Consider the following 52294-nt stretch of genomic DNA (forward strand, 5'->3'; position numbering starts at 1 on the left):
CGCGGCCGCCACCGGAGCGGGTGTGGGCGCCGCGCTGGGCGCCGGCGCGGTGGCGCCCGACTCGTCGGGCGTGCCGGCCTGCACCACCGTGGTGGGCGAGAAGGTCTGGTTGCTCGGCTTGGCCCCGGCCGGATCGAGCAGGAACGTATACGCGCGCGACACCCGGCCGCTCGGCCACGTCATGTCGACGAGGATGTCGACGAAGGGCTCGCTGATCGGCTGGTTGGAACGCACCCGCGCCACGTAGCTGCCGTTGGGACGGCGCTCGACCTGCAGGCGCAGGCTGCTGACCGCCGGCAGGTACGTCAGGCCGGCCTTGGCATAGGCATCAGGCGAAGCGAGCTTGACCGCAAGGCCGTCCGCTTCCTCCGCGCTGACACCGCTGATATCGATTTCCGCCTGTAGCGGCTGACCCAGATTCGACTGTACCCGTAATTGCCCGAACCCCGCGGCATACGCGGCCGGCTGCGCGAGCAGCAAGCCGAGTGCCGTGAAGGCCAGCGTTGACCAGCGCTGGCGGGCGATAGGCGCATCTTTCCGGCGATGTTGGCTCACACTCACCTTGTGCTCCGTTGTGTTCTAGTAGTGAAATTAACTTAACATCAATGGTTTAGCGCAGCAAGTTAGCGTCCCGACTGAGCCCCGCGCCAACACTTGCAGGCGTGCTTGCAAGCGTGCGGACAACCGCCTCCGCAGCCTGGCATATGCCGGCTGTATTGTGACCCAACGCTGGAAGAAATAGGCAGCCGCCCGCGACAACGCCGCGCACAGGCGCGGCGTTGTCATCAAAGCGGCAGTTTTTTGTTGCCTGGCAGCAACGAAACCGCGCAGTGGCGCGGCTGCCGCGAAAAACCCCGTTCCGGGGACGCGGCTGCCGGCCCGCCCGGGCGGGCGCCGTCGATCAGGCCTCGATCAGGATGCGCAGCATGCGGCGCAGCGGCTCGGCCGCGCCCCACAGCAGCTGGTCGCCCACGGTGAAGGCCGACAGGTACTCGCCGCCCATCTGCATCTTGCGCAGGCGGCCGACGGGAATCGTCAGCGTGCCGGTGACGGCCGCCGGCGTGAGGTCGGTCATGCTGGCCTCGCGCGTGTTCGGCACCACCTTGGCCCACTGGTTGTTGGCCGCCAGCATGCCTTCGATCTCGTCGAGCGGCACGTCGCGGCGCAGCTTGATGGTCAGCGCCTGCGAATGGCAGCGCATCGCGCCGATGCGCACGCACAGGCCGTCCACGGCGATCGGCGCGGCGCCGGTGGCGCCCACGAAGCCTTCGCCGCGGCCCAGGATCTTGTTGGTCTCGGCGCCGCCCTTCCACTCTTCGCGCGACACGCCGTTGCCGAGGTCCTTGTCGATCCACGGAATCAGGTTGCCGGCCAGCGGCACGCCGAACTGCTTCGTTTCGCCGGCCGACAGGCCATGCTGGGTCGCCAGGATGGTGCGGTCGATCTCGAGGATCGCCGAAGCCGGGTCATCCAGCAGCGGCTTGACCGAGGCGTTGAGCGTGCCGAACTGGGTCAGCAGCTCGCGCATGTGCTGCGCGCCGCCGCCCGACGCGGCCTGGTACGTCATGGAGGTCATCCAGTCGATCAGGTCGTGCTGGAACAGGCCGCCCAGGCCCATCATCATGCAGCTCACCGTGCAGTTGCCGCCGATGAAATTCTTCACGCCCTTGGACAGCGCATCCTTGATCACGCCGAGGTTGACCGGGTCGAGCACGATGATGGCATCGTCCTTCATGCGCAGCGAGGACGCCGCGTCGATCCAGTAGCCCTTCCAGCCCGCCGCGCGCAGCTTGGGGAAGACCTCGGTGGTGTAGTCGCCGCCCTGCGCCGTGAGCACGACGTCGCACTTCTTCAGCGCTTCGATGTCGTTGGCATCTTTCAGCGTGGTTTCGTTCTTCGCCAGGGCCGGCGCCTTGCCGCCCGCGTTGGACGTGCTGAAGAAAACGGGCTCGATATGGTCGAAATCGCGCTCTTCCTGCATGCGTTGCATCAGGACGCTGCCGACCATTCCTCGCCAACCGACGAGACCTACAATCATGACTTACCTCGGATGTGATTTGAACTTCTTCCCCGCGCTTTCCTCGCCCGGCGTGACTGCGCGGGGAAGACGAGCAGGCACGACGAACGATCTAGCCGATCGCTTTGGTGGTAATGGTTTTAATCGTCGTTGCGGTAAGCGGGTGGCCGTGCGAACCCAGGCCGGCCGGGCTGCTGGTGGCAGTCAGGAGGAGGCTGGCAGTCGAGGGGGACTGGAAGATTCGGACCATCCGCAAAGTCTACACGATTTTGTGGCAGCGCCGCACGCGCGAAATCGGGGACAAATTAAAGAAAAGCGGGGGAAAACGCAGGAAAAGGCGCCTCGCGGGGCGCCTTTCCGACTTGCCGGCGTGCGGCGCCGCCGCCGCGCCGTTGGCGCTTACAGCGCCGCCAGCACCGCCTCGCCCATCTCGCGCGTGCCGACCTGCTTGCAGCCCGGCGTCAGGATGTCGCCGGTGCGGTAGCCCTGCGCCAGCACCTTCTTGACCGCGTTCTCGATGCGGTCGGCCTGTTCGGCGCGGCCCAGCGAGTAGCGCAGCATCATCGCCGCCGACAGGATGGTGGCCAGCGGATTGGCCACGCCCTTGCCGGCGATGTCCGGCGCCGAGCCATGCGACGGCTCGTACAGGCCCTTGTTGTTGGCATCCAGCGAAGCCGACGGCAGCATGCCGATCGAGCCGGTCAGCATGGCGGCCTCGTCCGACAGGATGTCGCCGAACATATTGCCGGTGACGATCACGTCGAAGCTCTTGGGCGCCTTGACCAGTTGCATGGCCGCGTTGTCGACGTACATGTGCGACAGCTCGACTTCCGGGTATTCCTTGTGCACGTCGGTGACGATGTCCTTCCAGAACTGGAAGGTCTCGAGCACGTTGGCCTTGTCCACGCTGCACAGCTTCTTGCCGCGCTTGGCCGCGGCCTGGAACGCCACGTGCGCGATGCGGCGGATTTCCGGCTCGCTGTAGCGCATGGTGTCGAAGCCTTCGCGCGCGCCCTGGAACGGGCCGTCCGGCGCCTCGCGCATGCCGCGCGGCTGGCCGAAGTAGATGTCGCCGTTGAGCTCGCGCACGATCAGGATGTCGAGGCCGGCCACCAGCTCGGGCTTCAGGCTCGAGGCGCCGGTCAGCTCGGGATAGCAGATCGCCGGGCGGAAGTTGGCGAACAGCTGCAGGTGCTTGCGCAGGCCCAGGATGGCCTGCTCGGGGCGCAGCGCGCGCTCCAGCTTGTCGTACTTCCAGTCGCCCACGGCGCCGAACAGGATGGCGTCGGCTTCCTTGGCCAGCTTGAGCGTGGCGTCGGGCAGCGGATGGCCGCTGGCCTCGTAGCCGGCGCCGCCCACGGGCGCGCTTTCCAGCTCGAACTTCTCGCCGAGCGCGTTCAGGACCTTGACGGCTTCCGCCACGATCTCGGGACCGATGCCGTCACCCGGCAGGACTGCGATTTTCATGCTGTGTCTTCCTTGTTGTGTCTGCGCCGGCTCAGCCGACCACGCGGTTGTTCAGCCACGGCATCCGGGTCACGCGCTCGGCCTCGTATGCCTTGATCTTGTCGGCATGGCGCAGGGTCAGGCCGATGTCGTCGAAACCGTTGAGCATGCAGTACTTGCGGAACGGCGCGATGTCGAACGCATAGGCGTCGCCGCCCGGCGTGAGCACCACCTGCTTGTCCAGGTCGATGGTCAGCTTGTAGCCGTTGAACGCATTGGTCTCGTTGAACAGGTGGTCGACCTGCAATTCGGTCAGCGCCACCGGCAGCAGGCCGTTCTTGTAGCAGTTGTTGAAGAAGATGTCGGCGAAGCTCGGCGCGATCACGGCGCGGAAGCCGTATTGCGTGAGCGCCCACGGCGCGTGCTCGCGCGAGCTGCCGCAGCCGAAGTTGCGGCGCGCCAGCAGGATCGAGCCGCCCTGGTAGCGCGGCTGGTTCAGCACGAAGTCCGGGTTGAGCGGACGGAGGCTGTTGTCCTGGCCGGGCTGGCCCACGTCCTTGTAGCGCCATTCGTCGAACAGGTTGGGGCCGAAGCCGGTGCGCTTGATCGACTTGAGGAATTGCTTGGGGATGATGGCGTCGGTGTCGACGTTCTCGCGGTCCAGGGGCACCGTGAGCCCGCTGTGTACAGTGAACTTGTCCATGATCTGGTTCCTTACTTGCTGGCCGCGCTTTCGAGCGCGTGGCCCGCTGCCTTGGTGTCCTTGCCGATGCCGGCCACGGTGTTGCAGCCGGCAAGTTGCAGCATGCACAGGCATGCGAGGGCGGTCAGGGCGTATTTCATGATGAAACGGCGTGTGTCGGTGTATGGGATAACGAAGCGCGGTCCGCCTCAGCCGAGCCGGCGGATGTCGACGAAATGGCCCTCGATGGCGGCCGCGGCGGCCATCGCCGGGCTCACCAGGTGGGTGCGCCCGCCCGCGCCCTGGCGGCCTTCGAAGTTGCGGTTCGAGGTGGACGCGCAGCGCTCGCCCGGATCGAGGCGGTCGGCATTCATGGCCAGGCACATCGAGCAGCCCGGCTCGCGCCACTCGAAGCCGGCTGCCTTGAAGACCTTGTCCAGCCCTTCGCGCTCGGCCTGCGCCTTGACCAGCCCGGAGCCCGGCACCACCATCGCCAGCTTCACGTTGCCGGCCACGCGGCGGCCCAGCTTCTGCACCACCCACGCGGCGGCGCGCATGTCCTCGATGCGGCTGTTGGTGCAGGAGCCGATGAAGACCTTGTCGATCTTGATGCTGCTCACCGGCACGTTGGGCTGCAGGCCCATGTATTCCAGCGCGCGCTCCATCGCGTTGCGCTTGTTCGGGTCCTTTTCCTTCTCGGGATCCGGCACGCGGTCTTCGATGCTGACCACCATCTCGGGCGAGGTGCCCCAGGTCACTTGCGGGCGCACGTCTTCCGCGCGCAGCTCCACCACCTGGTCGAACTGCGCGCCGGCGTCGGAATGCAGCGTGCGCCAGTAGGCCACGGCATGGTCCCACTCCACGCCCTGCGGCGAGAACGGGCGGCCCTTGACGTACTCGAGCGTGATGTCGTCCACCGCCACCAGCCCGGCGCGCGCGCCGGCCTCGATGGCCATGTTGCACACCGTCATGCGCCCTTCCATGCTCAGCTCGCGGATGGCCGAGCCGGCGAACTCGATGGTGTAGCCGGTGCCGCCGGCGGTGCCGATCTTGCCGATGATCGCCAGCACGATGTCCTTGGCGGTGCAGCCGCGCGGCAGCTTGCCTTCCACGCGCACCAGCATGTTCTTCGCCTTCTTGCCCAGCAGCGTCTGCGTGGCCAGCACGTGCTCCACCTCGGAGGTGCCGATGCCGTGCGCCAGCGCGCCGAACGCGCCGTGCGTGCTGGTGTGCGAGTCGCCGCACACCACCGTCATGCCCGGCAGCGTGGCGCCCTGCTCCGGCCCGATCACGTGCACGATGCCCTGGCGCAGGTCGTTCATCTTGAACTGGGTGATGCCATAGGCGTCGCAGTTGGTGTCCAGCGTGTCCACCTGCAGCTTCGAGACCGGATCGGCGATGCCCTGGCTGCGGTCGGTGGTCGGCACGTTGTGGTCCGACACCGCCAGGTTGGCGCTGATGCGCCAGACCGGACGCTGCGCGAGCTTCAGGCCTTCGAACGCCTGCGGGCTGGTGACTTCGTGCAGCAGGTGGCGGTCGATGTACAGCATCGTCGTGCCGTCGTCCTCGACGTGCACGGTGTGGTCATCCCAGAGTTTGTCGTAAAGCGTCTTGGCCATGATGCGATGGGCGGGCCGGGACCGTTCGGTACAGCACGGTTGGCGGCGTCGCGCGGTAGTTTGCGGGGAGGTTTTGTCGCGCCGGATGCGTGCAGGAAATGCGGCTTGCAGCAATGCTTGACATCACAATCGATTATGCCACAGCGATAGCGCACGGCCGGCCTCCGCCCGCGCGGATCGGGCCTGCCGATGTAATGTGATTGGCGAAAGGGGGATTTCGCCGATGGCGAAAAGGGGCTGGCGCCCTCCCCCGCCGCGGGGAAGAGCGCCAGAGGTCAGCCGCCCAGGTAGGCGCTCTTGATGCGGTCGTTGGCCAGCAGGTTGGCGCCCGTGTCCGCCAGCACCACGCGGCCCGTCTCCAGCACGTAGCCGCGATCGGCCACGCCCAGCGCCTTGTTGGCGTTCTGCTCGACCAGGAACACCGTCACGCCCTCCGCGCGGATGGCGCGGATGATGTCGAAGATCTGCGCGATCACCAGCGGCGCCAGGCCGAGCGTGGGCTCGTCGAGCAGCAGCAGGCGCGGGCGGCTCATCAGCGCGCGGCCGATGGCCAGCATCTGCTGCTCGCCGCCGGACATGGTGCCGGCGCGCTGGCCCGAGCGCTGTTTCAGGCGCGGGAACAGCGTGTAGACGTGCTCGATGCCGGCCTCGACCTCGTCGCGCTTGCCGAAGAAGCCGCCCATCTTGAGGTTTTCCAGCACGGTCAGGCTGGGAAACACGCGCCGCCCTTCCGGCGAGATCGCCATGCCCAGGCGCATGATCTCGTGCGTGGGCAGGCGCGTGATGTCCTGCCCCTCGAACAGCACGCGCCCGCTGGAGGCGCGCGGCGAGCCGCACACGGTCATCATCAGCGTGGTCTTGCCGGCGCCGTTGCTGCCGATCAGCGTGACGATCTCGCCCTTGTTCACTTCGATCGACACGCCCGACAGCGCCTCGATGGCGCCATAGTGGGTATGGACCTGTTCCAGCTTCAGCATTTAGTCCTCTCCCAGGTAGGCCTTGATCACGCGCGGGTCGTTGCGCACTTCGGCGGGCTTGCCGACCACGATCGGGCGGCCGTGCTCCATCACCAGGATGCGGTCGGACACGCCCATCACCAGGCTCATGTCGTGCTCGATCAGCAGCACCGAGATGTTGAACTCGCGGCGCAGCTGGTCGATCAGCTGCGACAGCTCGACCTTCTCCTGCGGGTTGAGGCCGGCGGCGGGCTCGTCGAGCATCAGCAGGCGCGGGTTGGTGATCATGCAGCGCGCGATCTCCAGCCGGCGCTGGTGGCCGTACGACAGCGTGCCCGCCTCGCGGTTGGCCACGTCGCGCAGGCCCATGCGCTCGAGCCAGACCGCGGCGCGCTCCAGCGCCGCGCGCTCGGCGCGGCGGTAGGCCGGCGTGGCGAACAGGCCGTGCAGCAGGCCGGCGCGCACCTGCAGGTGCTGCGCCACCAGCAGGTTCTCGACCACCGTGAGCTGCCTGAACAGGCGGATGTTCTGGAACGTGCGCACCAGGCCGCGGCGCGCCACCTGGTGGCTCGGCAGGCGGGCTATCGAATGCCCGTCCAGCGTGACCTCGCCCGCGGTGGGCCGGTAGAAGCCGCCCACGCAGTTGAACACCGTGGTCTTGCCGGCGCCGTTGGGGCCGATGATGGCGAAGACCTCGTCGCGGCGCACGTCGAAATCGATGCCGTCCACGGCCAGCAGGCCGCCGAAGCGCATCTGCAGGCCGGAGACCTTCAGCAGTTCCGCCGGTTGTACTTGGTGTGCCTGGCTCATTGCGGCAACTCCACGTGGGGGCGGCTCGCGGGCAGCAGGCCCTGCGGACGCCACATCATCATCAGCACCATCACCAGGCCGAAGATCAGCATGCGGTACTCGGCGAAGCCGCGCGCCACCTCGGGCAGCACGGTCAGCAGGATCGCGGCCAGGATCACGCCCAGTTGCGAGCCCATGCCGCCCAGCACCACCACCGCCAGAATCAGCGCGGACTCGATGAAGGTGAACGATTCGGGATTGACCAGGCCCTGGCGCGCGGCGAAGAAGGCGCCGCCGAGGCCGGCGAAGGCCGCGCCCAGCGTGAACGCCGACAGCTTGATGCGGGTCGGGTTCAGGCCCAGCGAGCGGCACGCGATCTCGTCCTCTCGCAGCGCTTCCCACGCGCGCCCCATCGGCATGCGGATCAGCCGGCTGGTGACGAACAGCGTGAAGGCCACCAGCAGCAGCGCCAGCAGGTAGAGAAAGATCACCATGTGCTCGCCGCTGTAGTCCCAGCCGAGCAGCTCGTGGAAGGTCTTGACGCCCTCCACGCTGGCGCTGCGCGCCATCTCGATGCCGAACACGGTCGGCTTGGGAATGCCCGAGACGCCGTCCGGGCCGCCGGTGAGGCTGGTCAGGTTGTTGAGCAGCAGGCGGATGATCTCGCCGAAGCCCAACGTGACGATGGCCAGGTAGTCGCCGCGCAGGCGCAGCACCGGGAAGCCCAGCAGGAAGCCGAAGGTGGCCGACATGCAGGCGGCGATCGGCAGGCATTCCCAGAAGGTCAGGCCGAAATACTGGTTGAGCAGTGCGTAGGTGTAGCCGCCCACGGCGTAGAAGCCCACGTAGCCCAGGTCGAGCAGGCCGGCGTAGCCGACCACGATGTTCAGGCCCAGCCCCAGGATCACGTAGATCAGCGCCAGCGTGGCCACGTCCACCGCGCCGCGCGAGCCGAAGAACGGCCACACCAGCCCGGCGGCCAGCAGCAGCCAGATCACTTTGCGCTGGCGGTCCGCGCCCAGCGCCGGCATCGCCGGCAGCCTGATGCCGGCGCTCGCGCGCAGGAACAGCGGCTTGCACAACTGGAACAGGAAGACCGCGCCGACCGCCAGCCAGACCGGCTGCCAGTGCGGTTCGAGCACCACCTTGTAGCCGTCGAGCTTGAGCTGCAGGCCCAGCACCGGCACGGTAAGGATGGCGGTCATGACCGCCGCGGTAATCGCGTTCTTGAGGGATTGCCCCATCGATGCGTCGTTTCTCATCGCGCGCTCCTCAGACTTTTTCCACGTCCGGCTTGCCGAGCAGGCCGGTCGGGCGGAACAGCAGGATCAGCACCAGCAGGCCGAAGGCCACCACGTCCTTGTACTCGGCCGGCATGTAGCCGGAGGCGAAGGTCTCGGCCAGGCCCAGCAGCACGCCGCCCAGCATGGCGCCGGGAATGCTGCCGATGCCGCCCAGCACCGCCGCGGTGAAGGCCTTGATGCCGGCCACGAAGCCGATGAACGGGTTGAGCTTGCCGATGGTCAGGCCGATCAGCACGCCGCCCACGGCGGCCAGCATCGCGCCCAGCACGAACGTGAACGAGATCACGCGGTTGGTGTCGATGCCGAGCAGGTTGGCCATGCGCATGTCCTCGGCGCAGGCGCGGCAGGCGCGGCCCATGCGCGAGTGGCCGATGAACAGCGTCAGCGCCACCATCAGCACCAGCGTCACGCCGACGATCAGCAGGCGCGAGTACGGCACGGTCACGGTGAAGTCGCCGCCCATCTGGAATTCGATGGCGCCGGAGATCAGCACGGGCACGGAGACGTCGCGCGCGCCCTGCCCGATCTGCACGTAGTTCTGCAGGAAGATGGACATGCCGATGGCGGAAATCAGCGGCACCAGCCGCGGCCCGCCGCGCAGCGGCCGGTAGGCCACGCGCTCGACGGCGAAGCCGTACATGCCGGTGACCAGCACCGACACCAGCAAGGCGGCGCCCAGCACCAGCGGCAGCGGATACCCGGCCTGCACGCCGATCGCGGTGAGCGTCACCAGGCCCACGTAGGCGCCGATCATGTAGATCTCGCCGTGGGCGAAGTTGATCATGCCGATGATGCCGTAGACCATCGTGTAGCCGATGGCGATCAGCGCATAGATCGCACCCAGCGTCAGGCCGTTGACCAGCTGCTGGGTGAACTGTGGAAGGAACTCGTTCATGCGGGAAGCCCCATTACTTTGAAACCGGCGCCTTGAAAGCGGCGAGCCCCGGATCCGGCGAGGCCGGCCAGGACGGATGCCGCGCGCGCCGCGCTCATGCCGCGGCGCGCGGGCCGGCCGGGCCACGGCCCGATACCAAAACGCCCCGCCGGTATGCCGGGCGGGGCGTGCGAAGCCGATGTGCGGCTTAGTTGGCTGCGGTCTTGGTGGCGTCCTTGTGCCAGGTGAAGACGACGAACTTGAACGACTTGAGGTCGCCCTGGGCGTCGTACTCGACCTTGCCGATCGGGGTCTGGAAGGCGTTCTTGTGCATGTACGCGGCAACCTTGGCCGGGTCCGTGCTCTTGGCGCCGGCGATGGCGTCGCCGATGATCTGCACCGCGGCGTACGACGGCATCTGGAACGGGCCGTTGGCGTCGCGCTTCTTGTCGGCGAAGGCCTTGACCAGCGCGGCGTTGGCCGGGTCGGCCGAGAAGTCGGCCGGCAGCGTCACCAGCATGCCTTCGGAGGCCGGACCGGCGATGGCCGTCACGTCCTTGTTGCCCACGCCTTCGGGGCCCATGAAGGTGGCCTTGACGCCCTGCTCGCGCGCCTGGCGCAGCAGCAGGCCCATCTCGGGGTGGTAGCCGCCGAAGTAGACGAAGTCCACGCCCTGCGACTTGAGCTTGGTGATCACCGCGGAGTAGTCGGAGTCGCCGGCGTTGATGCCTTCGAACACGGCCACCGGGATCTTGGCGGCTTCCAGGTCCTTCTTCACCGACGAGGCGATGCCCTGGCCGTACGACTGCTTGTCGTGCAGCACGGCGACCTTCTTGGGCTTGACCTTGGCGATGATGTACTGGGCGGCGGCCGGGCCTTGCTGGTCGTCGCGGCCGATGGTGCGGAAGATGAACTTGCGCTTCTTGTTCTCGGTGAGCTGCGGCGCGGTGGCCGACGGCGTCACCATCACGACGCCTTCGTTCTCGTAGATGTCGGAGGCCGGGATCGTGGAACCCGAGCACACGTGGCCGATCACGTACCTGATTTTCTGGCTGACGATCTTGTTGGCGACGGCGACGGCCTGCTTCGGTTCGCAGGCGTCGTCCATCAGCACCACTTCGAACTTGTTGCCGCCGGCGCCGCCGGCCGCGTTGATCTGCTCGATGGCGGTCAGCGCGCCGGCCTTGACCATGTCGCCATACTGCGCAACCGAGCCGCTCATGGGGCCGGCGATGGCGATCTTGACGGTTTCCGCGTGGGCGGCGGCGCCGAAGGCAGCCAGTGCGGCGGCCAGGGAGATGGACGTAAGACGGGACAGCGTCATCAGGAGCTCCTCGATTATGTAGTGGTCACGGGCTGGTGGCGGCATGACCTGCGCAATCGAACAACACCCGCGAACTACCGCCGAGAAAAACGCCCGAGCGCGGAAGACGGGCCGACGAAGACAATGAACAGCGTATGCGGGGCCCGGCATGTGTCAGCCCCGCGCCGTGGCGAAGGACCTTGGTTCGGAAAGACAACGTGGATGCGTTCTCTATTGCGCAGGTGATTCGCCTGCCCCGCTCGCCGCGGCGCAATCCGGAAGGGTGGCCCGGCTGCTGTCGGCAAAGCAGCCCGCATTATAGGGGCAAATTTCCCGTCCGGCATCAAATCCGCACAATTAATGAGGACCTTAGCGGCTCAACCACGGCACAAATGGCCAGAAATTGCCGGTTTCACCACCTGGGCGGCAACGATTCTCCCGCAATGCACAAAGCGGTGCCGGCCTTGAATGACAAACGCCCCGGCAAGCCGGGGCGTCTGGTATTGCTGCACTGCTTGTGGCGCTGCCGCGGGCGGCCGCGCGGGCCGCCCGCCGCGGAAAATCAGCGCTTGCCGATCTCCGGCACGTCGCGGCTGGCCGCGCCGTTGAACAGCTGGCGCGGACGGCCGATCTTGTATTCCGGATCGGTGATCATCTCTTCCCACTGCGAGATCCAGCCCGGGGTGCGGGCCAGCGCGAAGATGCAGGTAAACAGCGAGGTCGGGATGCCCAGCGCGCGCTGCACGATGCCCGAGTAGAAGTCGACGTTCGGGTACAGCTTGCGGCTGACGAAGTATTCGTCTTCCAGCGCGATCTTTTCCAGCTCCATCGCCAGCTTGAACAGCGGGTCGTTGTGCAGGCCCAACTCGTTGAGCACTTCGTAGCAGGTTTCGCGCATCAGCTTGGCGCGCGGATCGTAGTTCTTGTACACGCGGTGGCCGAAGCCCATCAGGCGCACGCCCGAGTTCTTGTCCTTGACCTGCTTGATGAACTCGGTGATGTTGTCGACGCTGCCGATTTCCTCGAGCATCTTCAGCGCGGCTTCGTTGGCGCCGCCGTGGGCCGGACCCCACAGGCAGGCCACGCCGGCGGCGATGGCGGCGAACGGGTTGGTGCCCGACGAGCCGGCCAGGCGCACGGTCGAGGTCGAGGCGTTCTGCTCGTGGTCGGCGTGCAGGATGAAGATGCGGTCGAGCGCGCGCTCGAGCACCGGATTCACGGTGTACGGTGCGCACGGCGTGCTGAACATCATGCGCATGAAGTTGCCCGAGTAGGACAGGTCATTCTGCGGGTAGACGTACGGCTGGCCGATGTTGTACTTGTAGGCCATCGCGACCAGGGTCGGCATCTTGGCGATCAGGCGGATCGCGGAGATTTCGCGCTGGTGCGGATCGTCGATGTCCATCGCGTCGTGGTAGAACGCGCTCATGGCGCCCACCAGGCCCGTCAGCACGGCCATCGGGTGGGCATCGCGGCGGAAGCCGCGCAGGAAGAACTGCATCTGCTCGTGAACCATCGTGTGGTTCATCACGGCGTCGACGAACTCTTCCTTCTGCTTGGCGTTGGGCAGCTCGCCCTTGAGCAGCAGGTAGCAGGTTTCCAGGTGATCGCACTTGGTGGCCAGCTGCTCGATCGGGTAGCCGCGGTACAGCAGCTCACCCTTGTCGCCGTCGATATAGGTGATCTTCGAGTTGCACGAAGCCGTCGACATGAAACCGGGGTCGTAAGTGAACTTACCGGTTTGACCGTACAGCTTGCGAATATCGATTACGTCCGGACCTACGGTACCGGTGTAAATCGGCAGCTCAACGCTGGGGGAACCATCGGAAAACGATAGCGTGGCTTTCACATCGGACGGTGTCATGTCGGTTCCTTCAAATGCTTGACTAATGATGTTGACGATACTCAGACCGAACGCAGCAGAGAGATCACATGCCGCATCGGGGGCGTGTCGAGCTCACCGTCCAGCTCCTTGCGGGCAAGCAGCAGGTCCATCAACTCGTTGTCGCTCAGCTCGAACAGCTGGGAGAGCGAAGCCACGTCCTCATCGGACAGGTTTTGCTCGTAACGGTTGAAAAAACGTTCGACGATGATGTCGTTCTCCAGGAGGCCGCGCCGCGCGCGCCAGCGCAATCGCGCACGCCGGTGCGGATCGGCCTGGTGGGAGAAACTGGGGGAAGTACTTTCGCTCATAGGTCCCTACCTACTTCCGGCGCATCGCCCGGGCTGCATGGTGCAGGCCCGGGCTGACGCGCCGCTTACAACCACCGCGCGGTCAGACCGAGCGGCGAACCATCAGCTCCTTGATCTTGCCGATGGCCTTGGTCGGGTTCAGCCCCTTCGGGCAAACGTCGACGCAGTTCATGATGCTGTGGCAGCGGAACAGGCGGTACGGGTCGTTCAGGTCGTCCAGGCGCTGGCCGGTGGCCTGGTCGCGGCTGTCCGCGATGAAGCGGTAGGCCTGCAGCAGGCCGGCCGGGCCGACGAACTTGTCCGGGTTCCACCAGAACGACGGGCACGACGTCGAGCAGCTCGCGCACAGGATGCATTCGTACAGGCCGTCGAGCTCGTCGCGCTCCTCGGGCGACTGCAGGCGCTCTTTCTCGGGCGGCGGCTCGTCGTTGATGAGGTACGGCTTGATCGAATCATACTGCTTGAAGAACTGCGTCATGTCGACGATCAGGTCGCGCACGACCGGCAGGCCGGGCAGCGGGCGCAGCACGATGCGGTCCGGCAGCTCGCGCATGTTGGTCAGGCAGGCCAGGCCGTTCTTGCCATTGATGTTCATGGCATCCGAACCGCACACGCCTTCGCGGCACGAGCGGCGGAACGAGATCGACTCGTCGAGCTTCTTCAGCTTGACCAGCGCGTCCAGCAGCATGCGCTCGTGACCGTCCAGCTCGACCTCGTAGGTCTGCATGCGGGGTGCCGCATCCTTGTCCGGATCGTAGCGGTAGACTTCGAAAATACGCTTCATTTCTGTGGGTCCTGTTTAGCTCTTCGACGCGGTGCTCAGAAGGTCCGGGCCTTGGGCGGAACGCTTTCCACCGTCAGCGGCTCCATCTTCACCGGCTTGTAGTCGAGGCGATTGCCTTCGCTGTAGAACAGCGTGTGCTTGAGCCAGTTCTGATCGTCGCGATTGGGGAAGTCGCTGTGGGCGTGCGCGCCGCGCGATTCCTTGCGGGCTGCCGCCGAGATCATGGTCGCCTTGGCCACTTCCACCAGGTTGGACACTTCCAGGGCTTCCACCAGCGCGGTGTTGAAGACCTTGGACTTGTCCTTGAGGTGGATGTTGGCGGCGCGCTCGGTCACTTCCAGGATGCGCTCGACGCCTTCGTCCATCAGCTTCTGCGTGCGGAACACGCCGGCATGCGACTGCATGTTCTTGCGGATGTCGTTGGCCACGTCCTGGGTGTACTCGCCCGACGACGACGACTGCAGCTTGGCCAGGCGCGACAGCGCGCGGTCGGCGGCGTCGGCCGGCAGCGGCTTGTGCTCCTTCTGCTTGATCGCGGTCGCGGCGATGTGGTTGCCGGCCGAGCGGCCGAACACCACCAGGTCCAGCAGCGAGTTGGTGCCCAGGCGGTTGGCGCCGTGCACCGACACGCACGAGCATTCGCCGATCGCGTAGAAGCCGTTGATGACCTCGTTGGGGTTGCCGTTCTTCGGCGCCACCACCTGGCCGTGGAGGTTCGTCGGGATGCCGCCCATCTGGTAGTGGATGGTCGGGACCACGGGAATCGGTTCCTTGATCGCGTCGACGTTGGCGAACTTCAGGCCGATTTCGCGGATCGACGGCAGGCGCTTCATGATGGTGTCCGCACCGACGTGGGTGAGGTCCAGCAGCACGTAGTCGCCGTTCGGGCCGCAGCCGCGGCCTTCCTTGATTTCCTGGTCCATCGAGCGCGAGACGAAGTCGCGCGGCGCCAGGTCCTTCAGCGTCGGCGCGTAGCGCTCCATGAAGCGCTCGCCGTCCTTGTTGCGCAGGATGCCGCCTTCGCCGCGCACGCCTTCGGTGATCAGCACGCCCGCGCCGGCCACGCCGGTCGGGTGGAACTGCCAGAACTCCATGTCTTCCAGCGGCACGCCCGCGCGCGCCGCCATGCCCAGGCCGTCGCCGGTGTTGATGAAGGCATTGGTGGAAGCGGCGTAGATGCGGCCCGCGCCGCCGGTGGCGAACAGCGTGGTCTTGGCTTCGAGGATGTAGACTTCGCCGGTTTCCATTTCCAGCGCGGTCACGCCCAGCACGTCGCCGTCCTCGTCGCGGATCAGGTCCAGCGCCATCCATTCGACGAAGAAGTGGGTCTTGGCGCGCACGTTGCGCTGGTACAGCGTGTGCAGCAGCGCGTGGCCGGTGCGGTCGGCCGCGGCGCAGGCGCGCTGGACCGGCTTCTCGCCGTAGTTCGAGGTGTGGCCGCCGAACGGGCGCTGGTAGATGGTGCCGTCGGCGTTGCGGTCGAACGGCATGCCGAAGTGTTCGAGCTCGTAGACCACCTTGGGCGCTTCACGGCACATGAATTCGATCGCGTCCTGGTCGCCCAGCCAATCGGAACCCTTGATGGTGTCGTAGAAGTGATAGTGCCAGTTGTCCTCGCTCATGTTGCCGAGCGAGGCGCCGATGCCGCCCTGCGCCGCGACGGTGTGCGAGCGCGTGGGGAACACCTTGGACAGCACGGCCACGTTCAGGCCGGCTTCCGCGAGCTGGAGGGATGCGCGCATCCCGGCGCCGCCCGCCCCGACGATGACCACGTCGAAACGTCGACGCGGCAATCCAGTCTTGACTGCGACCATTTATTACACCCTCCAGAGAATCTGAGCAGCGTAGCTCGCACAACCGACGAGCCACAGAATCGTAAGAACTTGCAGCACGAGGCGCACGGCCATCGGCTTCACATAGTCCATCCAGATGTCGCGCACGCCGATCCAGGCATGGAACAGCAGCGACAGGATGGTGAGGAACGTGATGACCTTCATCCACTGATTGGAGAAGAGACCCGCCCACGCTTCGTAGGAAGCGCCGTTCGAGAGCAGGAAGGAAATCGCCAGCACGACGGTGAAGACCACCATGATGACCGCGGTGACGCGCTGCAGGAGCCAGTCTTTCAGACCGTAGTGCGCACCGACGACAAGACGCTTGGGACCGATATTATTATTTGCCACCTTGACTCTCCTCAAAACAGGCCGAACAGCTTCAGGCCGAAAATCGCGGTGAGCAACAGGCTGACGACCAGCACGGCGACGGCGGACTTGGCCGAGGCGGGCTTGGTCACGCCGACGTGCACGTCGAGCAGCAGGAAACGGATGCCGGCGCAGAAATGGTGCAGGTAGCCCCAGATCAGGACCAGCAGAACCAGCTTGACGAAGCCGCCGGACAGAAGCGCCGAGAACTTTGCGAAGCTCAGTTCCGAGGTGACGCTTTGCTCGAACAGATAGAGCACGAAAGGAAGGAGGAGGAACATCAGGGCACCGCTCGCGCGATGCAGGATGGACACCTTGCCGGCCCAGGGCAACCTGTAACGCGCTAGCTGCGTGACATGGATGTTCCGGAACTCCGGCCTGGCTTGTTTGACGGCTTCAGCCATGCGAGACCCCATTTTGCGGTAAACAAAAAACGAAACTACTCAATGCCCTGCATGCAAATGAATGCAGTTGGAGCAAATCCACATAATTTTAGCGCCTTTGTTGCGCGGCGCACCAATAATTTTCAGCTATCGCGCACCAACATGGCGTGCCCGACAATCGCACGCGGCTACGCCACGGCGTAATATTTCCCTGCTTCGGCGCAACGGCGGGCAGCCATCATCGCGACGACAGCAATAATCATCCGGGATAACCACTCGGCAGCTAGCTCAAATCGTTCTGATAATAGTGCCGGGTAGTGACATACAAACCGCGCCGGACTTCGACGGGGCGATCGCCATAGGTGAAGGAGACACGCTCGACGGACAGCAGCGGCGTGCCGGCCTCCACGGACAGCAGGGCGGCGGTGGCGGCATCGGCGGCCACCGCGCGGATCTTTTCCGAGGCCCGGATCATGCGGGTGCCGAACTCGGCCTCGAACAATGCGTACATCGGGCCCTTCCACTCGGTCAGCTTCTCCGCGGTCAGGCCTTTGAAATTGGTGCCCAGCAGCCAGATCTCGTCCAGCACGGTGGGCTCGCCGGAGAAGAACAGCACGCGGCGGATCTGCACCACGCTGTCGCCGGTGCGGATGTCGAGCAGGCGGGCGATCTCGGCCGGGGCGCGCAGGCGCTTGCACTCCAGCACCTGGCTCGCGCCATAGTGCGGCTCGCCCTCATCGGGCACGAGACGCAGGAAACGGAACTTGACGCCATCCTCGTGATGGGTCGTGACGAAGGTGCCCTTGCCCTGGCGGCGCGCCACCAGGTTCTCGGCGGCGAGCTCGTCGATGGCCTTGCGCACGGTGCCCTGGCTGACCTTGTAGCGGGCCGCCAGGTCCATCTCGCTGGGGATCATCTCGCCCGGCTTCCATTCGCCGGACTGCAGGCTCTGGGTGATGAGCGCCTTGATCTGCTGGTAAAGGGGGCTGAACGTGGGCGAAACCGCCGCGACGGGCGATTGCGCTCCGGCGCCGGACGTAGCGGCGCCGTTATCCTGCGCTGCGGCAACGGCAGTACCAACGAGGGGCGTGGGCAGGGATGACATAGCCGAATTTCACCACAAAACGGCGGAGGGCGTCCAGCGCGGCATCAAATGTCTTATGTCTTATATAAGACATATGAATTGACATTGCAGATATGGGCGCCTACACTCCCGCTGGTTTCGACGCCGGCACCGCTCTGGATACGGCACCCCTCTTCGCAGTAGACTTACGCCTTGTCGCACCCCATGACCCGTTGTGGCTCACTCCAGTCGGCATCGCTCCCAGCGCGCCGGCGGACTGCCGCCTGCCGCCGTGGCGACGAACCCGCACCCGGTGACGTCCGGACCACCGTCCGGCGCGACACTGTCCAGTTTCCCCCTCTTTTCGTTTGGAGATGTACTCATGGCTAAAGCCCCAATGCGCGTCGCAGTGACCGGCGCCGCTGGCCAGATCGGCTATTCCCTGCTGTTCCGTATCGCCAACGGCGACATGCTGGGCAAAGACCAGCCGGTCATCCTCCAACTGCTCGACCTCCCGCAAGCCCAGGCCGCCGTCAAGGGCGTCGTGATGGAACTGGAAGACTGCGCGTTCCCGCTGCTGGCAGGCGTGGTGATCACCGATGATCCCAAGGTCGCCTTCAAGGACGCCAACGTGGCCCTGCTGGTCGGCGCCCGCCCGCGCAGCAAGGGCATGGAGCGCAAGGACCTGCTCGAAGCCAACGCCCAGATCTTCACGGTGCAGGGCAAGGCGCTGAACGAAGTCGCCAGCCGCGACATCAAGGTGCTGGTGGTCGGCAACCCGGCCAACACCAACGCCTACATCGCCATGAAATCGGCACCGAGCCTGCCGCGCGAAAGCTTCACCGCCATGCTGCGCCTCGATCACAACCGCGCGCTGTCGCAGATCGCCGCCAAGATCGGCAAGCCGGTCTCGTCGATCGAGAAGCTGTTCGTGTGGGGCAACCACAGCCCGACCATGTACGCCGACTACCGCTACGCCACCGTCGATGGCCAGAGCGTCAAGGACCTGATCAACGACCACGCCTGGAACAACGACGTGTTCCTGCCGACCGTCGGCAAGCGCGGCGCCGCCATCATCGAGGCGCGCGGCCTGTCGTCGGCCGCCTCGGCCGCCAACGCCGCCATCGACCACGTGCGCGACTGGGTGCTGGGCACCAACGGCAAGATCGTCACGATGGGCATCCCGTCGAACGGCGAGTACGGCATCCCGGCCGACACCATGTTCGGCTACCCGGTGACCACCGCCAACGGCAAGTACGAGATCGTCAAGGGTCTGGAGATCGACGCCTACAGCCAGGAAAAGATCAACATCACCCTGAAGGAACTGGAAGAAGAAAAGGCCGGCGTGCAGCACCTGCTCGGCTGATCCGCTTCAGATCCAGTCCCAGGCAGCGCCGATGACCAGGCCGGAGCCCCGCAACGATTCACGGATCGGCGCGGGCTCCGGCTTTTTTCATGCCCGCGCCGCCCGGCCCTCCCACCTCGAAAAGAATCCATAACGTGCACCCCTCCGAGGTCTTGTTCCAGGGCGAAGCCATTGCGGCCCAACTGCCGGTGTGCGACCACTACGCCGGCAATGAGAAGCTGATGCTGAAATCGCTGGCCCTGCAGCAAGAGCTTGGGCCGGTCTTCGACATCACCCTCGACTGCGAGGACGGCGCCGCCGTCGGCCTCGAGCGCGAGCACGCCGAACTGTGCGCGCGCCTCGTCAACGGCCCGCAGAACCGCTTCAACCGAGTCGGCGTGCGCATCCACGACCCGGCCCACCCGGCCTGGCGCGCCGACGTCGACATGCTGGTCGGCAGCGCCGGCGCGCGCCTGGCCTACGTGGTCGTGCCCAAGGTGGCCGACGTGGTCGAGGTCGCGCGCGTGACCGACCACGTCAACCAGGTGGCGCGCGCCGCCGGCATTGCCCGCCACATCCCGATTCATGTGCTGATCGAGACACACGCGGCGCTCGAGCAGGTCTTCGACATCGCCCGCCTGGTGCAGGTCGAATGCCTGAGCTTCGGCCTGATGGATTTCGTCTCGGCCCACCACGGCGCGATCCCGGGCGAGGCCATGCGCTCGCCGCAGCAGTTCGAGCACCCGCTGATCCGGCGCGCCATGCTGGAGATCTCCGCCGCCTGCCACCGCTACGGCAAGGTGCCCTCGCACAACGTCAGCACCGACATCGCCCAGCCCGAGCGCGCCGGCGAGGACGCCCTGCGCGCGCGCGCCGAATTCGGCTACCTGCGCAAGTGGAGCATCCACCCGAGCCAGATCGGGCCGATCGTGGCGGCCTTCCGCCCGAGCGGCGCGGAGATCGGCACGGCCAGCGAGATCCTGCTGGCCGCCTACGAAAACAACTGGGCGCCGATCCGGCACCAGGGCCAGCTCCACGACCGCGCCAGCTACCGCTATTACTGGTCGCTGCTGCAGCGCGCCCACGCCACCGGCGCGCGTCTGCCGGGCACGGTGCTGGACTGCTTCTTTCCATGACCGCGGCGGCCCGCCCGCCAGACCGCCGACCGCCCCGCCAACAGACAGGAGACGCGATGCCAGAGCAGCAGCCCGCCCCGCGGCCAACCCCGAAGCCCAAGAAATCCGTCGCCCTGTCGGGCGTGGCCGCCGGCAACGCCGCGCTGTGCACGGCAAGGCGCGTGCGGCGGCGGAATTGTGTAACCAATGGAAGGTGTGCTTCGCCCGGACTTTCAAATCGTAGAGAATAGCGGCGGATATGTGGCTGCCGGCCCCTGGCCCCCGTCACCCGCCTTTGACCCAACCATGAAGGAACCCACAGAATGAAGCATCTCGTCCTCGCCGCCTGCATCGGCGCCTTTTCGCTGACCTCCGCCGGCGTTGCGATGGCCCAGGAACCGGCCAAGAAGGCCGCTCCCGCCAAGAAGGCGCCCGCCCACAAGGCCGCCCCCAAGAAGAAGGCAACCGTCGCTGCCAAGGAAGTCCCGGCCGTGCCAGCCGGCGAGAAATGGCAGTGCGAACTGGGCCACTCCCTCTACATCAGCGGCAACATGCTGCGCGACGAAGTCATCGCCGTGAACTGGGAGGGCAAGGAATACCGCCTGCCGCGCCAGTCCACCGTGACCGGCGCCGACCGCTATTTCGACGCCCGCTCCGGCATGGACCTGGTGGTGATCCCGAGCAAGGCCATGCTGTTCAACAAGAACGCCGGCCAGCGCCTGGCCGACGAATGCCAGACCGCCGACATGCTGGCCGGCGGCTCCGCCCCGACCCAGGCCGGCGCACTGCGCGCGCCGGTGGCCACGCCGCTGCTGGTGGCGCCGCCGTCCGCGCCGGCCACCGCCGAGGCCGGCCAGCCCGCCACCGCGCAGAAGTGACGCCGCGCGACGCCGCCGCGCGGGCGTCGCACCGACATCGCGGAGCATCAGTCATCGGCAGTATCGGAAAGGCATAAAAAGGCACCAGGCAGCACAAATTCCCGAGGGGACCCATGTCTGCACCTATTGCGAACGTCCGGCCGGAGCCCGATCAGGTACTGGCCGACATCGTCGACTACGTGACCGGCTACCAGATCAAGAGCGCGCTGGCCTTCGACACGGCCCGCAACTGCCTGATCGACACCCTCGGCTGCGGCCTGGAAGCCTTGTCCTATCCCGCCTGCACCAAGCTGCTGGGTCCCATCGTGCCGGGCACGGTGGTGCCCAACGGCGCCCGGGTGCCGGGCACCCAGTTCCAGCTCGACCCGGTGCAGGCCGCCTTCAGCATCGGCGCCATGATCCGCTGGCTCGACTTCAACGACACCTGGCTGGCCGCCGAATGGGGCCACCCGTCGGACAACCTCGGCGGCATCCTCGCCACGGCCGACTGGCTGTCGCGCAACCACGTGGCCGCCGGCCGCAAGCCGCTGGCCATGAAGCAGGTGCTCGCGGCCATGATCAAGGCCCACGAGATCCAGGGCTGCATCGCGCTGGAAAACTCGTTCAACAAGGTCGGCCTGGACCACGTGGTGCTGGTCAAGGTGGCCTCCGCCGCCGTGGTCGCGCACATGCTGGGCCTGGCGCGCGAGGAGATCATCAACGCGGTCTCGCTGGCGTGGGTCGACGGCCAGTCGCTGCGCACCTACCGCCACGCCCCCAACACCGGCAGCCGCAAGAGCTGGGCCGCCGGCGACGCCACCAGCCGCGCCGTGCGCCTGGCCCTGATGGCCCGCACCGGCGAGATGGGCTACCCCTCGGTGCTCACCGCCCGGGGCTGGGGCTTCTACGACGTGCTGTTCAAGGGCCAGCCGTTGCGCTTCCAGCGCCCCTACGGCACCTACGTGATGGAGAACGTGCTGTTCAAGATCGCCTACCCGGCGGAATTCCACGCGCAGACCGCGGTGGAGGCGGCCATGACCCTGCACGGCCGGCTCGCCGCCGCCGGCAGGACGGCCGCCGACATCCGGCGCATCACCATCCGCACCCACGAAGCCTGCATCCGCATCATCGACAAGACCGGCCCGCTGGCCAACCCGGCCGACCGCGACCACTGCATCCAGTACATGGTCGCCGTGCCGCTGCTGTTCGGCCGCCTGACCGCCGGCGACTACGAGGACCGCATCGCCGCCGACCCGCGCATCGACGCGCTGCGCGCCAAGATCGCCTGCGTGGAAGACCCCGCCTTCACCGCCGACTACCACGACCCCGACAAGCGCGCGATCGCCAACGGGCTGACCGTGGAGCTGAACGACGGCACGGTGCTGCCCGAGGTGCTGGCGACCTACCCGCTCGGCCACCGGCGCCGCCGCGCAGAGGGCATCCCGCTGCTGGTGGAGAAGTTCAGGACCAACCTCGCGCGCCGCTTCCCGGAGCGCCAGCAGCAGACCATCCTGGCGGTATCGCTGGACCAGGCGCGCCTGGAGGCGATGCCGGTCCACGAGTACGTGGATCTGTACGTCATCTGAGCACCGCGGGCGCGCGCCGGGCGCCGGCTTGCCCTACAATCGACGCGGTGCAAACGTTGGCCTGGCCTCGTCTGCGCAAGACAGCATGCGGTGGCCGGCAATAGAATCGGCAGCACGGCCGGCGGCACGATCGGGGAAACAGGGAAGCAGAGAAGCAAGAAAAAAAGCAGCAGGCATCAGCATGGCGCCCCCGCCGGCGGCCGCAGCACGAATGACGGATTTACGAATCAAGCCAGTCCGCACCATCTTTCGAATGGAGTAAGGCAATGCCCCACAATCTCAATAAGACTCTGAAAGAATTCAAGATCAGCCCGGGCCTCAAGGGCCAGTACTATTCCCTGCCGCAGCTGGGCAAGGCGCTCGGCGTGGCCATCGAACGCCTGCCGGTATCGATCCGCGTGGTGCTCGAATCGGTGCTGCGCAACTGCGACGGCAAGAAAGTCACCGAGGAACACGTCAGGCAGCTCGCCAGCTGGAAGCCGGTGGCCGAGCGCGTGGACGAGATCCCGTTCGTGGTGGCGCGCGTGGTGCTGCAGGACTTCACCGGCGTGCCGCTGCTGGCCGACCTGGCCGCCATGCGCAACGTGGCCGAGAAGATGGGCAAGAACCCCAAGAAGATCGAGCCGCTGGTGCCGGTGGACCTGGTGGTCGACCACTCGGTGCAGATCGACCACTTCCGCGAGAAGAAGGCGCTCGACCTCAACATGCAGCTGGAATTCCAGCGCAACAACGAGCGCTACCAGTTCATGAAGTGGGGCATGCAGGCGTTCGACACCTTCGGCGTGGTGCAGCCGGGCTTCGGCATCGTGCACCAGGTCAACCTCGAATACCTGGCGCGCGGCGTGCACAAGAAGGACGGCGTGTACTACCCGGACACCCTGGTCGGCACCGACAGCCACACCACCATGATCAACGGCATCGGCGTGGTCGGCTGGGGCGTGGGCGGCATCGAGGCGGAAGCCGGCATGCTGGGCCAGCCGGTCTATTTCCTGACGCCGGACGTGGTCGGCGTGGAGCTCAAGGGCCGCCTGCGCGAAGGCGTCACGGCCACCGACCTGGTGCTCACCATCACCGAGATGCTGCGCCGCGAAAAGGTGGTCGGCAAGTTCGTCGAGTTCTTCGGCGAGGGCACCGCCAGCCTGGCGCTGCCGGACCGCGCCACCATCGGCAACATGGCGCCCGAGTACGGCGCCACGATGGGTTTCTTCCCGGTCGACGAGAAGACCATCGACTACTTCAAGGGCACCGGCCGCACGGCCGAGGAGATCGCCGCGTTCGAGGGCTATTTCCGCGCCCAGGAGATGTTCGGCGTGCCCAAGGCCGGCGACATCGACTACACCAAGGTGCTCACGCTCGACCTCGGCAGCGTGACCCCCTCGCTGGCCGGCCCGAAGCGCCCGCAGGACCGCATCGAGATCGGCAGCGTCAAGGCCACCTTCGCCTCGCTGTTCGCCAAGCCGGTGGCCGAGAACGGCTTCAACAAGGACATCGCCGAGCTGGACAAGACCTACACCACGAGCAACGGCGTCGACGTGAAGAACGGCGACGTGCTGATCGCCGCCATCACCTCCTGCACCAACACCTCCAACCCGAGCGTGCTGCTGGCCGCGGGCCTGCTGGCCAAGAAGGCGGTGGAAGCCGGCCTCAAGGTGGCGCCGCACATCAAGACCTCGCTCGCCCCCGGCAGCCGCGTGGTGACGGAATACCTGCAGGCCACCGGCCTGCTGCCGTACCTGGAAAAGCTGGGCTTCGGCGTGACCGCCTACGGCTGCACCACCTGCATCGGCAACGCCGGCGACCTCACGCCCGAACTGAACGAGGCCATCACCAAGAACGACCTCGTGGCCGCCGCGGTGCTGTCCGGCAACCGCAACTTCGAGGCGCGCATCCACCCGAACATCCGCGCCAACTTCCTGGCCTCGCCGCCGCTGGTGGTGGCCTACGCCATCGCCGGCAACGTCACGCGCGACCTGATGACCGAGCCGGTCGGCACGGGCAAGGGCGGCCGCGAGATCTACCTGGGCGACATCTGGCCGAGCTCGGAGGAAATCCACGCCCTGCTCAAGTTCGCCATGAACGCCGACGTGTTCCGCACCAACTACGAGCAGGTCAAGAAGCCGAGCAAGCTGTGGGCCAAGGTCAAGGGCACCAAGGGCCAGGTCTACGACTGGCCCGCGTCCACCTACATCGCCGAGCCGCCCTTCTTCCAGGACTTCGGCATGGAGCCGGCCGCGACCCAGGCGAGCGTGCGCGGCGCGCGCGCGCTCGGCGTATTCGGCGACTCCGTGACCACCGACCACATCTCGCCGGCCGGCTCGATCAAGGAATCCTCGCCCGCGGGCAAGTACCTGCAGGCCAACGGCGTGCTCAAGGCGGACTTCAACAGCTACGGCTCGCGCCGCGGCAACCATGAAGTCATGATGCGCGGCACCTTCGCCAACGTGCGCATCAAGAACCTGATGCTGCCGGTCAAGCCCGACGGCTCGCGCGTGGAAGGCGGCGTCACGCTGCACCAGCCTTCCGGCGAGGAAATGTCGATCTACGACGCCGCCATGCAGTACATCGCCGAAGGCACGCCCACCGTGGTGTTCGGCGGCGAGGAATACGGCACCGGCTCGTCGCGCGACTGGGCGGCCAAGGGCACGCAGCTGCTCGGCGTCAAGGCCGTGATCACGCGCAGCTTCGAGCGCATCCACCGCTCCAACCTGGTCGGCATGGGCGTGCTGCCGCTGCAGTTCAAGGGCAACGACAGCGTGCAGACGCTCGGCATCATCGGCAACGAGACCTTCGACATCGAAGGCATCGAGGGCGAACTGAAGCCGCAGCAGGACGTCACGCTGGTGATCAAGCGCGTCAACGGCGACGTGCAGCGCGTGCCGGTGCTGCTGCGCATCGACACCCCGATCGAGGTCGACTACTACAACCACGGCGGCATCCTGCCGTTCGTGCTGCGCCAGCTGCTGGCCGCCTGAGCGGACGGCCCCCTCGCGGGGCTTGCCGGCAGGGTCCGAAGCCGCTGGCCGCGCCTCCTCCGGGAGGTACGCGGCCAGCGGCTTTTTCGTTCCCGAAAGCGCCGCAGGCGCCGCCTGGCGGATGGCGGCCCGGCCGCCGGCCTGTGTAAGTTCCACGCAAGCCTGCGCTGCGACACTGCCATCAACAACAAGAAAGCACCGCGCGCGCGGCGGCTTCCGACACGCATCCCATCCCGGAGACAAACATGGCAAAGATCTTCATCGCATTCGTCGTCATCGCCGGCGCGGCGCTCTACCTGCTCACCAAGGGCGGCGGCGACATTTCCATCGGCGGCGAGCAGCACAGCGTGGAAAGCCACGCGCCCGAAACCCCGCAGCCGCCCGCGCAGAAATAGGCGGCATCGGGACCGGCATCCCGGCGCATATCGGGCCGGATGCCCGGCCGGCGCGCGGGCGGCACTGCCCCGCCCGCGCCCGGCGGCGCCCATGCGGCGGCGCACGCCATGTTTTGTCAACGTAGCGAGTAGAATACCGTTTTACCGAAAAACGGATGATCTCGACTTATGGCAGGTTTTCGCCCCAAGGCTTCCCAACGTCTTTCGCCTGACGCCGAGCGTCTGGTGGCCGATGCGCTCGCGCTCGATGCCTCGGGCAGCCGCATGGAGGACGGGTACTGGGAGCGGCGGCTCTCGCAACGCCTGGGCCGGCTGCTGAAGAACGGCAGCCAGTCCGCGCTCGACGCGGCGCTCGAACACCTGTTCAAGCACAACGCCGACGCCTCCGACGTGCTGGCCGAGCAAGCCGAGACCCTGGCCGAATCCGCCACCGTCGACATCGACGGTGTCAGCTACGACGCCCTGCTGATCGCCGCGCCCATCCTCGCCCACACGCGCTACGCCATTCCCTCGGGCGCGCTCAAGCCCGAGCTGGCGCAGACGCTGTCGGTGCACCTGCAGGCGCACGTGCTGGCCGCGGGCACGCGCATGGCGCTCTCGCCCTACCTGTACAGCATCGACCAGCTCCCGCGCACGCACAGCGACACCTTCGCGCTGACCTACAAGCTGGTGTCGGCGGCGATGTCCGGCGCCACGCCCAAGGTCGACCTGCGCGACCTGCCGGAAACCGCGCCGATCCTGGCCGACCCGCGCTACCTGCTGGCGGTGGTGGTGGCGCCGCACGAGCAGGCCCTGTTCCGCTGGCAGGAAGACGCCAAGGACCACCACGCCGAGCGCTCGATGTGCCTCGAGCAATGGCGCACCCAGGTGCAGCCGTCGATCGCGCTGCTGCTGCCGGGCTGCGAGTTCGAGCTGCTGCTGCCGGACGCCTTCTTCCTGTCCTGCCGCGAATCGGACAAGAGCATCCGCCCGCTTACCGTGCGCGCGGCGGTCAACTACCTGTGCGGCACGCTCGACGTGCCCGCCGGCCAGATGGCCGCGGTGGTGGCCGCCTTCGGCGAGGAAGAGGTCGAGGAATACCGCGTCGGCTTCACCATGCGCGGCGAGAAGGACGTGATCTACGGCATCGTCTGGCCGGTCTACGGCCGCGAGTCCGGCGAGATCGACGCCACCGACAAGGACAACCCGCTCGAGCAGATCTGCGAGGAGCTGCGCAATGCCGGCGTGGAAGACATCTTCCGCCACGCCGCGCTGTTCGACCCCGAGTATTGCGAAGACTGCGGCACGCCGCTCTACGCCGACCGCTCGGGCGAGATCGTGCACGCCGAACTGCCCGAGGACGCGCCGACGCAGCAGCCGCTGTTCCACTGAGCGCGCCCCTTCCCCGCTCGTTCGCCGACGGCCCGCCTTGCGCGGGCCGTTTTCGTTGACGGGGGCCGGTCAGGCCGGCGGCGGGCTCACGCAGCGCCACAGCGCGTGGCCCGAGGCCGCGTACTTGCGCTCGAACGGCGTGATGGCCTCGGCCGGCCGCCACGGCTCGACCGCCGCCGGCCGCCCCACCAGCGCCAGCGCCTGGGCGAACTCGTCGATGTAGACCTGCCAGTTGCTGCGGCACTCCAGGTAGCCGCCGCAGGCGGCTAGCGCCGGGAACACCGCGTGGCCCTGCCAGCGCCGCCCGAGGTGGCCGATCTTGGGCCACGGATTGGGATAGAGCACGTAATGGCGCGCCACCGGCACATGTTCGGCCTGCAGCAGGCGCCAGACGTCGACGAGGTCGGCCCGCGCCCAGGTGAAGTTGGCCGGCAGCGGCCCGTCCCACCAGTCCTTGCCGCCGGCCAGCCGCTTCTCGGACTGGTCCACGCCGATCACGAAGTGGTCCGGAAACGCCGTGGCCAGCCGCAGCGTGCTCTCGCCCACGCCGCAGCCGGCGTCGAGGATCAGCGGCGCGGCCCCGGCGCGCTGCCATTGCTGCAGCGCAAGATCGAGCGCGCGCCGGCTCGGCTCGCCGATCGGCTTGCGGAACGGCTCGGCGAGGTGGCGGGCCACGCGCGCGGCGAGATGGTCGTGGACATCGGCCTGGGCCGAGGTGATGGTGCGGGAATTGGCGAACATGGGCGCGATTCTACCGGCTGGCCGCCGCGCCGGTGGACAGGCGCGGCGCCGGCGGCGAGCATGAGGACATGCCGCGGCTATCGCACGCCGATGTCGTTTTGGCGGCACAATGCGGGCAGCCGGGTCGGCCGCACGCCCGCTGGCCGCTCGCCGCCTCGCCGCGGGCGGCGCCGCGTGCCGGCCACCCCCTTCTGAGAACCCGCCGCCGCCCGCCCGTGCCCACGCGCGGAGCGCGCGGCCCGTGCTAGGAGCGCATCCCATGACCGCCAACCACCGCCTCCCCCAACCCGCCCGCCGCCCGGCGGCCCCGACGCCGCGCCGCGCGCTGCTGCAAGCCGCCACGGCGCTGGTGCTCGGCGCCGCCGCGCTGCTGATGCTGCCCGCCGGCGCGGCCCGGGCCGAGGACCTGCGCATCGGCCTGTCCGCCGACGTGACCTCGATGGACCCGCAGTGGAACAACTCGGGCCCCAACAACGCCATCGCGCTGCATATCTTCGAGTCGCTGGTGTTCATGGACAAGAACGCCCGCTACATTCCCGGGCTGGCGCTGTCGTGGAAGCCGGTCAACGCCATCACCTGGGAGATCAAGCTGCGCCCCAACGTGAAATGGCACGACGGCACGCCGTTTACCAGCGAGGACGTCAAGGCCTCGCTCGAGCGCCCCGAGAAACTGGTCAACAGCCCCGGCTCGTTTACCAGCTACACCAAGCCGATCGCGCGCATCGACACGCCCGACCCGCTCACCGTGCGCCTGACCATGAGCGTGCCCAACTACGCCAACCTCGCCAACGACCTCAACAGCGTGCCGATCATGCCGAAGAAGGTGGCGGCCACGCTGAGCCAGGCCGACTTCGACTCCGGCAAGGCCATGATCGGCACCGGGCCGTTCAAGTTCGTGCGCTTCGCGCGCGGCCAGGAAATCGTGATGGCGAAGAACCCCGACTACTGGGGGCCCAAGCCGGAATGGGACCGCGCCATCTTCCGCATCCTCACCGACAACGGTGCGCGCAGCGCGGCGCTGCTGGCCGGCGACGTGGACGTGATCGAAAGCGTGCCCTCGGCCGACGTCGCCAGGCTCAGGCAGAACCCCAAGTTCCGCATCGAGCAGCAGGTCTCGTGGCGCACCATCTTCTGGCAGATGGACCAGTCGCGCGACAACCCGCCGTTCGTCACCGACAAGGCCGGCAAGCCGCTCGGCAAGAACCCGTTCAAGGACGCGCGCGTGCGCGCCGCGATCAGCCACGCCCTGAACCGCGACGCCATCGTCAGCCGCATCATGGAAGGGCTGGCGGTGCCGGCCTCGTCGATCGTCTCGCCGCAGATCTTCGGCCATCCGGGCACCAAGCCCGACGCCTACGATCCCGAAGGCGCCAAAAAGCTGCTGGCCGCGGCCGGCTACCCGGACGGCTTCGGCCTCACGCTGCACGCCACCAACAACCGCTACCTGAACGACGCCGCCGTGGCGCAGGCCACCGCCAGCATGCTCACGCGCATCGGCATCCAGACCAAGGTGGAAACGCTGCCCGTGGCGGCCTACTTCACGCGCGCGCGCCAGGGCGACTTCGCCTTCGAGATGCTGGGCTGGGGCTCGGCCGCGGCCGACGTGGCGCTGCGCTCGATCACCGGCACGCCCAACGCCAAGACCGGCTACGGCACCTGGAACTGGGGCAAGTACGGCAACGCGCAGCTCGACCAGCTGATCGAGAAGTCGCTCACCACCGTGAGCAGCGACAAGGCGCGCGAGGAAAACGCCCGCGCCGCGGCCCGGTTCGCGCTGGCCGACCATGCCATCATCCCGTCGCACAGCCAGCTGGCGATGTGGGCGATGCGCAAGGACCTGAAGTACGAGGCGCGCACCGACGAGTGGTCGCTGGCGCAGTTCTTCCACAAGCAGTAGGCCGCAGGCGGGCGATGCCCGCCGGAGCGGCCGGGGTTCAGATCTTCAGCCGCTCTTCCTGGCGGGCGTTGGCCGCCCGCAATCCCTTCACCCACGCGCGCGCCGGCAGGCCGGTCGCTTCCTCGACCACCTTCGCGCGCAGCGCCAGCACTTCCCACGACACGTCGATCGCGGGGCCGTTGAAGGCCAGCGCGATCACGTTGCCGTCGTGCACTTCCGGGAACACCAGCACGCGGTCGTCGAAGGCCTCGCAGATGCGCACGATGTTCTTGGGGAAGCTGTCGTGGTCGCCGAACAGGTTGATGGTCATCACGCCGGGCGCCTTGAGCACGCGGCGGCACGCCTTGTAGAACGCCGTGGTGTCGAGCACCGGGCCGCGCGCGGTGGCGTCGTAGAGATCGACCTGCAGCACGTCGAGCGCCGCGGTGTGCGCGCTGTCCATCACGTAGTCCCAGGCATCCTGCTCGCGCACGGTCAGGCGCGCGTCGTCCTCGCGCAGGCCGAACATGCTGCGCCCGGCCACGATCACGGCCGGGTTCAGCTCCACCGCGGTGACGCGCGCGCGGCTGAACTGGCGGTGGCAGAACTTGGTCAGCGCCGCCGCGCCCAGGCCCAGCTGCGCGACGTGGAAGTCCGGCGCCGACGGCGACAGGAACAGCAGCCACGCCATCATCTGCTGGGCGTATTCCAGCTCGATGGCGTCGGGCTTGCGCAGGCGCATCGCGCCCTGCACCCACTCGGTGCCGAAGTGCAGATAGCGCACGCCGTCCATCTCGGAGAACGTCACCGGCGCGAAGCGCGGGGTCATGCGCTTTTCCTCGCGCGCCTTGCGCTCGCTGCGTTCATTGCGTTCATTACGTTCGGCGCGCTCGCCGCGCGCGGGGCGGCGCGAGGCCACGGCTTCGATGGATTTGCGTTTCAGGAGGGTCATGTCGGTCCAGGGAAATGCGGAATGCGATGCGGAATGCGGAATGCGAACAGGCGCGCCGCCCGGGCGGGACGCGGCACCGGACGACCAGGAATCGGCAACGGCGCGGAAACGGCTGCCAAACGGCCGCCGTCAGGACTTGCCGAGCGCGCCCTGCGCGCGTTGCAGCCATTCGCGGTTGTGCTCGCGCGCGTGGCGCGGCCAGTGCTTGCCGTCGTGCACGATGTCAGCGTACAGCGCCCGGGCGCGCTCGCGGTCGGCCGCGTCCGGGCGCGCGCCCAGCCAGTCGGCGAACAGGCAGCGCGCGGCGGCGTCGCTGGCGCAGGCGAGCGCCTGCTCGAACGCGGCGCGCGTGCCGGGCGCGTCGGTCGCGGCCAGCGCGCGTGCATACAGCAAGGCCGGATCGGCCTGCTGGCGCGCCTGCGGCTGGGCCTCGAACAGGCGCTCCAGCGTGCCGGCGGCGGCGGCGTGGCCGCCGGTGGCGAACTGCGCGCGGGCCAGCCCCAGCAGCAGCGCCGGGTCGCTGGCGAAGGGGCCGCTGGCGGCGGCCTCGTAGTGCTGCAGCGCCTCCTTGGGCTCGTCCGCGTCCAGCAATGCCGCGCCCAGGCGCATGCGGTGGTCCACCGTCGGCGCGCGGTCGAACGCGGCGCGCGCCTCGCGCACGGCGCGGTTGGGGTCCACCAGTTGCCCGATGGCGCGCGTGGCGGCGCGCGCGCCGCGCGTCTGGCGCAGCGCCGGCAGGTAGATGGCGAAGAAATACACCACGCTGCCCAGCCCGGGGAACAGGAACAAGATCAGCAGCCAGTACATGTTCTGCTGGGTGCGCACCGCGTGGACGGCAAAATACAGCGCCACGATGACGTGGAAACCAATTCCGAGATAGGGCATCGTCCTTCAATCCTGTATGGCACGCGCCGGCGGGCAGGCCGCCGGCGCTCACAGGCAGGATTGTGACAGATGCGCGCGGCGCGGCCGGAAGACGGCCCGGCAAAGGCCGTGAGCGTGCGCCGCCGCCGTCAGCGGAACACGCTCACGGCCTCGACCAGGCGCGTCGCCTGCTGCTTCAGGCTCTCGGCCGCCGCCGCGCTCTGCTCGACCAGGGCCGCGTTCTGGTGGGTGATGTGGTCGAGATCGCTGACCGCGCTGCCGACCTGGGAGATGCCGCTGATCTGCTCGGCGGTGGCCGCGCTGATCTCGGCGATCAGGTCCGATACCCGCTTCACCTGGGCCACGATGTCCTCCATCGTGCGTCCGGCGTCGTCCACCAGCCTGGCGCCGGACTCGACGTTGTGGACGCTGACGTCGATCAGCCCCTTGATCTCCTTGGCGGCGTTGGCGCTGCGCTGCGCCAGGCCGCGCACCTCGCCCGCCACCACGGCGAAGCCGCGGCCCTGCTCGCCCGCGCGCGCCGCCTCCACCGCCGCGTTGAGCGCCAGGATGTTGGTCTGGAAAGCGATGCCGTCGATCACGCCGATGATGTCGGCGATCATCTTCGAGCTCCGCGTGATCTCGCTCATGGTCGCGATCACTTCGGAGACCGCGCGCCCGCCCTTCGACGCCGCGTCGCTGGCCGAGCCCGACAACGCGTTGGCCTGGGAAGCGGTCCCGGCATTGCTCTTCACCGTCGCCGTCATCTCGGTCATCGACGACGCCGTTTCCTGCACGCTCGACGCCGCCTGCTCGGTGCGGGCGCTGAGATCGATGTTGCCGCGCGCGATCTCGTTGCTGGCGGTCTGCACGTTGATCACCTGCTCGCTGACGTCGTCGACCAGCCAGCGGAACATCAGGCCAAGCTGGCTGATCGTGCGCAAGGTCATGCCGATCTCATCGACGCGATTCATGTGGACCGCCTTCTGGCTCTCGCCCGAGGCAACCCGCAAGGCCTGCTCCCGGACCGCTTCGAGCGGTCTCGATATCTGCGCTTCGAGGCACCACGAAGCCAGCAGCAGCGCCAGCGCGGCCATCCCGGCAAACCCGCCCAGCATGGCGCCGGCCAGCCCCGCGCCCCAGGCGCAGGCGGCCATGACCGGCAGCAGCGCGAACAGCGCCAGGCGGATGCGCCAGCGCACCGGCATGACCTGCGCGAGCGAGGTCCAGCCCATCAGGCCGGTGCGCACGACCAGCCCCTTGTGGATCTTGCGGTTGCCGGCCTTGCCTTCGCGCAGATCGCGATAAAGCGCCTCGGTGGCCGCGATCTCCTCGCGCGAGGCCTTGGTGCGCACCGACATGTAGCCGACCTGCCGCCCGTTGCGCACCACCGGCGTGGCGTTGGCCCGCACCCAGTAGTGGTCGCCGTTCTTGCGCCGGTTCTTCACCAGGGCGGTCCAGGGCTCGCCGCCCTTGAGCGTGGCCCACATGTCGGCAAAGGCGGCTTCCGGCATGTCGGGGTGGCGCACCAGGTTGTGGGGCTGGCCCTGGATCTCCTCCCGCGAGAAGCCGCTGACCTCGACGAACGCGGCGTTGGCATAGGTCACGCGGCTCTGCGTGTCCGTGGTGGACATGAGCGTGGCGTTGTCGGGAAACTCGAACTCCTGCTGCGTCACCGGCTGGTTGTTGCGCATGACACTCCTCCTCTGTGGGATCGATGGGGGCATGGCTTGTCATCGCAGGATGGCCTGGCCTGACGGCATCCGGCGTGACGCATCGCGGGCGATCGTTCCTGCCCGCGGATCCCACGGGGCCGCGACCTGCCATCCTGCCTTCCGCCATTCCCTGTCTTATCGGGACCGGCCACCCAACTTGTAGCCCTGCTTTCCGGGGGGGAGGTTTCATTGACAGCGGATGCCCGATGCGCTGCGCCGGGCCGCTCCGGGCGGCGGCGCGGCATGCTACTTGCTACTGTCATGTTTCGCAGTCACCTTGGCGAAACCGGGGACTGCCCTTCCGGCCAGGCCCTCTCCATCACAAAGGAAGCGCAGAAATGAGCCACATCCACTTCATCGGCGGTGAAAAGGGCGGCGTCGGCAAGTCGCTCGTCGCGCGCCTGCTGGCGCAGCATCTCATCGACCGGGGCATGCCGTTCCTGGGTTTCGACACCGACAAGTCGCACGGCGCGCTGCTGCGCTTCTATGCCGATTTCGCCGCGCCCGCCGTACTCGACGGGCACGACAGCCTGGACCCCATCATCGAGCACGCGATCGAGGCGCCGCAGCGGCGCATCCTGGTCGACCTCGCGGCGCAGACGCAGCAGTCGCTGGCCAACTGGATCGACGACGCGGACGTGCTCGGCCTGGCCGAGGAACATGGCCTCGCGCTTACCTGGTGGCATGTGATGGATGCCGGGCGCGATTCGGTCGACCTGCTGCGGCAGTGGCTCGACCAGTTCGGCGGGCGCATCAAGCTGGTGCTCGTCCTCAACGAAATCCGCGGCGACCGCTTCGAGATCCTGGCGGCGTCGGGCGAACGCGAGCGGGCCGAGGCGCTCGGCGCCAGCGTGATGACCCTGCGCCACCTGCCCGACGCCACGATGCAGAAGATCGACCGGCACAGCGCCAGCTTCTGGGCCGCGGTCAACCACCCGGACCGCTCCGCCACCGGGCTCGGCCTGCTCGAGCGGCAGCGCGTCAAGGTGTGGCTGCAGCGCGCCTACGCGGAGATGGAGCGGCTGCCCTTGTAGACATGCGGGCACGCGGGCGCCACCGGCCGGCATGCCGCGCGGCGCCGCCGGCCGCCCTACTTGCCCGCCGGCGGGACCATCTTCGCGAAGTCGGCGTCCAGCCGCGCCAGCGCGCCGTCGATCTTGCCGCGCCGCGCCTGGATCCACGCATCCTGCTGCGCCAGCCGCTGCCGGGCGGCGGCCAGCATGCGCTTCATCTCCGCCGGCTGCGGGCCGCCGCTGGTGGCGCGCGCGTTGGTGATGGCCAGCGGGTTGAGCGCGGCGCGGAATTCCGCCTCGCTCATCGGCAGCTCGCCGGCGTCGTATTCCTTGCCGGCCTCGCGGTAGATGTCGCGGGCCTTCGCGTACGGGAAGTCGCTCGGCCGGATGTCGCTGGCGCGCGCGTACTCGACGATTTCCGAGGCGAAGTGGTGGCCCACGCGGAACGGCACCTTGTACTTGCGCATCAGCACGTCCGCCAGTTCCTGCGAGGCGGTCCAGTCGCTGTTGAGCTCGTCGAGCGCGCGCTCGGGGCTGATCACCAGCGCGCCCAGGATGCGGTCCCAGTCCTTGAGCACCTTGACCGCGCTGCCGACCATCTCGCTGTTGGGCCTGACCTCCTTGGCGTCCGGCATGCCCGGCGGGATGTTGTGCGCCTCGATCACCGGCCCCAGCGCCAGCGTGATCGCCATCGAGGCATCGTGGCGCGCGCCGTTGAGCAGGCCCGGGTTGCGCTTCTGCGGCATCGCGCTCGACACGTAGGTATTGCCGCCGCCCTCGGCCAGCAGGATCCACGGCCGCGACTGCGCGTACTGCGTCATCACGTCCTCGATGAAATTGCCGGCCTGCAGCGCGATGGTGGTGACGATGGCGCCCACCTCGACCGGATACTCCGCCGACGAGATCTGCGCCGCGTCGTAGGCGTTCTCGACGATGGCGTCGAAGCCGAGGTAGCCCGCCATGCGCTGGCGGTCCAGCGGCCAGCTCGTGCCGTTGAGCACCGTGGTGCCCATCGGCGAGCGGTCCACGCGCGCGTAGGTCTCGCGGATGCGCTGCGCGTCGCGGTCCAGCGCGGCGGCGAATCCCAGCAGGTAGTGGCCGTAGCTGTTGGCCTGCGCGGCCACGCCGTTGGTGTAGTTCGGCACGATGGTGGCGCTGTGCTTGTCCGCCAGCGCCACCAGGGTGGTGGCCGTGCGGTTCAGCTGGTCGGCCAGGGTCAGCAGGTTGTCGCGCATGATGGCGGCGCGGTAGGTGGCGTGCATGTCCTGGCTCGAGCGGCCCGCGTGCAGCAGCGTCACCTCCACGCCCGCGGCCTGGATCAGCAGCGGCTCGAACGTGATCACGCTCGACGGCCGCTTGCCGCCGGGCTGGCTGCCGTCCTGGAGCACGCGGGCGATGCCCGCCGCGACGCGCGGCGCCACGGCCTGGTCGAGCAGGCCCTGCTCCGTGTTGATGACCGCCGACGCCTTGTTGATCTCGCCGAGCCAGAAGAACTCGTCGCGCCTGGCCGTCTGCTGCGCGCCGGCGCAGGTGGCATACAGCGCCGCCAGCAGGGCGACGGCGCGCAGGCGCAGGGCCCCGGGCTTGCCGGCTTTCGCGGAAAACAGATGGAATGGGCGCGCGGAAACGCGCATGTTGCGGTGCATCATGTTGCGGATCTTCCTGATCGGGTTGGTCGTCGTTCTGGCTGCCCGGTCTTGATCCGCGCTCGCGGTCCCGCAGTGCCAGTTGGCCGTGATTCTACGCGCCCGGCTTTGCGCGCTCCTGGCCCGGCGCCGCCGCGCGCGCCCCGCGCCCCGATGGCTCGCATGCGGCCGGCCAGATGCGACAAGGCGCACCGGAACCTGCGTTCCGGTGCGCCTCGAACAGACCGCTCAGGCGCGGCCGCCAATCAGTTCGCTCAGGTGCGCGCGACCAGCGCCACGCCGGCTTCGCCAGCGACCTTGTCGAGTCCGGCGAAGGTATCGTGCGGCAGCAGGATGCCGTCCACGACCTGCTGCTCGTGGGCGCGCGCTTCCTTCTCGCCCGGATAGAACACTTCGTCGACGCCCTCGGCCAGCGGCACCGCCTTGAGCGTCTCGATGTAGCGCTCCATGCGCGCGTTGAATTCCTCCATCGGCTGGAACGCGGCGACGTTGAGCGCGATCATCAGGTGGCCGGCGCGGCTGCGGTTGACCGGATCGTAAGGCCCGTGCACTTCGTCCATGAAACCGCTGCCCGACAGGACGCCGGACAGCACGTCGACGATCGTGCCGATGGCATAACCCTTGTGGCCGGCCATCGGCAGGATGAAGCCCTTGAGCGCCTCTTCCGGATCGGTGGTCGGACGGCCCTTCGCGTCGATGGCCCAGCCGAGCGGGATTTCCTCATGCCGCGTCTGCGCCAGGAAGATCTTGCCGCGCGCCACGCCCGAGTTGGCCACGTCCATGATGAGCGGCGCGTGGCGGCCGGCCGGCACGGCCACCGACCACGGGTTGGTGCCGATCATCTTCTTCAGGCCGCCCCACGGCGCCATGTTCGGCCCGCCGTTGGTGGTGACGATCATGATGCAGCCCTGCTCGGCGGCCATGCGCGTGAAATACATGCAGGTGCCGAAGTGGTTCGAGTTGCGCACCGACACCGCGCCGATGCCGTGCGTCTTGGCGCGCTTGATCACGTCGAGCGCCGCGTGCCGCGCGACCACCGGGCCGATGCTGTCGCCGCCGTCCATCACGGCGATCGCGCCGGCGTCGACCGGGAAGCTCAGGCTGGTGTGCGAGCGCATCGCGCCGGAGCGCAGGCGCGCGTAGTACCAGCCGAGGCGCAGCACGCCGTGCGACTGATGCCCCCACAGGTCGGCCTGCACCATTGCGTCGGCGGCAACGTAGGCGTCATCGGCGGTCGCGCCGGTGGTCTGGTAGACGGCGGAGACGAAATCGCGCAGCGCGTCGGGATGCACGCGCTGGAACCCAGCGTTGTCGGTCATGCTCACTTGGAAAACTCCTTTGGTCAAACTCCGGCGCCCCAGACGGGCGCCAGATGTGTCGTGCGGCGCCGTCACGCGAGGGCGCCGCGAAAGTGTCTGCCGGCGGCGGCTTACGCGGTGCGGCCGGCGTCGAATCCGTGCGCGCCGGGGCTCTTGAGCCGGCGCGCGCCGTCCAGGTGGTTGCGCATCAGCCCGGCCGCGCTGAGCAGGTCGGAACGCACGATGGCGTCGAGGATCGCCAGATGCTCCTCGGCCTGGCCCTTGCGCGGCTTGCGGTTGCTGGTCTGGCTGTATTCCGCGAGGCGGCGCAGCTGGTTGATGCGGCGCACCGAGTCATAGATGAAGCGGTTGCCCGACCACTTCGCCACCGCCTCGTGGAAATGGCTGTTGGCGTCGAACAGTTCGGCGGCGGTCATCCACTGCCAGCCGCCGTCGACGATGCGCTGCTGCTCGCGGCGGATTTCCTCCATCTGCTCCGGCTCGTAGCGAAACGCCTGGCTGAGCAGGCCGGTGACTTCGATCGACTGGCGAAAGGCGAAGCTCTCCTCGTAGGCTTCCGGCGAATCGATCATGCCGAGAAAGCGCCAGCCGTGCGCCACGCCCTGCTCGATCCAGCCCTCGCGCGCGATGCGCGAGAGCGCCTTGCGCAGCGTGGTGCGCGCCACGTCGTAGCGGCGCATCAGCTCGGCCTCCCCGACCTCGTCGGGCAGCGCGCCGGCGAGGCGGTCGCCGGCGATCTTCAGGTAGAGCGGCTCGTCGGGCGAGGAGGAAAGCTGCTCGGCGATGGCCGTCAGCGAGGCCGGATCGCAGGCCAGGAAGAAACCGCGGTTGGGATCGTGCTTGACCACGCCGAGTTCGGCCAGCCAGTTCAGCGCGACGTTGATCGGCGAGCGCGAAGTGCCGATCTCGCGCGCGAGCTGGGTCTCGGCCAGGTGATGGCCGACCGGCCGCATGTCGCGGCGCACCAGCGCGACGATGTCGCGCGCGATGCGCACTTGCAATGACGTGGGTGAGATACCGCTCATCGATTCGCGGCCCCGCGCGCGGCGTGCGCGATGCGGGGCTTCATGGATTGAATTATATGATCATAAAAGACTAAACCAGCGCAAGCAAGTCAGGCCTGGGCCAGTTTCGCCGCGGCGCGGGCCACGATCGGCCGGTGCGTCATGGTCAGCGTGAGCACGATGCCGGTGAGCAGCAGCACGCCGGCGATCACGAAGGCATAGTCGTAGCTGCCCGTCATCGAGATCACGTAGCCCGTGACGATCGGCGCGAGCAGCCCGAACACGTTGCCGCCGACGATCACGAAGCCCATCGCCTTGGCGATGTCGCGCTGGTTCGGCAGCATGTCGGAGAGCAGCGAGAAATTGGTCGCGTTGGTCGCCGCGATGCCGCTCAGCGACAGCGTCAGCACCGCCACCAGCGCCGCGAAGCTGGTCGCCAGCGGCACCAGCAGGATCGCCGCGCCGCACAGCATCGAGACCGCGATGGCATGGCGGCGGCGGCCCGAGGCCACGCCCGCGCCCCTGACGTAGCGGTCGCTCAGGAAGCCCGCCAGGATCGCCAGCACCACCGCGCCGCCATAGGGCGCGCCGCTCAGCCAGCCGCTGCTGGTGATCGAGACGTGGCGCGTGCTCTGCAGGTAGGACGGCAGCCAGGTCAGAAACAGATACTGCGCGTAGATGTTGCAGCCCTCGGTCAGCGCGATGCCCCACAGCGTGCGCGAATGCAGCAGGCGCAGCAGGCCGTCCGGCTGGCCTTCGTCGAGCGCCTGCCCGCCGTTGTTGCGCTCGCGCAGGATCATCTCGCGCTCGCCCTGCGACAGCCACCTGGTGCGCTCGGGCGTATTGAAGAAGACCATCCACAGCGCCAGCCAGACGAAGCCGATCGAGCCCGAGATCACGAACGCCCAGCGCCAGCCGAAGGCCGAGATCAGCACGCCGATCAGCGCGAGGCAGAACGCCGGGCCGGCGAACGAGCCGGCGTTGAACACGGCGTTGGCCGCGCCGCGCTCGCGCGCCGGAATCCACTGGCGCACCGTCTTCGCGCACACCGGGTTGCTGCTTGACTCGCCCGCGCCCATCACCAGCCGCGAGGCCAGCAGCAGGCCGTAGGTGCTCGCCGCGCCGGTGAGGATGGTGGCCAGCGACCAGATGCCGATGCCGGCCGCCGCCACGCGCCGCGTGCCGAAGCGGTCGACGAACTGGCCCATCGGGATCAGGAACAGCGTGTAGGTCCAGATGAAGGACGAGAACAGGTAGCCGAGGCTTACCGGGGAAAGATGGAACTCGGCGGCGATGGGCTTCGCCGCGACCGACAGTACCACGCGATCCATGTAATTGATCGTCGTGAGCAGAAAAAGGAAGAGCAATACCCAGCCACGCCTGAAAGCCACCGTTATCTCCTGTTCGAATATGCATGCCGGACCATCTGCGGACGGTCTCGATCGCGTCGTATCCCGCTGCCGGGATGAAAGTCGGTACAATGCGTTTTCTGACCATAAAAGTCAATGGAAAATTTGCGAGGCGCGGCGGGGAGGCATCGACGGATACCATCGACGCACACCCATCCGGCGGCTGGCCGAAAACACTGGAGATGGCTTTGAACGAAATGACGAAAGACATGAGCGGCATGGCGGCGGCGCGCGGCTGGCTGGCCTACGTCGGCTGCCGCACCACGGTGGCCCGCAACGCGCAGGGCAAGGGCCTGAGCGTCTACGCAGTGGATGCCGCCTCGGGCGCGTGGCAACGGAAGCAGGTGGTCGAAGGTCTGATCAACCCGTCGTTCCTGACCCTGAACCGCGCGCAGGACCGGCTTTACACCGTGCACGGCGACTTTGCCGAAGTCAGCAGTTTCGCGGTCGATGCCGCCGACGGCACGCTGCGCTTCCTGAACCGGCAGCCATGCGGCGGCATCAATCCGGTGCACCTGGAGTTGTCGCTCGACGAGCGCGAGCTGGTGATCGCGAACTACGCGACCGGCACGCTGGCCGTGCTGGGAGTGGGCGACGACGGCGCTCTAGGGCCGGTGCGGCAGCTCGTCGGCATGCCGGGCATGCCGGGGCCGCACCGCATCGAGCAAGGCACCGCCCATCCGCACCACGCGCCGCGCTTCGCCAACAGCGGCGGCGCCACCGCCTGGCACATCGTGCCCGACAAAGGCCTCGACGCCGTGTTCGCGGTGCGCTTCGGCGCCAGCCCGGCGGATGCCAGCATCCAGCGCTTCCAGAGCCGCGAATCGGCGGGCCCGCGCCACGTCGCCTTCCATCCCGGCGCGGCGCTGCTCTACGTCGCCAACGAACTCGACTCCACCGTCACCACGCTGTCGTTCGATGCCGGGACGGGCAGCCTCGCCTGCGTCGGCCACGTGTCGACGCTGCCGCCCGCATACAGCGGCCCGAACCGCGTCGCGGGCATCGTCATGCACCCGTCGGGCCGCATGCTCTACGTCTCGAATCGCGGCCACGATTCCGTGGCCTGCGTGCCGGTCGACGGGCACGGCAACGCCGGCGCCCCGGTCGCGTTCGCGCCGGCGCTCGGCGCGTTCCCGCGCTTCATCACGCTCACGCCCGACGGCCGCCGCCTGCTGGTCGCCAACGAACGCAGCCACGCCATCGTGAGCCGGGTGCTGGACGCCGCCACGCTGCTGCCGCGGGCGGAAGCGACCGTGATCGACACGGGCAGCCCGGTGTGCGTGGTGTTCGGCGACGCGCGTTGAGAAAGGCCGGCCCGGCCGGCCTGTCATACCACTCTCTAGATCGGATACGTCCACCTGTTTTCCGAGCGCCCCGAAGACCGGAGCGCAGGCAATCCCCAAAGACAGAGGGATTGCTGCGTGTAACCCACGGCTTTGCTGGAGGAGGTTCATGAATTGTCGATCCTGGCGAAGCATCTAGATCACCGGAGGCCGAGCGCCGTCATGGTTCGTCGGCCTTGTATGCGGTGTGCGTGAAAGCACACCGCCCGCCCGATATTCCGAACTACGGACGCGCCGTTACTTGCCGCGCCCAGGCGCCAAATTCGCCGACAACTTCCTTGGCTTCGGGGAGGAACGGAAACAGGGTGAAAACGTGCACCGAGTCTTCCACCAACCGCAGCGTGATGTCGACATCCTCCTGAGCTGCCTTCTCGGCAAAGCGAGTCGTATCGCTCAGCAATACTTCTTCCTTCGCCGCAGCCAAGAATAGTGGCGGCAGGCCCGATGGGCTGCCGAACAGCGGTGACACCATCGGGTCGGTCGGCTCATGAGACTGAAAGTAGGAAGCGCCGAGCAAGGCGAGGCTATCCCGGTGCGCGGCGGGGTCGGAGCCCGAATACGCCGGCACGGAGGGGCCGCTGAGCGTCAAATCCGTGAACGCACACACGGCAAAGACGCCGGCCGGCGCAGGAAGGCCGGCACCGCGGATGGCCATCGCCAATGCCAGCGCGAGTCCGCCACCGGCCGACTCGCCGCTCAGCACGATTCTTTTCGCGGAAACGCCCGACGCAAGCAGCCCCCGATAGGCCTGCACGGCGTCGTCGATCGCCGCGGGATAGGGATGCTCGGGTGCCAGACGATAGTCGACAGAGTACGTTTGCCCCCGGACCGCATCGGCCAACCGGCTGGCGTATTCCAGCGAACTCCGTGCCGATCCAAGTACATAGGCTCCGCCATGGAAGTGCAGCACTACCGGGCAGTCGACATTCGCTCCTTTCGCCGTCACGTTCAGTGCCCGCACACCGTCAAGGTCAACTTCCCTGGCTGCCACTTCGCGCGGGACGGGGAAGTTCTTCCCGAGCATTCGGTCATAGGCTTCGCGCATGCCATCGTGGCCGCGGGCTACGTCTTCCTGGGCAAATGCGCTCTTCCAGATATCGAACGCACGCTGACTCTCGGGACGCTTCATCCGCTTCCCTTCCCTGGCGTTGGCCAGCCCGATGACCTCTCCCACCGGCTTGCCGGTCGCCTCTCTTTCATCATGCGCCCAGACAAAAGCCCACGACGCTTGCGCAAGCGGATCGATTCGAGCCATTCCCTTCCAGCGACCGTTTCGCTCCTTGATCCGCACAGGATCGGACTCGTGAACCATCTTCACGATTGCACGCGCTCCGGCCTGCACGCGAGTTGTCCGAGGCCGGCGGCGTCCCTCATATTCAACGAGCTTCTGGGGCAGCGTCAGGCCGTCCGATTTCGCCAGCGTCGCAGCCAGCGTCCAGGCATCCTCGATAGACTGACACGCCCCCTGGGCCAAGAACGGGACCATCGCGTGCGCGGCGTCACCGAGAAGCGTTATCCGTCCGGATGTCCAGCTTTCAATCGGGTCGCGATAGTACATTCCGGTGATAAAGCTGGAATCCACTTGCTTGAGTAGCGCCTGCACAGTGGGTTCGGCGCCCTCAAAAGACCGGCGGAGTTCTTCCACGTCACCACTGGTAGACCAGCTTTCCCGATGGACCTCATGTGCGGGCACCGAGGCCAGCACGCTGTAAAGATCCTTTCGAACCCAGTATGAGATTACTGTGCGACCCGGGCCGAACCAGTTGTTGCCGCGCACGGGGAGCGAGAGTCCTTCGAGCCGGGCGGCAGGAATCAATGCACGCCACATCAAGATGTTGGCAAACTGCGTCTGCTCCGGCCCACGCAATGCCGCTCTGACCACAGAGTGAATTCCGTCGGCGCCGACAACGGCATCGCCCTCGTGGCGGACGCCATTTATGTCTTCGACCCAAGCAAGATCCCCGGCCTGGCCAATCCGGGCGATCTTGACTCCCAGGCGGACGGTATCCTGTGGAAGGCTACGCGCCAGAAGTTCGATCAGGTCAGCTCTATGAACGTTATACATTGGTGCGCCGTAACGCCGCGCCGCCTCGGCGCCCAGCGGCGCGTAGTACAGCCGCCTTCCGGTCATCAGATCCCGGTAGTCGAATGCGTCAGGCTGAGTGGCAACCTCCGCAAGATGGCGCTCCACACCGAGTTCGCGGAGTAACAGAGCGCCGTTGCTGGCAATCTGAATACCCGCGCCTACCTCCGTGAGCCGGTCGGCCTGCTCAAGGACAATTGCCTCGACCCCATGATGCCGTAGGGCCAATGCCGCACAAAGCCCACCGATACCTGCGCCTACAATCACCACCCGCATGAGTTGTCTCCGTTGTGTTTAGTTAAGCAATTTGTTTTAATTAATATAGTTCGCTTAGATGGAGAAAGCATTGGTGAAAACCCTCAGATCGGACGGGAACGAAACCAGGGACAAGATCAAGCACGCCGCGCAGCGGCTCTTCGCGCAGCGAGGCGTGGAGGGCGTTACGGTGCAGGACATCGTCTCAGCCGCCGGCCAGCGCAATGGGGCCGCCATTCACTATCACTTCGGCACGAAGAGAGATCTGTTGAAAGAGCTCGTACTCGATGGCGCCAAGCTCATAGATGAGCGTCGGCAGGCCATGCTCGACGAAATGGAAGAGGCAGATACGATCACGGTCCGATCGATGATCGAAGCGTTGGCCATCCCGCTGCTGGAACTGGGGAAGCAGACCGGCCAGTACACCTACATCCGCATGATTGCGAATGTGCAGCTCACCGATCGGGAGTTGCTGCGCGACGTCGTCGGCGACCAGTGGAATATCGGCTACCGTCGATGCCTGGAGCACTTGGCGGCACTTCTGCCACATCTACCCGAATCGGTGCTGCATCAGCGACTGTCGCTGCTGGGCATCTACGGAAGTGCAATCTGGGCCACCTGGGAAGCCGCCACAGATACGAAGGCGACAAACCGATTCTGGGAGCCCGCACATAGCTTGTCGAACGTCATCGACACCCTCGAAGCCGTTGCCAAAGTGGAACCCTCGGCGACAACCCTGGGACTGGTTTCCCGGAGCGCATCGGAGTAACGCGCATGGAGCCTGACATGACGCAGGCGGCCACGGAGTGCCCACACTTGGCTTCAACCGACGCACTGGCACGAAAAAAGGCATCAAACGATGCTATTATAGGTGCTCCAACTTGTGGAGCCGTCCATGCGTACTACCATCGCTCTCGATGACGAATTGATCGCCAAGGCTCAGGCCTATACGGGTTTGGAGGAAAAGTCGGCGCTGGTGCGTGAAGCTCTCAAAGCATTGATCCAACGTGAGGCCGGGAGGCGGCTCGCGAACCTTGGTGGTAGTCAACCCGGCATACAGGGGGCGCCGCGTCGCCGGCAGGACGTCGAATGATCCTTGTCGACACGTCAGTCTGGATAGACCACATTAGCGCGTCCGACCCTTTGCTGGTTAGTTTGCTTGCCGAGGAGCGTGTCCTGGTTCATTCATTCGTGATTGGAGAGATATCGCTGGGCAGTCTACGCAACCGAGACGTTGTGCTCGGTGCTTTACTCGATCTGCCCCGGGCACCGACTGCAACGCCGGAAGAGACGTTCTATTTGATCGAACGAGAAGGGTTATTCAATCGTGGGATCGGATATGTCGATATATCACTGCTGGCATCCGCACGTCTGCATCCCGGCGTCACCATCTGGACTCGCGACAAGCGATTAAAGAACGTTGCCGACGAACTCGACTTGGGCGCGATGCTTGAGCATTAGCCGAGGGTCGGCTGCGGAGTTTCGGCATTCGACCAAGGCCGGTGTTCTTCAGACCGACCTCGCGCTTCCGTGGTCAGCCAGCTATTGGCGGCCGACAGCCCGCTCCAGAAGCGAATGCGGCAAGAGTCAGTCACTATTGGCGTCGGCCCAGTCCCCTAGCCACCTTCGCAACGCCTGCCAGGCACGCAATTTTTCCGCGTAGGGCAGGGTATGAGCCGGGCTACTGGAAGGCAACCTGACCAGGCGATGACCGCCGGCGGCCTGCCCAAGGGCCTTCAATCCAATACGTTCAGCGGTACCGCCATTGAACGCAATCACTGTCAGATTCGGTAGCGATTCGATCAAACCCGCAAGATCATTGCCGGCATGATCACGGATGTTGCTGTCCAGGCTCCCATCGCGCTTCGCTTCCGCCACCACATCCCATAAGCCAATGTTGTGGGCCAGCAGCGTTTGCAGTCGTTCGGCGTATCCCATCGCGACGAGATCCTCGCCCGTAATATCGCCGACCAGCCGCCAGAACTGATTCTGCCGATGCGCATAATACTGCCCCTGCGCCAGCGACGCCTCGCCCGGCAGGCTGCCCAGGATCAGCACGCGCGTGCCGGCGTCGACCACGGGTGGGAAGCAGCGCTTGAGCGCCGTTGTCTGTTGCGGGAGTGCTGTCATCGCGGATGCAGACGCCGCCCTCCCCCGCGCGGCAAGGGAGGGCGGCCGGGGCTGGCTGTCAGGCCAGCAGCTTGTTGATGCGGCGCACGTAGGCCGACGGATCTTCCAGCGTGCCGCCTTCGGCCAGCAGGGCCTGGTCGAACAGCACGTGGACGCGGTCGCCGAAGGCTTCGTCGGCGGGGCCGGCCTCGGCCAGCGCGCGCAGCTTGCGCACCAGCGCGTGGTCCGGGTTCAGTTCCAGGATGGGCTGGGCGTCGGGCGCCTTCTGGCCGGCCTGCTTGAGCAGGCGCTGCAGGTAGCCGCTCATGTCGCCTTCGTCGGAGACCAGGCACGAGGCCGATTCGGTCAGGCGCAGCGTCACGCGCACGTCCTTGGCCTTGCCGTCGAGCACGGTCTTGGCGCGTTCGAGCACTTCCTTCCAGTCGCCTTCGGCCTTCTCCTGCTCGGCCTTTTCGTCGGCGTCGGCCAGCGCGCCGAGCTCGAGGTCGCCGCGCGCGACCGACACCAGTTCCTTGCCGTCGAACTCGCGCAGGAAGGACAGCATCCATTCGTCCACGCGGTCGGTCAGCAGCAGCACTTCGATGCCCTTCTTGCGGAACACTTCGAGGTGCGGGCTGGACTTGGCCGCGGCCCAGCTATCGGCCGTGACGTAGTAGATCTTGTCCTGGCCTTCCTTCATGCGGCCCACGTAGGCGGCCAGCGCGACGCTCTGCTCGGCGCTGTCCTGGTGCGTGGAGGCGAAGCGCAGCAATTTGGCGATGCGCTCGAGGTTGCCGGCGTCCTCGCCCAGGCCTTCCTTGAGCACCTGGCCGAACTGCTCCCAGAAGGTGGCGTACTTGGCGCGTTCGGCCTCGTCGTCGCTGTCGGCCAGCGCCTCCAGCATCGACAGCACGCGCTTGGTGCAGCCTTCGCGGATGGCCTTGACGTCGCGGCTTTCCTGCAGCAGTTCGCGCGACACGTTGAGCGGCAGGTCGGCCGAATCCACCACGCCCTTGACGAAGCGCAGGTAGGACGGCAGCAGCTGCTCGGCCTCGTCCATGATGAACACGCGCTTGACGTAGAGCTTGAGGCCGCCCTTGTGGTTGCGGTCGAACATGTCGAACGGTGCGCGCGCCGGCACGTACAGCAGCTGGGTGTATTCGCTGCGGCCTTCGACGCGGTTGTGGGTCCACGCCAGCGGGGCCTGGTTGTCGTGCGAGATGTGCTGGTAGAACGCGGTGTACTGCTCGTCGGTGATGTCGGACTTGGAACGCGTCCACAGCGCGCTGGCCTGGTTGACGCTCTCCCACTCGCCGGTTTCCTTGTACGCGCTGGTGTCGGCGTCCCACACTTCCTTGGGCATGCGGATCGGCAGCGAGATGTGGTCCGAGTATTTCTGGATGATGCCCTTGAGCTTCCACGCGGAGAGGAAATCGTCCTCGCCTTCGCGCAGGTGCAGCGTGATGGTGGAGCCGCGCTCGGCGCGGTCGATGGCGTCCACGCTGAACTCGCCGTCGCCAGCGCTTTCCCAGCGCACCGCCTCGCTCGCGGGCAGGCCGGCGCGGCGCGTTTCCACCGTGACCTTGTCGGCGACGATGAAGGCCGAGTAGAAGCCCACGCCGAACTGGCCGATCAGCGCGGCGTCCTTCTGCTGGTCGCCGGAGAGCTGCTGGAAGAATTCCTTGGTGCCCGAGCGGGCGATGGTGCCGAGGTTGCGGATGGCCTCGTCGCGGCTCATGCCGATGCCGTTGTCGGTGATCTTCAGCGTGCGGGCCTTGGCGTCCGCCTCGATGCGGATGGCGAGGTCGGCGTCGTTCTCGAGCAGGGCCGGGTTGGCGATCGCCTCGAAGCGCAGCTTGTCGGTGGCGTCCGAAGCATTGGAGATCAGCTCGCGCAGGAAGATTTCCTTGTTGCTGTACAGCGAGTGGATCATCAGGTGCAGCAATTGCTTCACTTCCGCCTGGAAGCTCATCGTCTCGTGCGGTGCGGTCATGGTTCTCCTCTTGGCTAACTTGGCTGACTTGGCTGGAACGGGAATCCGGTTCCCTGGCCGCGGCGCGCTGGCGCCGGGGCAGTGTTCCGGAACATAGGGGCGCGGGGCCCGGATTTCAAGTGCGGCTAGCGGCGCTCGAGCTGGCGCGCCAGGAAGGCCAGCATGCCCGCGTCCTGGCTGCTGGCGACGTTGAAGCGCATCCAGCCCGAGGGCATCTGCGACGGCGAGAACAGGCTGCCGGGCGCGAACAGGTAGCCTTCCTCGTGCCCCGCGGTGGCGATGGCGTTGGTGTCGCGCCCGGTGTCGGCCCACAGGTACATGCCGGCATGCTGGCCCGGGAACAGCGCCAGGCCCATGCGTTCCAGCGTGCGGCGGGTGTCGTCGCGGGCGCGGTCCAGGCGCGCGCGCACGCGCTCCACGTGCTTGCGGTAGTGGCCTTCGGTAAGCACCTTGTAGAGCACACGCTCGTTGATTTCCGGCGAGGCCAGGCCGGCCAGCAGCTTGCTGTCGGTCAGGCTGGCGGCGGTCTCCGGGTGCGCGGCGATGAAGCCCACGCGCAGGTTGGCGGCCAGCGTCTTGGAGAAGCTGCCGAGGTAGATCACGCGGCGCAGCTGGTCCAGGCTGGCCAGCCGCGTGGCCGCATGGCCGGGCGGGCACAGGTCGCAGTAGATGTCGTCCTCGACGATCAGCAGGTCGTACTGCTCGGCCAGCCGCAGCAATTGAAAGGCCTTGGCCGCCGACAGCGAGGTGCCGGTCGGGTTGTGCAGCACCGAGTTGATCACCATCAGGCGCGGCCGGCGCGCCTGCAGGATGCGCTCCAGCGCCTCCAGGTCGGGGCCTTCGGCGGTGTAGGGCATGCCGATCAGCTGCGCGCCCTGCGCGGCGAAGCGGCCGAACATCACGAACCAGGCCGGGTCGCCCACCAGCACCGCGTCGCCGGCGCGCAGGTAGAGCCGGGCGATCAGGTCGAGCGCCTGGGTGATGCCCGAGGTCAGCACGATCTGCTCGGGCGCGGCGCCGATCTCCAGCTCGGCGAGGCGGTTGCGCAATTGCTGGCGCAGCGGCAGGAAACCCTGCGGCGTGCCGCTGACCAGGAAATGGCTGCCCGGCTGGCGGCCCAGCCCGCGCAGCGCGCTGGCGATCAGCTCGCCGTCGAGCCAGTCGTTGGGCAGGAAACCCTGGCCGGGCGACTTGTGCGGCTCGCTCGAGTGATACATGCTGCGCAGCAGCCAGGTCACGTCGATATTGCGCGAGCCGGTGGCCACCGGCGCCACCGCCGGCGCCTGCGGGGTGCGCTCGCGCACGTAGAAGCCGGAGCCGCGGCGCGACTCCAGGTAGCCCAGCGCCACCAGCCGCTCGTAGGCTTCCACCACGGTGAAGCGGGAAATGCCCTTGTCCTGCGCCAGCTGGCGGATCGAGGGCATGCGCATGCCGGCGCGGAAGATGCGCTCGTCGATGCGCAGCCGCGCCCACTCGGTCAACTGCTCCACCAGCGTCATCTGCGCCGACGGCACCGGGCTGGGCATGCGCTCGGTCGGCGGCGGCACCAGGCGCAGCGGGCGCGGCGCCTCGGCCGTCACGCCCCCGGCGGCGGCGCCTGCCTTATCCTTGAGGCCCGGCGCGGCCAGGTCGTCGCTGTTCATGTCGTGCTCCCGCCACTGTACTGTGAATGATCTGCATAACTGTATAGGTACTGTACCGACAACCTTCACTACCATCAACACACAATGACGCTAGCTCTCGACCATCTCGTGATCGCCGCCGCCACGCTCGAGGCGGGCGCGCAGCATGTCGCCGAGGCGCTGGGCGTGCCGGCGCAGCCGGGTGGCGCCCATCCCGGCATGGGCACGCACAACCGCCTGCTCGGCCTGTTCGGCGGGATCTACCTGGAAATCATCGCCATCGACCCCGCGGCGCCGGCGCCGGCGCGCCCGCGCTGGTTCGGCCTGGACGGCGAGGCGGTCCAGGCGCGCCTGCGCGGGGGCCCGTTCCTGCTGAACTGGGCGGCGCGCGTGGCGCGCCCGGCCGACCTGTCGCTGTGGCAGTCGCAGTACCCGGCGCGCATCGCCCCGGTGATCCCGATGACGCGCGGCGACCTGCGCTGGCGCATCACGGTGCCCGAGGACGGCAGCCTGCCCGGCTGGCCCGCCGACGAGGACGGCCCGGCCGTGGCCGGCGACGGCGTGCTGCCCACGCTGATCCAGTGGGACGTGCCGCTCCACCCGTCCGCGCGGCTGCCCGGCCAGGGCCTGGCCCTGCGCGCGCTGCGCGGGCGCCATCCGCAGGCGGCGCGGCTCGGGCGCGCGCTGCAATGGCTGGGCGGCGGCGCGCTGATCGCGCTGGAGCCCGGCGACAAAGCCGAGCTGAGCGCCGAGATCGAGACGCCGGACGGCGTGCGCACGCTGCGCTGAGCACCGGCGGCAACACCGGCAGTACCGGCAGTACCGCATTCACCACAAAAACAACGACCGCAGGAGATTTGAGCCATGCCTCCCACCACCCGCAAACGCTTCGACGACGACGCCTATCTCGGCAGCTGCACCGCCACCGTGGTGGCCGTGCACGCCGAGGGCATCGAGCTCGACCAGACCGTGTGCTATGCCCGCAGCGGCGGCCAGGCGGGGGACACCGGCACGCTCCGGCTGGCCAACGGCGCCACCGTCGCGCTGCTGGAGACCATCTACTCGCCGGACCGCAGCCGCATCCTGCACGTGCCGGCGCCGGGCTCGGCGCTGCCCGAGCCGGGCGACATCGTCGCCGTCGCCATCGACTGGGAGCGCCGCCACCGCCTGATGCGCCTGCATACCTGCCTGCACCTGCTGGGCTCGCTGATCCCGGTGCCCGTGACCGGCTGCGGCATCTCGCCGGACTCGGCGCGCATCGACTTCGACCTGCCCGAGTCGACGCTCGACAAGGGCGATCTGACCGAGCGGCTCAACGCGCTGATCGGCGCCGACAGCCGCGTGCGCATCGACCTCATCACACCCGCGGAGCTGGCCGCCCAGCCGGAACTGGTGCGCACCGTGGGCGCGGCGCCGCCGGCCGGCAGCGGCGCCATCCGCATCATCGAGATTCCCGGCGTGGACCGCCAGCCGTGCGGCGGCACGCACGTGGCCGCCACCGGCGAGATCGGCGCGGTGGTCGTGACCAAGATCGAAAAGAAGAGCCGCACCAACCGCCGCGTGGTGGTGCAGTTCGCGGCATGACGGGCGCGCTCGCGGGCCCGGACTTGCTGGCCGGGCTGTCGATGGCGCAGTTCGCCGCGCTGCTCACGCTGCTGGCGGTGGGCGCCTTCACGCCCGGCCCCAACACCACCATCGCCGCCGTCACCGGCGCCAACTTCGGCCTGCGCGCCACGCTGCCGCACTGCGTGGGCGTGGCCTTCGGCTTTGCCAGCATCGTGGCGCTGTGCGCCGCCGGCGTGGGCGCGCTGGTGCTGGCCAGCCCGGCGCTGGGGCTGCTGGTGCGCGCGGCGGGCGTGCTGTACCTGCTGTGGCTGGCGCTGCGGCTGGCGCGCAGCGCCGCGCTGGCCGACAAGCAGGTGCTGCGCCCGCTGTCGGTGTGGCAGTCGGTGATCCTGCAATACGCCAACATCAAGGCGTGGATGCTGGCGCTGGCCACGGCCGCCTCCTACATGGCCGGCGCGCAGTCGCCGCTGCGCCGGGTGCTGCTGATGTGCGCCGTGTTCGCCGTGTTCGGCTTCGTCAGCAACGGCGTGTACGGCGCGCTCGGCGCCGGCCTGCGGCACTGGCTGCAGGTGGGCGACCGCATCCGCTGGTTCAACCGCGCGATGGGGCTGGCGCTGGCGCTGACCGCGCTGTGGATCGCGCGGTCCGGCGGCCCCATGTCTCACTGAGGTATCGCGATGACGACCCGATCCGCCTCCCTGCCCCGCCCCGGCGCGGCCCCGCACGCCGGCCACGGCGGCGGCATGCTGCTGGGCTTCGTCGGCGTGGCCGTGTTCAGCCAGACGCTGCCGTTTACCCGCATGGCGGTGGCGGAGCTCGATGCCACCCTGGTCGCGCTGGGCCGCGCCGTGGTGGCCGGCGTGCTGGCGCTGTTGCTGCTGTGGCAGCGCGGCGCCTTCGCCGCCGCGCGCCGCCCGCGCGGCAGCCAGTGGTGGCGGCTGGCCGTGACCGCGCTCGGCGTGGTGGTGGGCTTTCCGCTGTTTTCCTCGCTGGCCATGCGCGAGGTGCCGGCCGGGCACGGCGCCATCATCACCGGCCTGCTGCCGCTGGCCACCGCCGTGTTCGCCGCGTGGTTCGGGCGCGAGCGCCCGTCGGCGGGCTTCTGGCTGTCGGCCGCGGCGGGCAGCGCGCTGGTGGTGGCCTTCGCGCTGTGGCAGGGCGCCGGCGGGCTCCAGCACGCCGACTGGCTGCTGTTCGCCGCGATGGTGCTCGGCGCGCTGGGCTATGCCGAAGGCGGCAAGCTGTCGCGCGAGCTGGGCGGGCAGGAGACCATCAGCTGGGCGCTGGCGGTGTCGATGCCGGCGCTGCTGCCGCTGGTGGCCTGGCTGGCGCTCGCGCATGCCGGGCAGATCGCCGCCGCCTCGCCGCGCGCGTGGCTCGGCGTGGGCTATGTGTCGGTGTTCTCGATGTTCGTCGGCTTCCTGTTCTGGTACGCCGGGCTCGCAAAAGGCGGCGTGGCGCGCGTGGGCCAGATACAATTGCTGCAGCCGTTCCTCACGCTGGCGGGCGGCGCCCTGATGCTGGCCGAG

Annotated in this window: 47 protein-coding genes; 17 read left to right on the forward strand and 30 right to left on the reverse strand. The window is 67.6% G+C overall.

Translation table 11 applies throughout. From position 1 onward, the window contains the following. From K206_RS37370 to K206_RS0102250, 18 genes are all read right to left on the reverse strand, one after another. The coding region (locus K206_RS37370; protein ID WP_369796858.1) for a FimV family protein at positions 1–561 on the reverse strand (561 nt) is incomplete at its 3' end. A gap of 340 nt (positions 562–901) precedes the next feature. Then, complete coding sequence (gene asd / locus K206_RS0102170; protein WP_029043129.1) at positions 902–2038, reverse strand: aspartate-semialdehyde dehydrogenase; 1137 nt, start codon at positions 2036–2038, stop codon at positions 902–904. Between the two features lie 378 nt (positions 2039–2416). After that, positions 2417–3484 carry a 3-isopropylmalate dehydrogenase gene (leuB, locus tag K206_RS0102175; RefSeq protein ID WP_020200763.1) on the reverse strand — a complete coding sequence of 356 codons (1068 nt, stop codon included), beginning with the start codon at positions 3482–3484 and terminating at the stop codon, positions 2417–2419. A gap of 31 nt (positions 3485–3515) precedes the next feature. Beyond that, entirely contained in the window at positions 3516–4166 is a 651-nt protein-coding gene (leuD, locus tag K206_RS0102180; protein ID WP_020200764.1) for a 3-isopropylmalate dehydratase small subunit, read from the reverse strand. 11 nt (positions 4167–4177) lie between these two features. After that, positions 4178–4306, reverse strand: coding sequence for an entericidin A/B family lipoprotein (locus K206_RS0102185; RefSeq protein ID WP_196812830.1), 129 nt, complete (start codon positions 4304–4306; stop codon positions 4178–4180). 48 nt (positions 4307–4354) lie between these two features. Next, positions 4355–5764: a 3-isopropylmalate dehydratase large subunit gene (gene leuC / locus K206_RS0102190; RefSeq protein ID WP_020200766.1), complete on the reverse strand. Its 1410-nt coding sequence runs from the start codon at positions 5762–5764 to the stop codon at positions 4355–4357. Between the two features lie 275 nt (positions 5765–6039). Next, positions 6040–6741, reverse strand: a complete 702-nt coding sequence (locus tag K206_RS0102195) for an ABC transporter ATP-binding protein (protein ID WP_020200767.1) — start codon at positions 6739–6741, stop codon at positions 6040–6042. Beyond that, positions 6742–7530 (reverse strand): high-affinity branched-chain amino acid ABC transporter ATP-binding protein LivG, encoded by a 789-nt coding sequence (gene livG / locus K206_RS0102200; protein WP_020200768.1) that lies wholly within the window; start codon positions 7528–7530, stop codon positions 6742–6744. Further along, entirely contained in the window at positions 7527–8771 is a 1245-nt protein-coding gene (locus tag K206_RS0102205; RefSeq protein ID WP_029043131.1) for a high-affinity branched-chain amino acid ABC transporter permease LivM, read from the reverse strand. The genes livG and K206_RS0102205 overlap by 4 nt, the downstream gene beginning before the upstream one ends. Positions 8772–8781: 10 nt before the next feature. Continuing rightward, entirely contained in the window at positions 8782–9708 is a 927-nt protein-coding gene (gene livH, locus K206_RS0102210) for a high-affinity branched-chain amino acid ABC transporter permease LivH (RefSeq protein ID WP_020200770.1), read from the reverse strand. A 187-nt stretch (positions 9709–9895) separates the two neighbouring features. Further along, entirely contained in the window at positions 9896–11011 is a 1116-nt protein-coding gene (locus K206_RS0102215; protein ID WP_020200771.1) for a branched-chain amino acid ABC transporter substrate-binding protein, read from the reverse strand. Between the two features lie 541 nt (positions 11012–11552). Then, positions 11553–12854 (reverse strand): citrate synthase, encoded by a 1302-nt coding sequence (gene gltA, locus K206_RS0102220; RefSeq protein WP_029043132.1) that lies wholly within the window; start codon positions 12852–12854, stop codon positions 11553–11555. Between the two features lie 41 nt (positions 12855–12895). Then, positions 12896–13183: a succinate dehydrogenase assembly factor 2 gene (locus tag K206_RS0102225; protein WP_029043133.1), complete on the reverse strand. Its 288-nt coding sequence runs from the start codon at positions 13181–13183 to the stop codon at positions 12896–12898. A gap of 82 nt (positions 13184–13265) precedes the next feature. Then, positions 13266–13967, reverse strand: a complete 702-nt coding sequence (locus K206_RS0102230; protein ID WP_020200774.1) for a succinate dehydrogenase iron-sulfur subunit — start codon at positions 13965–13967, stop codon at positions 13266–13268. 35 nt (positions 13968–14002) lie between these two features. Continuing rightward, positions 14003–15781, reverse strand: coding sequence for a succinate dehydrogenase flavoprotein subunit (gene sdhA / locus K206_RS0102235; protein WP_029043134.1), 1779 nt, complete (start codon positions 15779–15781; stop codon positions 14003–14005). Positions 15782–15784: 3 nt separating this feature from the next. Then, complete coding sequence (gene sdhD / locus K206_RS0102240) at positions 15785–16150, reverse strand: succinate dehydrogenase, hydrophobic membrane anchor protein (protein WP_020200776.1); 366 nt, start codon at positions 16148–16150, stop codon at positions 15785–15787. Between the two features lie 11 nt (positions 16151–16161). Then, complete coding sequence (gene sdhC, locus K206_RS0102245; RefSeq protein ID WP_029043135.1) at positions 16162–16572, reverse strand: succinate dehydrogenase, cytochrome b556 subunit; 411 nt, start codon at positions 16570–16572, stop codon at positions 16162–16164. 262 nt (positions 16573–16834) lie between these two features. Then, positions 16835–17656, reverse strand: coding sequence for a GntR family transcriptional regulator (locus tag K206_RS0102250; RefSeq protein WP_029043136.1), 822 nt, complete (start codon positions 17654–17656; stop codon positions 16835–16837). Between the two features lie 340 nt (positions 17657–17996). Here K206_RS0102250 and K206_RS0102255 point away from each other — a divergent pair, with 340 nt between their 5' ends. The 7 genes from K206_RS0102255 to K206_RS0102285 all read left to right on the forward strand — a co-directional run bounded on the left by K206_RS0102255 (position 17997) and on the right by K206_RS0102285 (position 27255). Next, positions 17997–18980 (forward strand): malate dehydrogenase, encoded by a 984-nt coding sequence (locus K206_RS0102255; protein WP_029043137.1) that lies wholly within the window; start codon positions 17997–17999, stop codon positions 18978–18980. A gap of 134 nt (positions 18981–19114) precedes the next feature. Continuing rightward, entirely contained in the window at positions 19115–20095 is a 981-nt protein-coding gene (locus K206_RS0102260) for a CoA ester lyase (RefSeq protein ID WP_029043138.1), read from the forward strand. A 302-nt stretch (positions 20096–20397) separates the two neighbouring features. Then, entirely contained in the window at positions 20398–20952 is a 555-nt protein-coding gene (locus tag K206_RS0102265) for a hypothetical protein (protein ID WP_020200781.1), read from the forward strand. Between the two features lie 113 nt (positions 20953–21065). After that, the gene (locus tag K206_RS0102270; RefSeq protein WP_020200782.1) at positions 21066–22517 is read left to right on the forward strand and encodes a bifunctional 2-methylcitrate dehydratase/aconitate hydratase; all 1452 of its coding nucleotides are present in this window, start codon (positions 21066–21068) and stop codon (positions 22515–22517) included. A 266-nt stretch (positions 22518–22783) separates the two neighbouring features. Continuing rightward, on the forward strand, positions 22784–25489 hold the full coding sequence (gene acnA, locus K206_RS0102275) for an aconitate hydratase AcnA (protein ID WP_020200783.1): 2706 nt from the start codon (positions 22784–22786) through the stop codon (positions 25487–25489). A gap of 245 nt (positions 25490–25734) precedes the next feature. Next, complete coding sequence (locus K206_RS43555) at positions 25735–25884, forward strand: hypothetical protein (RefSeq protein ID WP_020200784.1); 150 nt, start codon at positions 25735–25737, stop codon at positions 25882–25884. 168 nt (positions 25885–26052) lie between these two features. Next, on the forward strand, positions 26053–27255 hold the full coding sequence (locus K206_RS0102285; RefSeq protein ID WP_029043139.1) for a DUF2863 family protein: 1203 nt from the start codon (positions 26053–26055) through the stop codon (positions 27253–27255). A gap of 69 nt (positions 27256–27324) precedes the next feature. Here the strand turns inward: K206_RS0102285 and K206_RS0102290 are convergent, their stop codons facing one another. After that, positions 27325–27996, reverse strand: a complete 672-nt coding sequence (locus tag K206_RS0102290) for a methyltransferase domain-containing protein (RefSeq protein WP_020200786.1) — start codon at positions 27994–27996, stop codon at positions 27325–27327. 259 nt (positions 27997–28255) lie between these two features. Here K206_RS0102290 and K206_RS0102295 point away from each other — a divergent pair, with 259 nt between their 5' ends. Further along, on the forward strand, positions 28256–29893 hold the full coding sequence (locus K206_RS0102295) for an ABC transporter substrate-binding protein (RefSeq protein WP_020200787.1): 1638 nt from the start codon (positions 28256–28258) through the stop codon (positions 29891–29893). A gap of 37 nt (positions 29894–29930) precedes the next feature. Here K206_RS0102295 and K206_RS0102300 read toward each other — a convergent pair whose 3' ends face one another. From K206_RS0102300 to K206_RS0102310, 3 genes are all read right to left on the reverse strand, one after another. Then, a complete protein-coding gene (locus tag K206_RS0102300) occupies positions 29931–30824 on the reverse strand; it encodes a spermidine synthase (RefSeq protein ID WP_020200788.1) in 894 nt (297 codons plus the stop codon). A 129-nt stretch (positions 30825–30953) separates the two neighbouring features. Continuing rightward, a complete protein-coding gene (locus tag K206_RS0102305; protein WP_020200789.1) occupies positions 30954–31709 on the reverse strand; it encodes a tetratricopeptide repeat protein in 756 nt (251 codons plus the stop codon). Positions 31710–31837: 128 nt separating this feature from the next. Beyond that, the gene (locus K206_RS0102310) at positions 31838–33382 is read right to left on the reverse strand and encodes a PAS domain-containing methyl-accepting chemotaxis protein (RefSeq protein WP_020200790.1); all 1545 of its coding nucleotides are present in this window, start codon (positions 33380–33382) and stop codon (positions 31838–31840) included. Positions 33383–33741: 359 nt separating this feature from the next. On the opposite strand from K206_RS0102310, the gene K206_RS0102315 reads away from it, so the two are divergent. Continuing rightward, positions 33742–34437 (forward strand): mobilization protein, encoded by a 696-nt coding sequence (locus K206_RS0102315; RefSeq protein WP_020200791.1) that lies wholly within the window; start codon positions 33742–33744, stop codon positions 34435–34437. A gap of 56 nt (positions 34438–34493) precedes the next feature. Here the strand turns inward: K206_RS0102315 and K206_RS0102320 are convergent, their stop codons facing one another. From K206_RS0102320 to K206_RS0102335, 4 genes are all read right to left on the reverse strand, one after another. Next, positions 34494–36065, reverse strand: a complete 1572-nt coding sequence (locus K206_RS0102320) for a lyase family protein (RefSeq protein ID WP_020200792.1) — start codon at positions 36063–36065, stop codon at positions 34494–34496. A gap of 251 nt (positions 36066–36316) precedes the next feature. Further along, entirely contained in the window at positions 36317–37381 is a 1065-nt protein-coding gene (locus K206_RS0102325) for an Ldh family oxidoreductase (protein WP_020200793.1), read from the reverse strand. A gap of 110 nt (positions 37382–37491) precedes the next feature. After that, entirely contained in the window at positions 37492–38406 is a 915-nt protein-coding gene (locus K206_RS0102330) for a GntR family transcriptional regulator (protein WP_043365157.1), read from the reverse strand. 89 nt (positions 38407–38495) lie between these two features. Next, a complete protein-coding gene (locus K206_RS0102335) occupies positions 38496–39776 on the reverse strand; it encodes an MFS transporter (RefSeq protein WP_043365159.1) in 1281 nt (426 codons plus the stop codon). Positions 39777–39991: 215 nt separating this feature from the next. Between K206_RS0102335 and K206_RS0102340 the strand changes: the two genes are divergently transcribed. Further along, the gene (locus K206_RS0102340; RefSeq protein WP_196812831.1) at positions 39992–41098 is read left to right on the forward strand and encodes a lactonase family protein; all 1107 of its coding nucleotides are present in this window, start codon (positions 39992–39994) and stop codon (positions 41096–41098) included. Positions 41099–41360: 262 nt separating this feature from the next. Here the strand turns inward: K206_RS0102340 and K206_RS0102345 are convergent, their stop codons facing one another. Continuing rightward, complete coding sequence (locus K206_RS0102345) at positions 41361–43496, reverse strand: alpha/beta hydrolase fold domain-containing protein (RefSeq protein WP_020200797.1); 2136 nt, start codon at positions 43494–43496, stop codon at positions 41361–41363. A gap of 73 nt (positions 43497–43569) precedes the next feature. Here K206_RS0102345 and K206_RS0102350 point away from each other — a divergent pair, with 73 nt between their 5' ends. The 3 genes from K206_RS0102350 (at position 43570) to K206_RS41295 (ending at position 44936) form a co-directional block, all read left to right on the forward strand. Then, entirely contained in the window at positions 43570–44244 is a 675-nt protein-coding gene (locus tag K206_RS0102350) for a TetR/AcrR family transcriptional regulator (RefSeq protein WP_231401525.1), read from the forward strand. A gap of 126 nt (positions 44245–44370) precedes the next feature. Beyond that, positions 44371–44568 carry a type II toxin-antitoxin system VapB family antitoxin gene (locus K206_RS41290; RefSeq protein WP_081651297.1) on the forward strand — a complete coding sequence of 66 codons (198 nt, stop codon included), beginning with the start codon at positions 44371–44373 and terminating at the stop codon, positions 44566–44568. Further along, entirely contained in the window at positions 44565–44936 is a 372-nt protein-coding gene (locus K206_RS41295; RefSeq protein ID WP_081651296.1) for a type II toxin-antitoxin system VapC family toxin, read from the forward strand. The genes K206_RS41290 and K206_RS41295 overlap by 4 nt, the downstream gene beginning before the upstream one ends. 126 nt (positions 44937–45062) lie before the next feature. Here the strand turns inward: K206_RS41295 and K206_RS0102355 are convergent, their stop codons facing one another. The 3 genes from K206_RS0102355 to K206_RS0102365 all read right to left on the reverse strand — a co-directional run bounded on the left by K206_RS0102355 (position 45063) and on the right by K206_RS0102365 (position 49103). After that, a complete protein-coding gene (locus K206_RS0102355; protein ID WP_020423635.1) occupies positions 45063–45605 on the reverse strand; it encodes a DNA-deoxyinosine glycosylase in 543 nt (180 codons plus the stop codon). A 58-nt stretch (positions 45606–45663) separates the two neighbouring features. Then, the gene (gene htpG, locus K206_RS0102360; protein ID WP_020200800.1) at positions 45664–47577 is read right to left on the reverse strand and encodes a molecular chaperone HtpG; all 1914 of its coding nucleotides are present in this window, start codon (positions 47575–47577) and stop codon (positions 45664–45666) included. Between the two features lie 125 nt (positions 47578–47702). Then, on the reverse strand, positions 47703–49103 hold the full coding sequence (locus tag K206_RS0102365) for a PLP-dependent aminotransferase family protein (RefSeq protein WP_369796859.1): 1401 nt from the start codon (positions 49101–49103) through the stop codon (positions 47703–47705). Between the two features lie 201 nt (positions 49104–49304). Between K206_RS0102365 and K206_RS0102370 the strand changes: the two genes are divergently transcribed. The 4 genes from K206_RS0102370 to K206_RS0102385 form a co-directional block, all read left to right on the forward strand. Then, positions 49305–49988 (forward strand): VOC family protein, encoded by a 684-nt coding sequence (locus K206_RS0102370; protein ID WP_029043145.1) that lies wholly within the window; start codon positions 49305–49307, stop codon positions 49986–49988. 75 nt (positions 49989–50063) lie between these two features. Beyond that, positions 50064–50783, forward strand: coding sequence for an alanyl-tRNA editing protein (locus K206_RS0102375; RefSeq protein ID WP_020200803.1), 720 nt, complete (start codon positions 50064–50066; stop codon positions 50781–50783). After that, on the forward strand, positions 50780–51433 hold the full coding sequence (locus K206_RS0102380) for a LysE family translocator (RefSeq protein WP_020200804.1): 654 nt from the start codon (positions 50780–50782) through the stop codon (positions 51431–51433). The genes K206_RS0102375 and K206_RS0102380 overlap by 4 nt, the downstream gene beginning before the upstream one ends. Before the next feature lie 9 nt (positions 51434–51442). Then, positions 51443–52294: DMT family transporter (locus tag K206_RS0102385; protein ID WP_043365167.1), on the forward strand; the 852-nt coding region annotated here is incomplete at its 3' end.

Origin of the sequence: Cupriavidus sp. WS (assembly GCF_000395345.1) — a bacterium.
GTDB classification, from domain to species: Bacteria; Pseudomonadota; Gammaproteobacteria; order Burkholderiales; family Burkholderiaceae; genus Cupriavidus; species Cupriavidus basilensis_B.

What these genes read in the sequence shown, in the direction of transcription:
- htpG (WP_020200800.1), bottom strand. Translation starts at nt 47,577, where the DNA reads ATGACCGCACCGCACGAGACGATGAGCTTCCAGGCGGAAGTGAAGCAA.
- K206_RS0102215 (WP_020200771.1), bottom strand. Translation starts at nt 11,011, where the DNA reads ATGACGCTGTCCCGTCTTACGTCCATCTCCCTGGCCGCCGCACTGGCT.
- K206_RS41290 (WP_081651297.1), top strand. Translation starts at nt 44,371, where the DNA reads ATGCGTACTACCATCGCTCTCGATGACGAATTGATCGCCAAGGCTCAG.
- K206_RS0102365 (WP_369796859.1), bottom strand. Translation starts at nt 49,103, where the DNA reads ATGCCCAGCCCGGTGCCGTCGGCGCAGATGACGCTGGTGGAGCAGTTG.
- livH (WP_020200770.1), bottom strand. Translation starts at nt 9,708, where the DNA reads ATGAACGAGTTCCTTCCACAGTTCACCCAGCAGCTGGTCAACGGCCTG.
- gltA (WP_029043132.1), bottom strand. Translation starts at nt 12,854, where the DNA reads ATGACACCGTCCGATGTGAAAGCCACGCTATCGTTTTCCGATGGTTCC.
- K206_RS0102230 (WP_020200774.1), bottom strand. Translation starts at nt 13,967, where the DNA reads ATGAAGCGTATTTTCGAAGTCTACCGCTACGATCCGGACAAGGATGCG.
- K206_RS0102375 (WP_020200803.1), top strand. Translation starts at nt 50,064, where the DNA reads ATGCCTCCCACCACCCGCAAACGCTTCGACGACGACGCCTATCTCGGC.
- K206_RS0102355 (WP_020423635.1), bottom strand. Translation starts at nt 45,605, where the DNA reads ATGACAGCACTCCCGCAACAGACAACGGCGCTCAAGCGCTGCTTCCCA.
- K206_RS41295 (WP_081651296.1), top strand. Translation starts at nt 44,565, where the DNA reads ATGATCCTTGTCGACACGTCAGTCTGGATAGACCACATTAGCGCGTCC.
- K206_RS0102185 (WP_196812830.1), bottom strand. Translation starts at nt 4,306, where the DNA reads ATGAAATACGCCCTGACCGCCCTCGCATGCCTGTGCATGCTGCAACTT.
- K206_RS0102340 (WP_196812831.1), top strand. Translation starts at nt 39,992, where the DNA reads ATGACGAAAGACATGAGCGGCATGGCGGCGGCGCGCGGCTGGCTGGCC.
- K206_RS43555 (WP_020200784.1), top strand. Translation starts at nt 25,735, where the DNA reads ATGGCAAAGATCTTCATCGCATTCGTCGTCATCGCCGGCGCGGCGCTC.
- K206_RS0102195 (WP_020200767.1), bottom strand. Translation starts at nt 6,741, where the DNA reads ATGCTGAAGCTGGAACAGGTCCATACCCACTATGGCGCCATCGAGGCG.
- livG (WP_020200768.1), bottom strand. Translation starts at nt 7,530, where the DNA reads ATGAGCCAGGCACACCAAGTACAACCGGCGGAACTGCTGAAGGTCTCC.
- K206_RS0102265 (WP_020200781.1), top strand. Translation starts at nt 20,398, where the DNA reads ATGAAGCATCTCGTCCTCGCCGCCTGCATCGGCGCCTTTTCGCTGACC.
- asd (WP_029043129.1), bottom strand. Translation starts at nt 2,038, where the DNA reads ATGATTGTAGGTCTCGTCGGTTGGCGAGGAATGGTCGGCAGCGTCCTG.
- K206_RS0102325 (WP_020200793.1), bottom strand. Translation starts at nt 37,381, where the DNA reads ATGACCGACAACGCTGGGTTCCAGCGCGTGCATCCCGACGCGCTGCGC.
- K206_RS0102295 (WP_020200787.1), top strand. Translation starts at nt 28,256, where the DNA reads ATGACCGCCAACCACCGCCTCCCCCAACCCGCCCGCCGCCCGGCGGCC.
- K206_RS0102330 (WP_043365157.1), bottom strand. Translation starts at nt 38,406, where the DNA reads ATGAGCGGTATCTCACCCACGTCATTGCAAGTGCGCATCGCGCGCGAC.
- acnA (WP_020200783.1), top strand. Translation starts at nt 22,784, where the DNA reads ATGCCCCACAATCTCAATAAGACTCTGAAAGAATTCAAGATCAGCCCG.
- leuD (WP_020200764.1), bottom strand. Translation starts at nt 4,166, where the DNA reads ATGGACAAGTTCACTGTACACAGCGGGCTCACGGTGCCCCTGGACCGC.
- K206_RS0102250 (WP_029043136.1), bottom strand. Translation starts at nt 17,656, where the DNA reads ATGTCATCCCTGCCCACGCCCCTCGTTGGTACTGCCGTTGCCGCAGCG.
- sdhC (WP_029043135.1), bottom strand. Translation starts at nt 16,572, where the DNA reads ATGGCTGAAGCCGTCAAACAAGCCAGGCCGGAGTTCCGGAACATCCAT.
- K206_RS0102305 (WP_020200789.1), bottom strand. Translation starts at nt 31,709, where the DNA reads ATGCCCTATCTCGGAATTGGTTTCCACGTCATCGTGGCGCTGTATTTT.
- K206_RS0102320 (WP_020200792.1), bottom strand. Translation starts at nt 36,065, where the DNA reads ATGATGCACCGCAACATGCGCGTTTCCGCGCGCCCATTCCATCTGTTT.
- K206_RS0102300 (WP_020200788.1), bottom strand. Translation starts at nt 30,824, where the DNA reads ATGACCCTCCTGAAACGCAAATCCATCGAAGCCGTGGCCTCGCGCCGC.
- K206_RS0102285 (WP_029043139.1), top strand. Translation starts at nt 26,053, where the DNA reads ATGGCAGGTTTTCGCCCCAAGGCTTCCCAACGTCTTTCGCCTGACGCC.
- leuB (WP_020200763.1), bottom strand. Translation starts at nt 3,484, where the DNA reads ATGAAAATCGCAGTCCTGCCGGGTGACGGCATCGGTCCCGAGATCGTG.
- K206_RS0102310 (WP_020200790.1), bottom strand. Translation starts at nt 33,382, where the DNA reads ATGCGCAACAACCAGCCGGTGACGCAGCAGGAGTTCGAGTTTCCCGAC.
- K206_RS0102315 (WP_020200791.1), top strand. Translation starts at nt 33,742, where the DNA reads ATGAGCCACATCCACTTCATCGGCGGTGAAAAGGGCGGCGTCGGCAAG.
- K206_RS0102270 (WP_020200782.1), top strand. Translation starts at nt 21,066, where the DNA reads ATGTCTGCACCTATTGCGAACGTCCGGCCGGAGCCCGATCAGGTACTG.
- K206_RS0102290 (WP_020200786.1), bottom strand. Translation starts at nt 27,996, where the DNA reads ATGTTCGCCAATTCCCGCACCATCACCTCGGCCCAGGCCGATGTCCAC.
- K206_RS0102345 (WP_020200797.1), bottom strand. Translation starts at nt 43,496, where the DNA reads ATGCGGGTGGTGATTGTAGGCGCAGGTATCGGTGGGCTTTGTGCGGCA.
- K206_RS0102205 (WP_029043131.1), bottom strand. Translation starts at nt 8,771, where the DNA reads ATGAGAAACGACGCATCGATGGGGCAATCCCTCAAGAACGCGATTACC.
- K206_RS0102225 (WP_029043133.1), bottom strand. Translation starts at nt 13,183, where the DNA reads ATGAGCGAAAGTACTTCCCCCAGTTTCTCCCACCAGGCCGATCCGCAC.
- sdhA (WP_029043134.1), bottom strand. Translation starts at nt 15,781, where the DNA reads ATGGTCGCAGTCAAGACTGGATTGCCGCGTCGACGTTTCGACGTGGTC.
- leuC (WP_020200766.1), bottom strand. Translation starts at nt 5,764, where the DNA reads ATGGCCAAGACGCTTTACGACAAACTCTGGGATGACCACACCGTGCAC.
- K206_RS0102370 (WP_029043145.1), top strand. Translation starts at nt 49,305, where the DNA reads ATGACGCTAGCTCTCGACCATCTCGTGATCGCCGCCGCCACGCTCGAG.
- K206_RS0102380 (WP_020200804.1), top strand. Translation starts at nt 50,780, where the DNA reads ATGACGGGCGCGCTCGCGGGCCCGGACTTGCTGGCCGGGCTGTCGATG.
- K206_RS0102255 (WP_029043137.1), top strand. Translation starts at nt 17,997, where the DNA reads ATGGCTAAAGCCCCAATGCGCGTCGCAGTGACCGGCGCCGCTGGCCAG.